At 72.0% G+C, this 54979-nt stretch carries 61 protein-coding genes; 22 read left to right on the top strand and 39 right to left on the bottom strand.

The window, feature by feature from the left end; translation table 11 throughout:
* Window positions 1-19: 19 nt before the first annotated feature.
* The 3 genes from E1298_RS04605 to sigE all read right to left on the bottom strand — a co-directional run bounded on the left by E1298_RS04605 (window position 20) and on the right by sigE (window position 2603).
* A complete protein-coding gene (locus E1298_RS04605; protein WP_131889486.1) occupies window positions 20-1132 on the bottom strand; it encodes a MucB/RseB C-terminal domain-containing protein in 1113 nt (370 codons plus the stop codon).
* Window positions 1129-1740, bottom strand: coding sequence for an anti-sigma factor family protein (locus E1298_RS49275; RefSeq protein WP_207944434.1), 612 nt, complete (start codon window positions 1738-1740; stop codon window positions 1129-1131). The genes E1298_RS04605 and E1298_RS49275 overlap by 4 nt, the downstream gene beginning before the upstream one ends.
* Window positions 1741-1880: 140 nt before the next feature.
* Window positions 1881-2603 (bottom strand): RNA polymerase sigma factor SigE, encoded by a 723-nt coding sequence (gene sigE, locus E1298_RS04595; RefSeq protein ID WP_243725380.1) that lies wholly within the window; start codon window positions 2601-2603, stop codon window positions 1881-1883.
* Between the two features lie 252 nt (window positions 2604-2855).
* Between sigE and E1298_RS04590 the strand changes: the two genes are divergently transcribed.
* Together E1298_RS04590 and E1298_RS04585 are read left to right on the top strand one after the other, a co-directional pair.
* Window positions 2856-3458 carry an O-methyltransferase gene (locus E1298_RS04590; protein ID WP_131889484.1) on the top strand — a complete coding sequence of 201 codons (603 nt, stop codon included), beginning with the start codon at window positions 2856-2858 and terminating at the stop codon, window positions 3456-3458.
* 5 nt (window positions 3459-3463) lie between these two features.
* The gene (locus E1298_RS04585; protein ID WP_243725379.1) at window positions 3464-4147 is read left to right on the top strand and encodes a hypothetical protein; all 684 of its coding nucleotides are present in this window, start codon (window positions 3464-3466) and stop codon (window positions 4145-4147) included.
* Window positions 4148-4160: 13 nt separating this feature from the next.
* Here the strand turns inward: E1298_RS04585 and E1298_RS04580 are convergent, their stop codons facing one another.
* The 6 genes from E1298_RS04580 to E1298_RS04555 all read right to left on the bottom strand — a co-directional run bounded on the left by E1298_RS04580 (window position 4161) and on the right by E1298_RS04555 (window position 9616).
* Window positions 4161-4886 carry an anti-sigma factor gene (locus E1298_RS04580; RefSeq protein ID WP_131889483.1) on the bottom strand — a complete coding sequence of 242 codons (726 nt, stop codon included), beginning with the start codon at window positions 4884-4886 and terminating at the stop codon, window positions 4161-4163.
* Complete coding sequence (locus tag E1298_RS04575) at window positions 4883-5524, bottom strand: sigma-70 family RNA polymerase sigma factor (protein WP_131889482.1); 642 nt, start codon at window positions 5522-5524, stop codon at window positions 4883-4885. Before E1298_RS04575 ends, E1298_RS04580 begins: the two co-directional genes overlap by 4 nt.
* A 22-nt stretch (window positions 5525-5546) precedes the next feature.
* Window positions 5547-6173, bottom strand: a complete 627-nt coding sequence (locus E1298_RS04570; RefSeq protein WP_131889481.1) for a fasciclin domain-containing protein — start codon at window positions 6171-6173, stop codon at window positions 5547-5549.
* A 37-nt stretch (window positions 6174-6210) separates the two neighbouring features.
* The gene (locus E1298_RS04565; RefSeq protein WP_131889506.1) at window positions 6211-7764 is read right to left on the bottom strand and encodes a molybdopterin-dependent oxidoreductase; all 1554 of its coding nucleotides are present in this window, start codon (window positions 7762-7764) and stop codon (window positions 6211-6213) included.
* A gap of 83 nt (window positions 7765-7847) precedes the next feature.
* A complete protein-coding gene (locus tag E1298_RS04560; RefSeq protein WP_131889480.1) occupies window positions 7848-9317 on the bottom strand; it encodes a leucyl aminopeptidase family protein in 1470 nt (489 codons plus the stop codon).
* A 131-nt stretch (window positions 9318-9448) separates the two neighbouring features.
* Window positions 9449-9616, bottom strand: a complete 168-nt coding sequence (locus tag E1298_RS04555) for a DUF3117 domain-containing protein (RefSeq protein ID WP_075022250.1) — start codon at window positions 9614-9616, stop codon at window positions 9449-9451.
* Between the two features lie 155 nt (window positions 9617-9771).
* On the opposite strand from E1298_RS04555, the gene E1298_RS04550 reads away from it, so the two are divergent.
* On the top strand, window positions 9772-10572 hold the full coding sequence (locus E1298_RS04550; RefSeq protein WP_131889479.1) for a PaaX family transcriptional regulator: 801 nt from the start codon (window positions 9772-9774) through the stop codon (window positions 10570-10572).
* Window positions 10565-11350 (top strand): enoyl-CoA hydratase-related protein, encoded by a 786-nt coding sequence (locus E1298_RS04545; protein WP_131889478.1) that lies wholly within the window; start codon window positions 10565-10567, stop codon window positions 11348-11350. Before E1298_RS04550 ends, E1298_RS04545 begins: the two co-directional genes overlap by 8 nt.
* A 235-nt stretch (window positions 11351-11585) precedes the next feature.
* Here the strand turns inward: E1298_RS04545 and E1298_RS04540 are convergent, their stop codons facing one another.
* The 7 genes from E1298_RS04540 to E1298_RS04510 form a co-directional block, all read right to left on the bottom strand.
* Window positions 11586-12170, bottom strand: a complete 585-nt coding sequence (locus E1298_RS04540) for a DNA-3-methyladenine glycosylase I (protein ID WP_131889477.1) — start codon at window positions 12168-12170, stop codon at window positions 11586-11588.
* Window positions 12171-12179: 9 nt separating this feature from the next.
* Window positions 12180-12623, bottom strand: coding sequence for an SRPBCC family protein (locus tag E1298_RS04535; RefSeq protein WP_131889476.1), 444 nt, complete (start codon window positions 12621-12623; stop codon window positions 12180-12182).
* Window positions 12620-13063 carry a hypothetical protein gene (locus E1298_RS04530; RefSeq protein WP_131889475.1) on the bottom strand — a complete coding sequence of 148 codons (444 nt, stop codon included), beginning with the start codon at window positions 13061-13063 and terminating at the stop codon, window positions 12620-12622. The genes E1298_RS04535 and E1298_RS04530 overlap by 4 nt, the downstream gene beginning before the upstream one ends.
* A gap of 102 nt (window positions 13064-13165) precedes the next feature.
* Window positions 13166-14482, bottom strand: coding sequence for an alkaline phosphatase PhoX (locus E1298_RS04525; RefSeq protein WP_131889474.1), 1317 nt, complete (start codon window positions 14480-14482; stop codon window positions 13166-13168).
* 148 nt (window positions 14483-14630) lie between these two features.
* Window positions 14631-15257, bottom strand: a complete 627-nt coding sequence (locus E1298_RS04520; RefSeq protein WP_131889473.1) for an LOG family protein — start codon at window positions 15255-15257, stop codon at window positions 14631-14633.
* Entirely contained in the window at window positions 15257-16063 is an 807-nt protein-coding gene (locus E1298_RS04515; protein ID WP_131889472.1) for an LOG family protein, read from the bottom strand. The genes E1298_RS04520 and E1298_RS04515 overlap by 1 nt, the downstream gene beginning before the upstream one ends.
* A gap of 45 nt (window positions 16064-16108) precedes the next feature.
* The gene (locus tag E1298_RS04510; RefSeq protein WP_131889471.1) at window positions 16109-17566 is read right to left on the bottom strand and encodes an MFS transporter; all 1458 of its coding nucleotides are present in this window, start codon (window positions 17564-17566) and stop codon (window positions 16109-16111) included.
* A 99-nt stretch (window positions 17567-17665) separates the two neighbouring features.
* On the opposite strand from E1298_RS04510, the gene E1298_RS04505 reads away from it, so the two are divergent.
* Window positions 17666-18235 carry a TetR/AcrR family transcriptional regulator gene (locus E1298_RS04505; protein ID WP_131889470.1) on the top strand — a complete coding sequence of 190 codons (570 nt, stop codon included), beginning with the start codon at window positions 17666-17668 and terminating at the stop codon, window positions 18233-18235.
* 42 nt (window positions 18236-18277) lie between these two features.
* Here the strand turns inward: E1298_RS04505 and dapE are convergent, their stop codons facing one another.
* Window positions 18278-19345, bottom strand: coding sequence for a succinyl-diaminopimelate desuccinylase (dapE, locus tag E1298_RS04500; protein WP_131889469.1), 1068 nt, complete (start codon window positions 19343-19345; stop codon window positions 18278-18280).
* A gap of 30 nt (window positions 19346-19375) precedes the next feature.
* Here dapE and E1298_RS04495 point away from each other — a divergent pair, with 30 nt between their 5' ends.
* Entirely contained in the window at window positions 19376-20059 is a 684-nt protein-coding gene (locus E1298_RS04495) for a 4'-phosphopantetheinyl transferase family protein (protein WP_243725384.1), read from the top strand.
* Window positions 20060-20066: 7 nt separating this feature from the next.
* On the opposite strand, the gene E1298_RS04490 is transcribed toward E1298_RS04495, so the two are convergent.
* Window positions 20067-20900 (bottom strand): 2,3,4,5-tetrahydropyridine-2,6-dicarboxylate N-succinyltransferase, encoded by an 834-nt coding sequence (locus E1298_RS04490; RefSeq protein ID WP_131889467.1) that lies wholly within the window; start codon window positions 20898-20900, stop codon window positions 20067-20069.
* A gap of 125 nt (window positions 20901-21025) precedes the next feature.
* Here E1298_RS04490 and E1298_RS04485 point away from each other — a divergent pair, with 125 nt between their 5' ends.
* Window positions 21026-21847, top strand: a complete 822-nt coding sequence (locus tag E1298_RS04485) for a hypothetical protein (RefSeq protein WP_243725377.1) — start codon at window positions 21026-21028, stop codon at window positions 21845-21847.
* A gap of 37 nt (window positions 21848-21884) precedes the next feature.
* Here E1298_RS04485 and E1298_RS04480 read toward each other — a convergent pair whose 3' ends face one another.
* On the bottom strand, window positions 21885-23360 hold the full coding sequence (locus E1298_RS04480) for an MFS transporter (protein ID WP_131889466.1): 1476 nt from the start codon (window positions 23358-23360) through the stop codon (window positions 21885-21887).
* Between the two features lie 20 nt (window positions 23361-23380).
* On the bottom strand, window positions 23381-24019 hold the full coding sequence (locus E1298_RS04475) for a hemerythrin domain-containing protein (RefSeq protein ID WP_207944433.1): 639 nt from the start codon (window positions 24017-24019) through the stop codon (window positions 23381-23383).
* 161 nt (window positions 24020-24180) lie between these two features.
* Between E1298_RS04475 and E1298_RS04470 the strand changes: the two genes are divergently transcribed.
* Complete coding sequence (locus E1298_RS04470; RefSeq protein WP_131889464.1) at window positions 24181-25071, top strand: RNA polymerase sigma-70 factor; 891 nt, start codon at window positions 24181-24183, stop codon at window positions 25069-25071.
* Between the two features lie 47 nt (window positions 25072-25118).
* Here the strand turns inward: E1298_RS04470 and E1298_RS04465 are convergent, their stop codons facing one another.
* Window positions 25119-25547, bottom strand: a complete 429-nt coding sequence (locus tag E1298_RS04465; RefSeq protein ID WP_131889463.1) for a hypothetical protein — start codon at window positions 25545-25547, stop codon at window positions 25119-25121.
* Window positions 25548-25684: 137 nt separating this feature from the next.
* Between E1298_RS04465 and E1298_RS04460 the strand changes: the two genes are divergently transcribed.
* Window positions 25685-25921, top strand: a complete 237-nt coding sequence (locus E1298_RS04460; RefSeq protein ID WP_131889462.1) for a hypothetical protein — start codon at window positions 25685-25687, stop codon at window positions 25919-25921.
* A gap of 94 nt (window positions 25922-26015) precedes the next feature.
* Window positions 26016-26390, top strand: coding sequence for a hypothetical protein (locus E1298_RS04455; RefSeq protein ID WP_131889461.1), 375 nt, complete (start codon window positions 26016-26018; stop codon window positions 26388-26390).
* Between the two features lie 484 nt (window positions 26391-26874).
* On the opposite strand, the gene E1298_RS51100 is transcribed toward E1298_RS04455, so the two are convergent.
* A complete protein-coding gene (locus tag E1298_RS51100) occupies window positions 26875-27000 on the bottom strand; it encodes a hypothetical protein (RefSeq protein ID WP_279497809.1) in 126 nt (41 codons plus the stop codon).
* A 165-nt stretch (window positions 27001-27165) separates the two neighbouring features.
* On the opposite strand from E1298_RS51100, the gene E1298_RS04450 reads away from it, so the two are divergent.
* Complete coding sequence (locus tag E1298_RS04450) at window positions 27166-27543, top strand: hypothetical protein (protein WP_131889460.1); 378 nt, start codon at window positions 27166-27168, stop codon at window positions 27541-27543.
* A gap of 1379 nt (window positions 27544-28922) precedes the next feature.
* Here the strand turns inward: E1298_RS04450 and E1298_RS04445 are convergent.
* The gene (locus E1298_RS04445) at window positions 28923-29207 is read right to left on the bottom strand and encodes a hypothetical protein (protein WP_131889459.1); all 285 of its coding nucleotides are present in this window, start codon (window positions 29205-29207) and stop codon (window positions 28923-28925) included.
* Between the two features lie 334 nt (window positions 29208-29541).
* On the opposite strand from E1298_RS04445, the gene E1298_RS04440 reads away from it, so the two are divergent.
* A complete protein-coding gene (locus tag E1298_RS04440) occupies window positions 29542-30603 on the top strand; it encodes a hypothetical protein (RefSeq protein ID WP_207944432.1) in 1062 nt (353 codons plus the stop codon).
* 75 nt (window positions 30604-30678) lie between these two features.
* Here E1298_RS04440 and E1298_RS04435 read toward each other — a convergent pair whose 3' ends face one another.
* The gene (locus E1298_RS04435) at window positions 30679-30867 is read right to left on the bottom strand and encodes a DUF397 domain-containing protein (RefSeq protein WP_131889457.1); all 189 of its coding nucleotides are present in this window, start codon (window positions 30865-30867) and stop codon (window positions 30679-30681) included.
* 4 nt (window positions 30868-30871) lie between these two features.
* Entirely contained in the window at window positions 30872-31678 is an 807-nt protein-coding gene (locus tag E1298_RS04430) for a helix-turn-helix domain-containing protein (protein ID WP_131889456.1), read from the bottom strand.
* 100 nt (window positions 31679-31778) lie between these two features.
* On the opposite strand from E1298_RS04430, the gene E1298_RS04425 reads away from it, so the two are divergent.
* From E1298_RS04425 to E1298_RS04415, 3 genes are all read left to right on the top strand, one after another.
* The gene (locus E1298_RS04425; RefSeq protein WP_131889455.1) at window positions 31779-32201 is read left to right on the top strand and encodes an ATP-binding protein; all 423 of its coding nucleotides are present in this window, start codon (window positions 31779-31781) and stop codon (window positions 32199-32201) included.
* A 147-nt stretch (window positions 32202-32348) separates the two neighbouring features.
* A complete protein-coding gene (locus E1298_RS52110) occupies window positions 32349-32588 on the top strand; it encodes a TerD family protein (RefSeq protein WP_131889454.1) in 240 nt (79 codons plus the stop codon).
* Window positions 32589-32648: 60 nt separating this feature from the next.
* A complete protein-coding gene (locus E1298_RS04415) occupies window positions 32649-34325 on the top strand; it encodes a hypothetical protein (protein ID WP_131889453.1) in 1677 nt (558 codons plus the stop codon).
* On the opposite strand, the gene E1298_RS04410 is transcribed toward E1298_RS04415, so the two are convergent.
* Both E1298_RS04410 and E1298_RS04405 read right to left on the bottom strand, forming a co-directional pair.
* Window positions 34306-36369 (bottom strand): tetratricopeptide repeat protein, encoded by a 2064-nt coding sequence (locus tag E1298_RS04410; RefSeq protein WP_131889452.1) that lies wholly within the window; start codon window positions 36367-36369, stop codon window positions 34306-34308. The two genes, E1298_RS04415 and E1298_RS04410, sit on opposite strands and share 20 nt — an antisense overlap.
* 93 nt (window positions 36370-36462) lie before the next feature.
* On the bottom strand, window positions 36463-37605 hold the full coding sequence (locus tag E1298_RS04405; protein WP_131889451.1) for an acyl-CoA dehydrogenase family protein: 1143 nt from the start codon (window positions 37603-37605) through the stop codon (window positions 36463-36465).
* 83 nt (window positions 37606-37688) lie between these two features.
* Here E1298_RS04405 and E1298_RS04400 point away from each other — a divergent pair, with 83 nt between their 5' ends.
* Window positions 37689-38387, top strand: coding sequence for a MerR family transcriptional regulator (locus E1298_RS04400; protein WP_131889450.1), 699 nt, complete (start codon window positions 37689-37691; stop codon window positions 38385-38387).
* Here the strand turns inward: E1298_RS04400 and E1298_RS04395 are convergent.
* The 7 genes from E1298_RS04395 to fdxA all read right to left on the bottom strand — a co-directional run bounded on the left by E1298_RS04395 (window position 38384) and on the right by fdxA (window position 43739).
* Window positions 38384-39910 carry a polyamine aminopropyltransferase gene (locus tag E1298_RS04395; protein ID WP_207944431.1) on the bottom strand — a complete coding sequence of 509 codons (1527 nt, stop codon included), beginning with the start codon at window positions 39908-39910 and terminating at the stop codon, window positions 38384-38386. The two genes, E1298_RS04400 and E1298_RS04395, sit on opposite strands and share 4 nt — an antisense overlap.
* 104 nt (window positions 39911-40014) lie before the next feature.
* On the bottom strand, window positions 40015-40443 hold the full coding sequence (locus E1298_RS04390; protein WP_131889448.1) for a DUF350 domain-containing protein: 429 nt from the start codon (window positions 40441-40443) through the stop codon (window positions 40015-40017).
* A 10-nt stretch (window positions 40444-40453) separates the two neighbouring features.
* A complete protein-coding gene (locus E1298_RS04385; protein WP_243725376.1) occupies window positions 40454-40900 on the bottom strand; it encodes a DUF4247 domain-containing protein in 447 nt (148 codons plus the stop codon).
* Window positions 40897-41388: a DUF2617 family protein gene (locus E1298_RS04380; RefSeq protein WP_131889447.1), complete on the bottom strand. Its 492-nt coding sequence runs from the start codon at window positions 41386-41388 to the stop codon at window positions 40897-40899. The genes E1298_RS04385 and E1298_RS04380 overlap by 4 nt, the downstream gene beginning before the upstream one ends.
* Window positions 41389-41390: 2 nt before the next feature.
* Entirely contained in the window at window positions 41391-42011 is a 621-nt protein-coding gene (locus E1298_RS04375; RefSeq protein ID WP_131889446.1) for a DUF4178 domain-containing protein, read from the bottom strand.
* Window positions 42012-42185: 174 nt separating this feature from the next.
* Window positions 42186-43271 (bottom strand): succinyldiaminopimelate transaminase, encoded by a 1086-nt coding sequence (gene dapC, locus E1298_RS04370; protein WP_131889445.1) that lies wholly within the window; start codon window positions 43269-43271, stop codon window positions 42186-42188.
* 141 nt (window positions 43272-43412) lie between these two features.
* Window positions 43413-43739, bottom strand: a complete 327-nt coding sequence (gene fdxA / locus E1298_RS04365) for a ferredoxin (protein WP_067455581.1) — start codon at window positions 43737-43739, stop codon at window positions 43413-43415.
* A gap of 70 nt (window positions 43740-43809) precedes the next feature.
* Here fdxA and E1298_RS51700 point away from each other — a divergent pair, with 70 nt between their 5' ends.
* The gene (locus E1298_RS51700; RefSeq protein WP_424923064.1) at window positions 43810-44115 is read left to right on the top strand and encodes a putative acetyltransferase; all 306 of its coding nucleotides are present in this window, start codon (window positions 43810-43812) and stop codon (window positions 44113-44115) included.
* Between the two features lie 170 nt (window positions 44116-44285).
* On the opposite strand, the gene E1298_RS04355 is transcribed toward E1298_RS51700, so the two are convergent.
* Window positions 44286-45296 carry a polysaccharide deacetylase family protein gene (locus E1298_RS04355; RefSeq protein WP_165975298.1) on the bottom strand — a complete coding sequence of 337 codons (1011 nt, stop codon included), beginning with the start codon at window positions 45294-45296 and terminating at the stop codon, window positions 44286-44288.
* Between the two features lie 141 nt (window positions 45297-45437).
* Window positions 45438-45767 carry a hypothetical protein gene (locus E1298_RS04350; RefSeq protein WP_131889442.1) on the bottom strand — a complete coding sequence of 110 codons (330 nt, stop codon included), beginning with the start codon at window positions 45765-45767 and terminating at the stop codon, window positions 45438-45440.
* Window positions 45768-45908: 141 nt separating this feature from the next.
* On the opposite strand from E1298_RS04350, the gene E1298_RS04345 reads away from it, so the two are divergent.
* The 3 genes from E1298_RS04345 to E1298_RS04340 are packed head-to-tail and all read left to right on the top strand — an operon-like array spanning window position 45909 to window position 49005.
* Window positions 45909-46703, top strand: a complete 795-nt coding sequence (locus tag E1298_RS04345) for a class I SAM-dependent methyltransferase (RefSeq protein WP_243725375.1) — start codon at window positions 45909-45911, stop codon at window positions 46701-46703.
* A gap of 44 nt (window positions 46704-46747) precedes the next feature.
* Entirely contained in the window at window positions 46748-47446 is a 699-nt protein-coding gene (locus E1298_RS47730; RefSeq protein ID WP_165975297.1) for a cysteine--tRNA ligase, read from the top strand.
* Between the two features lie 32 nt (window positions 47447-47478).
* Window positions 47479-49005 carry an alpha/beta hydrolase gene (locus tag E1298_RS04340; RefSeq protein ID WP_165975296.1) on the top strand — a complete coding sequence of 509 codons (1527 nt, stop codon included), beginning with the start codon at window positions 47479-47481 and terminating at the stop codon, window positions 49003-49005.
* Between the two features lie 40 nt (window positions 49006-49045).
* Here the strand turns inward: E1298_RS04340 and E1298_RS04335 are convergent, their stop codons facing one another.
* Entirely contained in the window at window positions 49046-51055 is a 2010-nt protein-coding gene (locus E1298_RS04335; RefSeq protein ID WP_243725374.1) for a TNT domain-containing protein, read from the bottom strand.
* Window positions 51056-51206: 151 nt separating this feature from the next.
* Between E1298_RS04335 and E1298_RS04330 the strand changes: the two genes are divergently transcribed.
* Complete coding sequence (locus tag E1298_RS04330) at window positions 51207-52379, top strand: alpha/beta hydrolase family protein (protein WP_165975295.1); 1173 nt, start codon at window positions 51207-51209, stop codon at window positions 52377-52379.
* Here E1298_RS04330 and E1298_RS04325 read toward each other — a convergent pair.
* Both E1298_RS04325 and E1298_RS04320 read right to left on the bottom strand, forming a co-directional pair.
* Window positions 52363-53253, bottom strand: a complete 891-nt coding sequence (locus tag E1298_RS04325; RefSeq protein WP_207944430.1) for an LLM class flavin-dependent oxidoreductase — start codon at window positions 53251-53253, stop codon at window positions 52363-52365. The two genes, E1298_RS04330 and E1298_RS04325, sit on opposite strands and share 17 nt — an antisense overlap.
* On the bottom strand, window positions 53250-54197 hold the full coding sequence (locus E1298_RS04320; protein WP_131889438.1) for a zinc-binding dehydrogenase: 948 nt from the start codon (window positions 54195-54197) through the stop codon (window positions 53250-53252). Before E1298_RS04320 ends, E1298_RS04325 begins: the two co-directional genes overlap by 4 nt.
* A 151-nt stretch (window positions 54198-54348) precedes the next feature.
* Between E1298_RS04320 and E1298_RS04315 the strand changes: the two genes are divergently transcribed.
* Entirely contained in the window at window positions 54349-54939 is a 591-nt protein-coding gene (locus E1298_RS04315) for a hypothetical protein (RefSeq protein WP_131889437.1), read from the top strand.
* The last annotated feature ends 40 nt before the right edge of the window (window positions 54940-54979 follow it).

Raw genomic sequence — 54979 nt, 5'->3', positions numbered from 1 at the left:
CCCCGCACCGCGGCCACTCCTAGTCGAAGGGGTTGGCGTGGGAGCCGAGGCGGCTGGCGCCCCGTCCGACGCGCGTCCAGAAGGGGGTGCGGTCGCGGGGCAGCTCGACGGCGACCGCCTCGGCGGTGCTCTGCGGGACGTCGGTGAGGACGGTGTAGACGTAGCCGCCGCCAGCCGAGACGGCCCAGTGCCGCAGGGCCTCGCGCCGGAAGACCGTCCGGCCCCGGCGGACGCTCTTCTGCCAGCCGGTGAGGCTCCGCTCGTCGAGCCTGCCGCGCTGGACGAAGACCGACACCGAGGCCAGGCCGTCGGAGTAGCTGAGGTGGAGGGCGCCGCCGCCCCGGACGTCGCGGCGGGCGTCGTAGAGGGTGAGGCGGCCCGGCAGGTCCTGGGGGGCGGGCCAGCCGTCGTCGCGGAGGCCGGCCAGCTCGTCACGCTCCAGGCGGTCCTCCCAGGCGGCCGGGCTGTCGGCGGCGGAGCCCGCCATCTCGGGGAGGGCGCGTTCGGCGCCGCGGGCCGGGGGGCGGCCGGCGCGGAGCGCGTACGGGTCGGTGCGCGGCGCGGCGAAGCGGATCTCGGCGAAGCCGGTGGCGACGACGCGGCGGCCGGTGGCGTCGATCAGCTCCCGGTGCAGCATCAGGCCGGTCTCGGAGTCGATCCAGAAGCGCCCGGCGGCGCTGCCGTCGGTCCGGCGGGCCTCCACGACGCGGGCGCGGCGGCCGCAGACCGACGCGTCGGCCCCCCGGACCACCGTGTAGTTGCGGGTCAGCATGTGCAGGGTCTCGGCGGTGAAGCCCGTCGTCTCGCCCGCCGCGAAGTCGGAGCGGTGGCCCTCGGCGCCCGTCCCCGACCGGTAGCTGATGCCCGCGCCCGGCGTGTGGGACACCGTGACCTGGGACGTGGCGGACCGGCTGCGGTTCCACGTGGTGAAGAAGCGCCGACCCTCGTAGGGGACGCGGCGCGCGGCGTCGGCGGCGGCGCGCAGCAGCCCCACGGCCTCCGGATCGCTGCGGGCGCGCCGGACGGCGCCGGTGTCGCCCGAGAGGGCTCCGGCGAGCGCGATCACTCCCGCCAGCGCACCGGCGATCAGGGCGCATCGGTGCGCCCGGCTGGTACCGGTTCCCGCGATCACGGCCCCGGAGACGTCTGGACCTGGTTGACCGGGTCCGTGAGGGGGTCGGTCATCGGCGCGTCACCGGAGGTCAGTGCGTGCTCGACGGCGAACCGGTCGAACGCGGGCGTGACGGTGGGCGCCTCTTGGCGTCCGCCGGCGGCGTAGGACGCGGTGCCGAGGCCGAGGAACAGGGTCGCGGCGCCCACGACCAGGTAGCGGCGGCGCGGCTGCCGGTGGGCCACGGCGACGGCGGCGGCGGCGCGGCCGGACGGGCGGTTGTCGCGGGGACGGGCGGCGGAGGACGGCCTGCCCGCGCGGAGGGACGATCGCAGCGGCCTGGTCTGCGCTCCCGCGAGCGGCCCGGCGGGCGGTGCCGGGGGCGCGGGCTCGGCGGGCGGCCCCATCGAGCGCAGCCGGGTCAGGAAGTCGTCGGACGGGAGGTCGTCGGCGCCGTCGGTGGCGGGGAGGTCGGCCAGGCCCCGCAGCCGGCCCTTCAGCCGGCGCAGCCCTTCCGCCTCGGTCCGGCATGGGGCGCAGCCCGCGATGTGGGCGAGGGCGCGTTCGCGCTCCTCATGCCCCAGCTCTCCGTCGACCAGAGCGGTCAGCCGCTCCCCCAGACAGCTCACTCGGACTCCTTGCGGGAGGACGATCCCCCACACCCCCCGGCGAACGCTGCGCTCATGCCCTCGCTCCGCTCCGTCATGATGCACCTCGTCGTTTCATTCGGTCACGCGCGGTCCCGTTGTCGCGCGCGGTCGTTTCCGTTTTACACGGCCTCCGGCTGTGGCCGGACGCCTCCGGCCGGCACGCCGGCGGTGTGCGCGGGCTCGGCCGTCGCGGCCGATTCGGCGGCCTCGGCCGTCTCCGCGGTCATGAGCTGGTACTCGTTCCTCGTGCCCGGCCGGCGCCGCGTCGGCGCGCGGTGCTCCAGCGCGGCGCGCAGCTGGGCCCGGCCGCGGTGGATGCGGCTGCGGACGGTTCCCAGCTTGACGCCGAGGGTCGCGGAGATCTCCTCGTAGGACAGGCCCTCGATGTCGCACAGCACCACGGCCGCCCGGTACTCGGGGGCCAGGGCGTCGAGGGCCGCCTGGACGTCGGCGTCGAAGTTGTTGTCGTCGAACGCCTGCGCCGGGGTGGGCTCGCGGCCCTGGAGCCGCTCGGCGGCGTCGTCGGCGAGGCCCTCGAAGCGGATGCGCTGGCGGCGTCGCGCCATGTCGAGGAACAGGTTCGTGGTGATCCGGTGCAGCCAGCCTTCGAACGTCCCTGGCGTGTAGTTCGACAGGGAGCGGAAGACGCGGACGAAGACCTCCTGAGTGAGGTCCTCCGCGTCGTGCTGGTTGCCGGTCAAACGGTAGGCGAGCCGGTACACGCGCGCGGAATGCTCGCGGACGACCTCGTCCCAGGACGGCGGCGCCCATTCGGCCTCGGGGGCGTTCTCTCGCGTGCCAACCCCCACAGCGCCTCTAAAACTCAGTGCTGCGACTCCCATGGTGCCGGGCTGTTCCTCTCTTGTGAGCCAAGGCTGTCGCCTTGGAACGGCACGGTCTCGCCTGGGCTGGGGCGGTTCTGGACCGACTCGGTGCTCCTGCGGGGCACACCTGGCCGGTGGGCTCCGTCGCTGGTTAGAACGCGCTGGAACTCCAGATGGTTCCCCGTCAGCGATATGGTCTTTCCAGCATGAGCCAGGCGGGGGTCCCGCGAGGAGGCAGCCATCGACGCCATTCAGGCCACCCTGGCCTACGTGGAGGAGTTCCTCCCCGAAGACGAGGCGCTGCTGAGCGCCAGGCGCCGCGGCGAGGAGGTCGGCGCGTCGGCGATCGGCCCGGCCGGCGGTGCGGCGCTGCGCTTTCTGGCGACCCTGATCGGCGCCCGGACGGTCGTCGAGGTGGGCTCCGGCTGCGGCGTGTCCGGCATCTGGCTGCTGCGCGGCATGGCCAAGGACGCGGTGCTGACGAGCGTCGACGTGGAGCCCGAGCACCAGCGGCTGGCCAAGCTGGCCTACCGCGAGGCGGGCCTCGGCGCGTCCCGTACCCGGATGATCACCGGGCGGGCGCTGGAGGTGCTGCCGCGCCTCACCGACGGCGCCTACGACATGGTGTTCTGCGACGCGGTGAAGCAGGAGTATCCCGAGTACCTGACGGCCGCGCTGCGCCTGCTGCGGCCGGGCGGCGTGGTCGCGTTCGACAACGCGCTCTGGGGCCATCAGGTGGCCGACCGGTCCCGGCGCGACCCGACGACCGAGGCGATCCGCGAGGTGCACCGGATGGTCCGCGACGACGAGCGGCTGGTGTCGCTGCTGGTCCCGGTGGGCGACGGGCTCCTGTGCGCGGTGAGGCGCGACTGACCCCGATGGGCCGCACCGGTGATCGCCCCGACCCGTCCGCCTCGGCAGGCGACACGGGCGGCGATACGGGCGGCGCCACCGGCGGAGGCGGTGGCGCGGGCGGTGCGGTGTTCGGGGTGCGGAACCGGGTGACCTGGTGGGCCGTCTGGCAGCTCCTCGCGCTGCTGATCCTCTTCCTGGCCTCGATCGGGTTCGTCGCCGGTGCGGTGATGCGCGGCATGGGCGTGGGCAGCCTGGCGTTCCTGCTGCTCGGCGTGGCCGGGATCACCCTGTTCGGGACGGGCCTGCTCGTCTCGGGCGGGGGGATGCTCGCCCGGCGCCCCGTCCTGGAGCTGAGCGCCGCCGGGGTGCGCCGTCCCGCCCGCTGGCCGCTGCCGCGCGGGGCCGGCCGCACGCTGCCCTGGACGGACGTGAGCGCGATCGCGGCGCTGCGGCGCGGCGTCCCGGGCGGCCGCAAGGGCGAGCTGGACTACGTGGTGTTCCTGCCGACCGCCGAGCTGGCGGAGATGGCCCGGACGGCGGAGCGGCCGCAGCTGGTGGCGCTGACCATGCGGGACGTCCCGGCGACGGCCGAGGCCGTCCGCTGGTGCTTCGTGGTGGAGCGGGGCTGGGACGCCACGCTCCCGCAGATCGTCAAGCAGGCCAGGCGCCGCCGCCCGGTCCCGGTGATCGACCGCCGGACCGTGTGACCGTCCCCGGCGATCAGCCGGGCAGGGCGGCGGCGAAGATCGGCGGAGTGGTCGGCGCGCGGGACCCGGCGGCCGGCTCGATCGTGAGCCCCACCTGCGTCGCGGCCCCCACGTCCTCCAGCACCACCGGCCCGGACGCCCTCCTCATGAGCCCCGCCGGACGGGGCGCCCCAGCCCCCATCAGCCACAGCTCGTACGTCCGGGCCGTTGGCGCGGATGGGAGCCCCGCCATGACCACGACGGCCCTGTTCCGCTGCCGCGACACCACGACAGTGCCCTGACCGCCCGTCCCCACCGGGCCTGTGACGGCCCGCGCGTCCGGGGCCGAGAGCACGGAGTGGACCCGGTCGCGCGACGCCTGGAGGCGGTCGGCGCGCTGGTCGGCGCGCTGGGCGACCACCCCGAACGCGACCGCGATGACCAGGCAGGCCGCGGCGGCCACGGCGAGCAGGCGCGGAGCGCTTCGTCCCATCCGGAAGCGGGCGCCCGCTTCCGGATAGGGCGGGGTCTGGCGGGTCCTGGCCACATCGGCCAGCACACGCGCGCGCAGCCCCGCCGGTGCCGGGACAGCGGCGGCCACTCCGAGCCGCGCGGCGGTCTCCCGGAGGCCGCGCACCTCCTGCGCGCATTCGTCGCACTCGCCGAGGTGGTCCTCGAACTGGCGGCGCTCGGTCTCGGAGAGCCCGTCGAGCGCGTACGCGCCCGCGAGCGCGTGGACCGCCGGCGAAGCGTGGGTCACCGCTCCACCCCCAGGCAGTCGCGCATCCTGATCAGCCCGTCCCGCATCCGCGTCTTCACCGTCCCGAGCGACACCTTCAGCAGGTCGGCCACCTCACGGTAGGTGTAGCCGCCGTAGTAGGCGAGGGTCACCGACTCGCGCTGCAACTCGGTCAGGCCGCCCAGGCAGCGCCGGACCCGGTCGCGTTCCATCCGGCCCTCCACCTCCTCGGCGACCTCGTCGAACGCGGGAACGGAGGCCCGGTGAGCCCGCTGCTCCCGGTCCGTGGCGGCCTGCGCCGACCGCACCCGGTCGACCGCCCGCCGGTGGGCGAGCGTCATCACCCACGACATCGCGCTGCCGCGCTCCGGATCGAACCGCGACGCGGTGCGCCACAGCGCGATCAGGGCCTCCTGGGCGACCTCTTCCGACTGCGCCGGATCCCGGAGGACCCGCAGGACGAGCCCGTACACGGGGCCCGCGACGAGATCGTAGACCCGCGCGAACGCGGACTCGTCTCCCCGGGCGACCTGGTCCAGCAGCACCGCCAGCTCGTCCTGCGGCTCGGCTCCGCGGCCCCGGTGCCAGGGGCGGGGCGATCGGGCGTGACTCGTCTCCACAGTGCTTGTTCGTCCCCCGGCGGACCGCGGATTGGCCATGCTCGAAGATTTCTCCGCTAGGTCACTTCGGCATGAGCACCGAGTCGATGATGTAGACGGTCGCGTTCCGGGTCGGGACGTTCCCGCACACCACCGACGCGTCCGCGACCTTGTACGACTCCCCCGAGCCGGACGTGGCGACCGTCCCGCCCTGCAGCGTCTTGAAGTCGCCGGCTCCGAGCGCCGAGGGCGCCTGGCGGCCGGGGACCACGTGGTAGGTGAGGACGGCGGTGAGCTTCTTCTTGTCCGCCAGCACCGCGTCCAGGTCCTTCTTCGGGATCTTGGCGAACGCGTCGTTGGTCGGCGCGAACACGGTGATGTCCTTGGCGGAGTTCAGCGTGTCCGCCAGCCCGGCCTTCTTCACGGCGGTGACCAGCGTGGACAGGGCCGGGTTGTTGGACGCGGCGGTCGCCACCGGGTCGTCGGCCATGCCGGTGAAGCTGCCCTCGCCCGACTTCGGGATGGTGGAGCAGGCGGGTCCGAACGGGCCGGACGCGGCGGCGTCCGGCGCGGCCGGGGTGCTCGGCGCGGGGGCGGCGGACGTCGCCGCGGCGGCGCCGGCGCCTCCGTCGTCGTCCCCGCCGCAGGCCGCCAGGCCGAGGGCCAGCCCGAGGGCGAGGGCGCCGGCTCCGAGTGCACGGATCCTCATGGTGTGCTCCTGTTCTCGCGTTTCCGGATGGGGCAGGTCATGTGACCGTGACCACGACCGAGTGCCATCCCGTGGCACCGGACGGATAGGGGTCGGCACGCCGCTCGGTCTGGACGGCGCCGGTGGCGTCGGTCGCCCGCGCCTCCAGCCGGTGGGTGCCGGGGGCGGCGTCCCATTCGAGGAACCACTGCCGCCACGTGTCGGTGTTCGGGACGGGCGCCAGGTGCGCCCGCCGCCAGGGGCCGCCGTCCACGCGGACCTCGACGGCGGCGATCCCGCGGTGCTGGGCCCAGGCCACCCCGGCGACCGGCACCCATCCGGCCCGGACCCGCTTGAGGGCGCCGGGCACGTCGATGCGCGCCATGGTGTGGACGGGGGCGTGGTCGGCCCAGCCGCGCCGCGTCCAGTACGCCCTGTCGTCGGCGAACCGGGTGACCTTGAGGTCCACGACCCACTTGGTGGCCGAGACGTAGCCGAACAGCCCGGGAACCACCAGCCGGGCGGGGAACCCGTGGGCGATGGGGAGGGGCTCGCCGTTCATGCCGACGGCCAGCAGCGCGTCCCGCCCGTCCATGACCGTCTCGATGGGGGTGCTCGCGGTGAAGCCGTCGGCGGACCGGCTGAGCACCTGGTCGGCCCCAGAGCGGACCCCGGCGCGCCGCAGCAGTTCCGGCAGCGACGCGCCGAGCCAGCGCGCGTGCCCGGCGTACGGGCCGCCGACCTCGTTGGAGACGCAGGTCAGGGTGATGTCGCGCTCCAGCAGCGGGAGCCGCAGCAGCTCGTCGAAGGTGATCTCGAACGGGCGGTCGACCATCCCGTGCACGCGCAGCGTCCACGTCCCGGGGTCGACCTGGGGCAGGACGAGCGCGGTGTCGACGCGGTAGAAGTCGCGGCCGGGCGGCACGAACGGCGTGACGCCGGGAACGCGGAGACCGGCACCGGCGGGCAGCGGGGCGGCCGGGCTGCTCGGTGCCGGGAGCCGCAGGTTCCGCCGGGCCCCGGCGACGCTGCGCCGCCCGGCGAGCAGCCGTCCGGCCGTCCCGGACAGGGCGGCCACCAGTACGGTCCCGCCCGCGCCGAACAGGAATCCCCGCCGGTCACCGCATGCCCTGTGCGCCGCGGCCGCCCGGGCGGCCCTCGCGGACAGCAGCAGGAGGGCCGCGACACCGGCCGCGGTGCCGGCCAGCGCCGGAACGGCCGCGACCGCCGTGGTGGACGGCCTGGTCAGCGCGGCGGCGACCCCGGCGAGGCCCAGCAGGGCGAGCCCGCCGGACGCGGGGACGCGGTGGCGGCGGGCCAGCACGCCGATCAGCGCGGCGCAGACGACCGCGCCCGCCGCGACCGTCCCCAGGAGCACCTGCTTGTCGTGGGTGCCGAAGGTGCGGATCGCGAAGTCCTTCAGCCATTCGGGCGTCAGGTCGACGGCGGTGCCGCCGACGGCGATCAGCGGGGCGGAGCGCGGCCCGGTGAACGCGGCGGCCAGCTCGGCGACGCCGAGGGCCGCCGCGCCCGCGAGAAGCCCGATCAGCGCCCCGAGGGGCACCCCCGCTGCCGCTTCCCGCGTCCGTTGTCGTTCCGTCACGGGGAGCATTCGGAGCCCGGTGAGCGGCGGATTGGTCCCGGACATGAAGAAACCCGCCGCCCCCTCTGAGCAGCGGGTTTATTCCGGAGGCGCTAGGCGGTCAGCCAGTCCAGCAGGAGGCGGGCGCCGAAGCCGGTCGCGCCGCGCGTGATCTCGGCGTCCTCGGACGCGGACCGTCCCGGGCCCGCCACGTCCAGGTGGGCCCACGCGCGGTCGCCGACGAACTCGCGCAGGAACAGCGCCGCGGTGATGGAGCCGCCGCCGTAGCCGGGACGGCCGATGTTGTTGATGTCGGCGACGTCGGAGTCGATCGCGGGACGGTAGTCGTCGACGAGGGGCAGCCGCCACACCGGTTCGCCCGCCGCCGCCCCGGCCTCGGTGAGGGCCCGGGCCAGGGCGTCGTCGTTGGCGAACAGCGCCCCGGTGCGCAGGCCCAGCGCGACCTTGGCCGCGCCGGTCAGCGTCGCCACGTCCACGATGACGTCGGGGTCCAGCTCGGCGTCGGCGTAGGCGAGCGCGTCGGCGAGGACGAGCCGTCCCTCGGCGTCGGTGTTGAGCACCTCCGACGTCGTCCCGCCGTAGTGGGCGATGACGTCGCCGGGCCGCATGGACGAGCCCGACGGCATGTTCTCCGCGGCGGCGACGAGACCGGTCACGCGGGCGCGGACGCCGAGGGCGCGCAGGGCGCTCATGACGGCGATCACCACGCCGCCGCCCGCCATGTCGGTCTTCATCAGCTTCATGTTGTCGTTCGGCTTGAGCGACAGGCCGCCGCTGTCGAACGTGATGCCCTTGCCGACCAGGACGACGTGCCGTCCGGGCGCGTCGCCGTCCGGCTCCGGGACGTAGGACATCTCGATCAGGCGGGGCGGCCGCGCGGACCCGGCGCCGACGGCCAGCAGGCCGCCGAAGCCGCCCTCCGCCAGCTCCTTCTCACCGCGGACGCGGACGGTGAGGCCGGCGTCGGCGGCGACCTGCCCGGCCCGCGCGGACAGCCAGGAGGGGTCCTTCTCGCCGGACGGGGTGTTGGCGAGGTCGCGCGCCAGCGCGGCGGCCCGGGCCCGCGCCGTGCCGCGCTCGATCGCCGGGGCGTCGGCCTCGGGCCCGGCCTCGGTCAGCACGGCGAGCGCCCCGAGCGGCCCCTTCGGGGACGGCGCGCCGATCTTGAACTCGTACGAGGCGAGCAGCGCGCCCTCGACGAAGGCGGCGAGATCGCCGGACGGCACGCCCGCGACGAGGACCGCGCGGCCCCGGCCGCGCCGGGCGAGGGCGGCGCCCGCCTTGCGCAGGTCCGCGGGCGACGCCTCGCCCACCCCGTACAGCAGCAGCTCCCGCACCTTGCCGCCCACCCGCACCTGGGTGGGGACGACCTCGCCCGGCTCGCCCTTGGCCTTGTGGAGCGCCAGCAGCTCGTCCAGCGTGAACGGCAGCGACGCCGCGACCTCCGCGGCGGGCGCCACGGGCCCGGACCTGACCGGCACCGCCACCGCCTCGGCACCGAGCTCGTCCGCCGTCTGCGACACGGTGCCGCCGGCACCGTGGACGCGGGTCTCGATGGGCATGGTGGTGGGTCCCCCTCAATCGGTTCGCGGGTGGGCGCGGATGCCGCCGGGTCGTGCCTGGTACGGGAACGGCGAGGGTCCCGGCGATGCCGCCGGGACCGTCACCTCAAAGCCGGAAGAAGGCGGAGCCGTCAGCCCACGACTTCCTTGAGGGCCTCGCCGAGCTCCTTGGCCTCGTCTGCGGAGAGCTCGACCACGAGGCGGCCGCCGCCCTCCAGCGGGACCCGCATGACGATTCCGCGCCCCTCCTTGGTCACTTCGAGCGGACCGTCTCCCGTCCGCGGCTTCATCGCCGCCATGCGTGCATCCCCTTCCTGCCAGGGCCGCGTGGGGCCTCCGGGCACCGTTGGCCGCGTGGCCGCCTGTCGCATCCGCGTCATCAGTAGTGGTCCATTATCTCGTCTTCCGGGCGCGAAGTGGTAACGATCAGCCTCCAGATCGGAAGACTGGAATCATGAATGCTCGTTCGGCGCTGTTCGATCTGTACGGGGACCACCTTCGCCAGCGCGGGGGAAAAGCCCCGATCGCCGCGCTCGTGCGGCTCATGGCGGCGCTCGGCGTGGCCGCCCCCGCCGTCCGGACGGCCGTGTCCCGAATGGTGCGCCAGGAATGGCTGGAACCCGTCCGGCTGCCCCGGGGGCCGGGCTACGCGCTGACCCCGCGGGGCCTGCGGCGCATGGACGACGCCGCCCACCGGATCTACCGGGACCTGGAGCCCTGGGACGGCCACTGGCACCTGCTGGTGGTCGAGCGGGTGCGCGAGCGGGCCCGGCGCGAGCGGCTCACCGCCGGTCTGACCTACCTCGGCTACGCCCGGCTGGACGAGACGACCTGGATCGGGCCGAGGTCCTCCCCCGAGCTGGATCCCTTGCTGGCCGCCGAATCCGTGCGCGCCGAGCGGTTCCGGTCGGCCTACGAGGGCGACGCGCACGGCCTGGTTGCGCGGGCCTGGGACCTGGACGGCCTGGCTCGCTCCTACGAGCGCTGGCTCGCCGACGCCGAGGCCGCGCTGGCCGCCCCGCCCGACTCCGACGAGCACGCCTTCGCGATGCGCAGCGGGCTGGTCCACGAATGGCGCAAATTCCTTTTCCGGGACCCGGGACTGCCCGCGGACCTTCTTCCCGCCGGGTGGCCGGGCACCCGCGCGGCGCGCTTCTTCGGCACCGAGGCGGCGCGGCTCTTGCCCGCGGCCTCCCGTTTCGTCGATCGTTGCCTGGGTGTATCACCGGCCGACCGGGAGGGCAGCGATGTCTGAGACCGTGCTTTACGACGTGACGGATGGTGTGGGAACAATCACACTCAACCGTCCGGATGCGATGAACTCGCTGACGGTCGAGATGAAGGAGGCGCTCCGCGCGGCCGTCGAGCACGCTGCGGCCGACGCCTCGGCCCGCGCGGTGATCCTCACGGGGGCGGGACGGGCCTTCTGCGCCGGGCAGGACCTGCGCGAGCACGGCGACAACCTGGCCGCCGGGCGGGGCCTGGACGACACCGTCCGCAGGCACTACAACCCGATCGTCCTGGCGATCACGGGGATGGCCAAGCCCGTGATCGCGGCGGTGAACGGCGTGGCCGCCGGCGCCGGGGCGTCGCTGGCGTTCGCGTGCGACCTGGTCGTGGCGTCCGACAAGGCCCGTTTCGCGACGGCGTTCACCGGGATCGGCCTCGCGCCCGACAGCGGCATGTCATGGACCCTGCAACGCCTGGTCGGCCGCGCCAAGGCGGCGGAGCTGCTCCTGCTCGGCGAGCCGGTGAAGGCACCGGAGGCCCTGGAGATCGGCCTGGTGAGCCGGGTCGTCCCGGCGGACGAGCTGGCCCCCGCGTCCGTGGAGCTGGCACGCCGGCTGGCGGCCGGCCCGACGGTGTCCTACGGCGCGGTCAAGGCCGCCCTGGACCACGCGGCCACGGGCGATCTGGCGTCCTCCCTGGAGAAGGAGGCCGTCCTGCAAGACCTGTGCGAAAAGACCGCCGACCACCACAACGCCACGGAGGCGTTCCTGAAGAAGCAGCAACCCACCTTCGAAGGCCGCTAAGAGTAGGGGTGTGCTCATTGCAGTGCCCTCGGCGTCGGGCGTTGAACGCCCTCCTTCAACGGGCACTGCGGCGAATCGCTGCATCGCTCCGACTCGCCCAGGGGCTCGCTGCGCGATCAGGTTCTCGCAAGCTCGAACCTGGCTTCGCACGCGATCGCAACGCTGGGGTTGTCGGCACCTGAGGTGACAACCGGCTGTTGCGAGCCTCGGCGTCAGATTGATCGTCGGGCAGGGTTCACTTCGCGGCGTTGTTGGGGCTTCGGCGGAAGCAGCCGGTTAGGTGGTCGTTTACCAGGCCGCATGCCTGCATTAGGGCGTAGGCGGTGGTGGGGCCTACGAAGCGGAAGCCGTGGCGTTTCAGGTCTTTGGCCAGGGCCTTGGAGCCGTCGGTGTAGGCGGGTACGTCGGCCATGTCGGCGTGGGCGGGGGCGTTGGGGTCGGCGTAGCGCCAGGCGGTCGCGGCGAGGCCGCCGGGGATGTCGAGGGCGGCTCTGGCGTTGGCGATGGCCGCCTCGATCTTCGCGCGGTTGCGGACGATCGACGCGTCGGCCAGGAGGCGCTCGATGTCGTCCGGGCCGAACGCGGCGACCTTCTCGGGGTCGAAGCCGTGGAAGGCCGCGCGGAAGTTCTCCCGCTTGCGCAGGATCGTCAGCCAGGACAACCCGGACTGGAATGCCTCCAGGCAGAGCTTCTCGTACAGGCCCTGGTCGTCGCGGACGGGGCGGCCCCACTCGTTGTCGTGATAGGCGACGTAGTCGGGGGCCGAGAGCCCCCACGGGCATCGGGCCAGCCCGTCCTCGCCTCGGATCGCTGTGCTCACCGACCCGTTCTACCTCACGCCGCCGACAGAACCGGCCAGCCGTCCGAGCCGCCGGAGCCCGAGGCCCATGAACGCCCGCACGATCGGACCCGCGGCGAGCCAGCCCGCGCGGCCGAGGGGCCCGAGGGGCAGGTCGACCCGCTCGGCCCAGACGACGCGGCTTCCCCCGCCGTACGGGACGACCTCGAACCACGCCTCGCCGCGCACCACGCGGCCCGTGTGCCGGACGGCGACGCGGCTGCCGGGACGCCAGTCGGTGATCACCATGGTGTCGACGAACCCGACGGGGCCGAGGCCCGTCCACGCGGCCAGTTCGGCGCCGGCCTCGTGGCCGCCCTCGGCGCGGGTGAAGGGCATCCACTCGGCGTGCCTGGGCCAGTCGGTCAGGACGGCGAAGAGGCGTTCGGGCGGGGCGTCCGATGTAGCCTCGGCGTGGACGGCGACCGTGCTCACGGACGGTCCTCCGCGCCGCCGCCGACCGGCTCGTCCGCGGCGTCCTCGGGGGTCTCGCGCTGCAGCGAGGGCAGGGGGCCGTTCCCCGCGGTCTGCTCCTGGATGCCGTGGAGGGCGCCCACCTGCTCGTGGCCGCCCAGGCGGTGGCGCAGGTCGTCCACCTGCTGCTCCAGGGAGGCCAGGCGGGCGTCGCGCTCGGACAGGGCGTGGGCGAGGCCGCGCAGGGCCTCGTCGGTCACGGTGACCTGGTAGCCCCACATGCCGCGCGGCAGGTGCGGGAACCCGGCGGCCGGCCCGGCGGCCATCCCGCCGTCCGACGACGGGAGCGGCGGGTAGTCGGGATGGGTCTCGGCCAGCCCGCCGCCGCGGCCCATGGCGAGGACGACGACGGCGCCCAGCACCGCCGCGCCGGCCAGGACGAGGACCACAACCACGATCACGCTCCGATCTGCCGACGATCCACATACCGATCGTGCCACGCTTGAGGGCATGGGGTCGCATGAGCGGAGCGTCCCGCTGGCCGGCGCGCCGGTTCCGGTGGGTCAGCCGCGCAGCCGGTGCCAGGGGCCGGTGATGGCGAACGTCACGCCGGGCCCCTCCTGGCGGTTGGCGAACAGGATCTTCCCGTCCGGGGAGAACGTGACACCGGTGAACTCGCTGTCGTTGAGGGCGTTGCGGGCCATCGCGAACGGCTTGTTCTTCTTGGTGGTGCCGATGAGGTGCTGCTCGCCGTCGCCGTCCTCGGCCAGGATCACGCCGCCGCCGTACGGGGAGACGGTGATGTTGTCCGGGCCGTCGAAGCGGCCGCCCGGCTTGAAGACGAGCTCCAGCTCGATCTCGTTGCGGTGCGGGTCGTAGGTCCAGACCTGCCCGGCGTGGTCGGCGGCGGCGCCGTCGGCCTTCTTGGAGTAGCTGCAGACGAAGTACGCCTTGCCGTGGCCCCACCAGGCGCCTTCGAGCTTCTGGCTCCGGGTGATGGTGTCGAACTGCTTGCGCACGGAGGTGGTCTTGGCGGACGGGTCCGGGACGGCCACCCAGCGGGCGTGGAGCTTGGTGCCGGGCTCCTGGACGAGCGACAGGTCCGGGACGTCCCGGACGTTCAGCGCCTCAAGCCGCCCGCCCTGGAGGTAGGCGTGGTAGCCGCCGCGGTGCGTGCGGGGGCGGAACCGGTAGAACAGCCCGAACGGCTTGGCGGCGTCCTCGGTGAGGTAGGCGGTGAGCGTGTGGGGGTCGACGGCGACGGCCTCGTGGGCGAAGCGGCCGAGGCCCGTCAGTGGGACGGGCTTGGTCCGCTTACCGTGCGGGTCGACCTCGAACACCCAGCCGTGGGACTTGGTCTGGCCGGTGAAGCCCTCGGTCTCCTCGCAGGTGAGCCAGGTGCCCCAGGGGGTGCGGCCGCCCGCGCAGTTCGTGGACGTCCCGGCGAGGCTGACGTACTGCGAGAGCAGCTCGCCGTGGCGGTCGACCTCCAGGGTGGTGGTGCCGCCGTTGGCCGCCGGGTCGTAGGTCAGCGCGGCGGGCGCCACGGCGCGGGTGCCGTTGTTGCTCTGCTCGTGGTTGCGCACCAGCCGGGTGCGGTGCGGCCTGCTTCCGGGGAAGGTGGCCGTGCCGTCGTGGTGGCCGGGCACGACGACGCCGTCGGAGATGGGGTCGCCCTCCGTCGACAGCGTCTTGTAGGAGAATCCCTTGGGCAGGTCCAGGACGCCCTTGGGGTCGGGGATGAGCGGGCCGTAGCCGTACGCCTCACCGACATCGGCACCCGCGGAGGTCTGGAAGATCGAGTCGAGACTTCCGGCGAGGGCGATGGACAGCGCGCCGGCCGCGCCGCCCTTGACGACTCCGCGACGGGTCACGGACATGGGCACTCCTTCAACGTAAGGGGATCACGCCGGAGCCTGGTCCGCGCCCTTGAACCGAGGATGAACGAACGGCCGACGAACGGCAAACCCCCAGGGCAATCTTGCCGGGGAGCCCCGGGGGTCACGGCGGGTCGCCGGCCGGGCACGGTCAGAGCTCGGCCTCCGCGTAGTCCTCGGGAGTGGCCTCGATGCGGGGCTGGGAACGCTCCAGGAGGTCGAACGCCTCGTCCACCGAGCCCGTCCAGCCGATGGCGTCGAAGATCTTCGGACGGGCGAAGCCCTGCTCGGCGAGCCCGTTCATCAGCTCGCGCAGCGGGTCGTACACGCCGGTCGGATCGAGGATCACCAGCGCCTTGCGGTGCATGCCGAGGACGCGGGCCGTCCAGACCTCGAACAGCTCCTCCAGCGTGCCGATCCCGCCGGGCAGGATGAGGAACGCGTCGCTGCGCCGGTCCATCTCGCCCTTGCGGGAGCGCATGTCGGGGGTGACGATCAGCTCGTCGTTGGCCTCGTCGGAGATCTCGACGCTGACCAGCCCCTCGGGGATCACCCCGACGGTGCGGGCGCCGCCGGCCCGCGCGGCGCGGGCGACGGCGCCCATGCACGACACCTGGGCGCCGCCGCTGACCAGGCTGTGCCCGCGCCGGGCCAGCTCGGCGCCGACCTCGGCCGCGAGGTCCACATGGATCCGGTCGATCTTGCTGCTGGACGCGCAGAACACGCACACCGCCAGCCCTGCGGGGCCGCCTTTCCCTGACGGCTCGCCAGGGGCCATCAGGTGCCGTCTCCGGCCTCGGCGGCGGTGGCCTCCACCGCGGCCTCCTCCTGGAGCCGCTGCTCGGCCCTGATGTGCGCGTCCACCACGATCCGGACGACCTCGTCCGGATCGTCGGTGAGGTGGATGAGGTCCATGTCCTCGGGCGAGATCTTGCCGGACGGCAGCATCGCCTTGCGGACCCAGTCGAGCAGGCCGCCCCAGAACTCGGTGCCGACCAGCACGATCGGGAACCGGGTGATCTTCTTGGTCTGGACGAGGGTGATCGCCTCGAACAGCTCGTCCAGCGTCCCGAAGCCGCCCGGGAGCACCACGAACGCCTGGCTGTACTTGACGAACATGGTCTTTCTCACAAAGAAGTAGCGGAACTCCAGCCCGATGTCGATGTGGTCGTTCAGCTTCTGCTCGAAGGGCAGCTCGATGCCGAGCCCGACCGACACGCCCCCGTTCTCGTCGCAGCCCTTGTTGGCCGCCTCCATGATCCCCGGGCCGCCCCCGGTGATCACGGCGTAGCCGGCGTCGTGCAGCCGGGCGCCGATGTCGACCGCGAGCTCGTACTCCTCCGACCCGGGCTTGGTGCGGGCGCTGCCGAAGACGCTGACCGCCTTCGGCAGCTCGGCCAGCAGCCCGAAGCCCTCGACGAACTCCGCCTGGATCCGCAGCACGCGCCAAGGGTCGGCGTGGAGCCAGTCGACGGTCCCGCGGCTGTCGAGGAGCCGCTGGTCGGTGGTCGTCTGCGGGACGGCTCGCCCGCGCAGCGTCGCCGGCCCCTGCCGTCGCGTACGGGGATTCACTTCGGATGTCATGGCCCCAACGGTAGCCAAGCGCCGCCCCGCTCACGCGCCATATAGCTATCGCTCCCCCGCCGGCGCATCGTCCACGAGGACGGGTTCTGCGGCGGCCGGCGGCGGTTCGTCCCTCGGACGGCCCGGAACCAGCAGCAGCGCGGCCAGACCGGCGGCGATGGCCATGCCCGCGCTGGTGAGCATGCCGGCCTGGAACCCCTCGTTCAGCGCGACGGACGGGACACGCTCCCCGCCGGAGAACGCGTCCTTCGTCGCGGCGGTCGAGACCGCGACCACGGCGGCCAGGCCGAGCGCGCCGCCGATCTGCTGGGTGGTGTTGATGAGCCCGGACGCGAGGCCGGACTCGTCCGCCGACGCGCCCGCCGTGGCCGCGATGGTGACGGCCACGAAGGCGATCCCGCCGCCGATGCCCATCACGATCGAGGGCCCGAGGACGTCCGCCACGTAGCCGCCGGGGGCGGACAGCTGCGCGAACCAGGCCAGCCCGGCCGAGGTGATCGCCAGCCCGCCCGCCAGAGGCGCGCGGGCGCCGAACCGGGTGACCAGCTGGGACCCGGCCCCGGCGCCGAGCGCCATCGACACCGCCACCGGGAGCTGGCTGAGCCCCGCCTTGATCGGCCCGTATCCGAGCACCTGCTGGAGGTAGATGGTCATCACGAAGAACATCGGGAAGACGGCCATCGTCATCAGGATGGCCGCCAGGTTCCCGCCGCTCAGCGCGCGCCCCCGGAAGATCCCCAGTGGGACGAGGGGGTGCCGGACGCGCGCCTCCACCACGACGAAGGCGGCGAGAAGCACGACCGCCGCGGCGCCGAACCCGTAGGTCTGCGCGGAGTCCCACCCGGCGTCGTTCGCGTCCACCAGCGTGTAGACGAGCAGTGCCAGACCGCCGGTCACGGACGCGGCGCCGAGCAGGTCGAAGCCGCGGGCGTGCTCGTCGCGGGCCTCGGGGAGCAGGACGGGCGCGAGCGCGACGGCGGCGGCGCCGATCGGCACGTTGACGAACAGGACCGCCTCCCAGCCGAACCAGTCGGTGAGCAGCCCGCCGAGGATCGCGCCGGCCGCGCCGCCCGCCCCGGCGACGGCTCCGAAGAGGCCGAGGGCGCGGTTGCGCTCGGGTCCCGGCGCGTACAGCGTCATGATCAGAGACAGGGCGGCGGGCGCGGCCAGTGCGGCGCCGAGGCCCTGGACGGCACGCGCGGCGACGAGGGTCCCGGCATTGGGCGCGAGGCCGCCGCCCAGGGAGGCCAGGGTGAACAGGGCGATCCCGGCGACGAACATCCGGCGCCGTCCCGCCAGGTCGGCGATCCGGCCGCCGAACAGCAGGAACCCGCCGAACGCGAGCGTGTAGGCGTTGCCGATCCAGGACAGGTCGGCCTGGTCGAAGTGCAGGTCCCGGCCGATCGACGGCAGCGCCACGTTGACGATCGAGGCGTCGAGGACCAGCACGAACTGGACGGTGACGAGCAGGGCCAGGGCGAGGCCCCGGTGCCGTGCGGTCATGCGGCGCTCCTAACTGGAAGTCGAATTCCGCTTCCGCTTATGCCCGGGAACGATACGGAATCTGGATTCCGGTTGTCAATTCGTGGTTGACTGGGACCGATGTCCACCTCCACCACCGACGGCCGCCCGATGCGCGCCGACGCGCGCCGGAACCGGCGGCGCGTCCTGGACGCCGCGCGCGTGGCGTTCGAGGAGGGCGGCAACGAGGTCCAGATGGAGGACATCGCCCGCCGCGCCGGCGTCGGCATCGGCACGATCTACCGGCACTTCCCGACCAAGCAGGCGCTGGTCGACGAGCTCACCTCCGAGTGGCTGGCGGAGGGCGCGGCGAACGCCGCCAAGGCCCTGGAACTGGACGACCCCTGGGAGGGCCTGGCCAGGTTCGTCCAGCTCAGCTCCGAGGTCATGGCGCGGAACCGGGGTCTGCGCGATGTGTTCGGCGACGTCGGGCGGCTCTTCGAGGAGGACGCCCGCGTCCAGAACCACGAGCTGTCCGCCAACGTCACCCTGCTGCTCGACCGCGCCCGGAACGCCGGGACGCTCCGCGACGACATCGGGTTCGACGAGTTCCGGGCGCTGATGTGCGGGCTGGCGATGGCCGTCACGGGCAGCGCGCCAGGCAAGCACCACACCTACGCCGACGTGGTCCTCAAGGGCCTCCACACCTGACGCGCCGCAGGTCAGGCCGCGGTGGACGCGGGGCGGCGCGGGTCAGGCGGTGAGCCAGGCTCGCATGCGGCGCTCGCAGTCGGCGATCAGCGGGAGCTCCACGTACTCGCCCTTGGTGTGGGCGAGGGTCGGCTCCCCCGGGCCGTAGTTGACCGCCGGGACGCCCAGCTCGGAGAAGCGCGCCACGTCCGTCCAACCGAGCTTGGCGCGCACCTCGGCGCCGCCCGACGCGACGGACGACACGAACGCCGCCGCGGCGGGGTGGGACAGGCCGGGACGGGCCGCGGACGCGCCGTCGGTGACCTCGACCTGGAAGCCGTCGAAGACCCCGCGGAGGTACGTTTCGGCCTCGTCGAGCGACTTGTCGGGCGCGAACCGGTAGTTGACGGTGACGACGCACTCGTCGGGGATGACGTTGCCCGCGACGCCGCCCCGGACGAAGACCGCGTTGAGGCCCTCGTGGTACTCCAGGCCGTCCACGACCGGACGGGTGGGCTCGTACGCGCGCAGCAGGTCGAGGATCTGACCGGCCGTATGGATGGCGTTGGAGCCCATCCAGGCGCGCGCGCTGTGCGCCCGCTCGCCCTTCACCGTGACGTCGACGCGCATGGTGCCCTGGCAGCCGCCCTCGACCTGCCCGCCGGTCGGCTCCATCAGGACGGCGAAGTCCCCGGCGAGCAGCTCGGGACGGTCGGCGGCGAGCCGGTTGAGGCCGTTGCGCTCGGCCTCGATCTCCTCGCACTCGTAGAAGACGTAGGTGATGTCGCGGGTCGGCTCCGTCACGGTGGCGGCCAGCTTCAGGGCGACGGCCACGCCGCTCTTCATGTCCGTCGTGCCGCAGCCGTAGAGCCGGTCGCCCTCCACACGGGACGGCAGGTTCCCGTTGAGCGGGACGGTGTCGAGATGCCCCGCAAGGACGACCCGTTCGGAGAGCCCAAGACCGGTACGGGCGACCACGTTGTTCCCGTAGCGGTCCACCGTGAGGTGCGGAAGCGCGCGCAGCGCCTCTTCGACGGCGTCTGCGAGCACCTTCTCCCCGCCGCTCACCGACTCGATGTCGACGATCGCCGCCGTCAGGTCCGCTACGTCCGAGAACAGATCGAGCCCCATGGAACAAGTCCTATCATCGCCGTCGTGGAGATGCTTGCGTGCGCCGTCCACTGGGCGCTTCCCGCCGACGAACCCCATATGCGCGCCCACCTGGACGACCAGGAGCGGGAACGCTACGAGCGCTTCGTGCGCGCCCAAGACAAGGCCAGGTTCGTCACCGGACGGTTCCTGGCGCGCTCGACCCTCTCCGCCCTTACGGGCCTCGCACCCGGGGAGATCCGGTTCACCACGGACTGCCCCCACTGCGGCCAAACCCACGGGAAGCCCCGGCTGCCCGGTTACGACGTGGACTTCTCCCTGTCCCACTCGGGCGACCGCGTCGTCCTCGTCCTCGCCGAAGGCGCCGAGGTGGGCGTGGACGTGGAACAGGAGAGCGACCGCGACGTGGAGCGCCTCGCGAAGATGGTCTTGGCCGATTCCGAACGCGAGGCGCTCACCGCGATGCCGCCGGGCGAGCGCAAGCGGGGCTTCCACGCCTACTGGAGCCGCAAAGAGGCCCTCTTGAAGGCCACCGGTCACGGCCTGGCCGCCCCCATGACGGCCATATGCGTCTCCGCCCCGGACGAGCCTCCCGAGGTGCTGTCCTGGGAGGGCGACGCGGCGGTCTCTCCCGTCCGCCTGGCCGACCTGTCGCCGGGCCCCGGCTACGCCGCGTCGCTCGCCGTCCTGACCGCCCGTCCCCTCAAGGTCGTCGAGGGCCGGCCGCCCGCCTGAGCACGAGTCAGGTGTTGATGCCGTGGTCGCGCAGGATGTCGTTCAGGGACGCCTTGTCGTGCCGCTGGCCCTCTTCGAGCCGCTTGAGAATCAGCACGGCGGGCATCCCGAACGTGCCGCCCTTGAACTCCTTCGGACGGGTGCCGCCCACGGCCACGCACCAGTCGGGGATGCGTCCGCGGCTGATCTCCTCGCCCGTCTCCACGTCGATGACGGGCATGGACGCCGACAGGTTGGTTCCGGAGCCCACCACGGCGCCCCGCCCGACCCGCGCGCCCTCGACGATCATCGAGCGGCTGCCGATCATCGCCTCGTCCTCGACGATCACGGGCTTGGCGTTCGGCGGCTCCAGGACGCCGCCGATGCCGACCCCGCCGGACAGGTGGACGTTCTTGCCGATCTGGGCGCAGGAGCCCACCGTGGCCCACGTGTCGACCATCGTCCCGGAGTCGACGTAGGCGCCGATGTTGGTGAACGACGGCATCAGCACCACGCCGGGCGCCAGGTAGGAGCCCCAGCGGGCGATGGCGCCCGGGACGACGCGGACGCCGTCCAGCCGGGTCTTGAGCGGGATGCGGTCGTGGTACCGGAAGTCGCCGACCTGGGAACGCACCATGCCGAGGACCTTGAAGCTCAGCAGGATCGCCCGCTTGGCGCGCTCGTCGACGACGACCTCGCCCGCGGAGTCGAGGTGGGCGACGCGGGCGGCGCCGGAGTCGATCTGGTCGACGGCGGCCACGATGGCGCCGCGCGCGTCGGTGTCGTCCGGCGTGAGGTCGGCGCGCCGCTCCCACAGTTCGTCGATGACGCCGGAAATCGGGCTGGTGAACGTTTCGGTCATGGCCCTTGAGCTTACTGGTGGCCATCTCCCGGTACCGTCTTCGCGTGGCTGTTTGGGCGAGGTTGAGGTCGCGCCCCGATGCGGGGTCCGGGAGCGGGAACGGCCGGCGGTGGCGGTGGGTCGCGGTGACGTCGGCCATCGTGCTCGCGCTGGGCGTGGGCGGCTACGTCGCGTTCCAGCGCGCGCGCCCCTACCTGCACGGTTCCGGCTGCGAGGTGGGCACCTCCGCGAGCAAGATGCCGCTCGACCTGGACCAGGGCGCCAACGCGGCCACCATCGCCGCGGTCGCGTTCCGCAAGCAGCTCCCCGAGCGCGCCTCGGTGATCGCCTACGCCACCGCGATCCAGGAGTCGCACATGCGCAACCTGCCGGGCGGCGACCGCGACTCGGTCGGCATGTTCCAGCAGCGCCCGTCGCAGGGCTGGGGCAGCCCGGCCAAGCTCCGCGACCCCGTCCAGTCCACCAGCAAGTTCTTCGACGCGCTGGTCAAGGTCAAGGACTACCTCGACCGCGACCTGCACGACTCGGCGCAGCGGGTGCAGCGCAGCGCGGACGGCCGCGCCTACGCCCAGCACGAGGAGGACGGCAAGCTGCTGGCGCAGGTGTTCACCGGACGGCAGGCGGCCTCGGCCCGCTGCTGGTACCCGCCCGACAAGAAGACCGCGCCGCGCCGTCCGGAGGCGATCCGGGAGCTGCGCCGCTCGTTCGGCAGCAGGCTCCAGGTGGACGGCCCGAAGGCGCTGGCGGGCGGCACCCCCACCTGGGACGCGGTCCGCGTGACCAACCCCAGGGCGGGCTGGGCCGTCGCCGCCTGGGCGGTGACGCACGCACAGGTCTACGGGCTCGGCGAGGTCCGCTACGGCGGCAGGCACTGGAAGTCCGACGCGGGCCACGACGGCTGGACGAAGGACGCGGACGCCCCCGCCGACCACGTGATCATCCACTGACCGGCGGGAACCGTCCGCGTCCTGGAGGCCGTCCGCCCTACCGCGTGGTGACGGCCTCGGGGACGGGGTCCGCGGCGGGCTCGTCCTGGGCCTCGCCGCGGCTGTTGGCGGCGCGCAGGGCGACGACCGCGGCGGCGAGGATGAACAGGCTGCTGGCCAGCAGCGCCCGGGAGAACCCCGAGGTGAGGGCCTCGGGCACGGGCTTGCGCTCGGCGAGCAGGTCCTCCGTCCGGGACGTCGCTACCGCGGAGAAGATCGCGAGCCCCAGCGCCCCGCCGAGCTGCTGCGAGGCGTTGAGCAGCGCCGCGGCGAGCCCCGCCTGGCCCGGCGGCACGTTCGCGTTCGCCGCGGTCGTGACGGACACGAACGCGAACCCCAGCCCGAACGAGGTGACCATCAGGCCGGGCAGCAGATCCGTCAGGTAGTGGCCGTCCACCGGGATGCGTGACAGCAGGTAGATGCCGCCCGCCGCGAGCAGCAGCCCGGCGATCATCAGCGGCCGCGTCCCGACCTTGGGGATCAGCTGGGCGGACAGCCCCGCCGCGATGCCGACGCCGACGCACAGCGGCAGGTAGGCCGAGCCGGTCTGCAGCGGCGAGTAGCCGAGGACGTTCTCCATGTAGAGGCTGAGGAAGAAGAACATCGCGATGAACCCGGCGACGGCCACCAGCTGGGTGACGTCGGCCGCGCCGAGCCCCCGGATCCTGAAGATCGACAGCGGCAGGAGCGGGTCCCGGCTGCGCTGCTCGTTGAACAGGAACGCCAGCAGCAGCACCGCGGAGCCCGCCAGGCCGCCGATCGTGCGGTTCTCGCCCCAGCCGACGTCCGGCGCCTTCACCAGCGTGTAGACGAGCAGCAGCATGGCGCCGGTGACCAGCACCGTGCCCGGGATGTCGAAGCTCGCCCGGCGCGCCTGCGGCCGGTCGCCGTCCACCAGCAGGTAGAGCCCGGCGATCACCAGCACGCAGACCGGAACGTTCACCAGCATGACCCAGCGCCAGCCGGGGCCGTCGGTCAGCAGCCCGCCGAGCAGTACCCCGGCCGCCGAGGCCCCGCCGGCGACGCCGCCCCAGACGCCGAGTGCCTTGCTGCGGTCGCCGCCCTCCTTGAACATGGTGGTCAGGATGGACAGCGTCCCGGGGAGCATCAGCGCGGCCCCGGCGCCCTGCGCGAGCCGTGCGCCGACCAGCACCCCGGCGCTGCCCGCGAACCCCCCGACGACCGAGGAGAGCGAGAACAGCACCGTCCCGGCCACCACGACGCGGCGGCGGCCGAGCAGGTCGGCGAGGCGCCCGCCGAGCAGCATGAACCCGCCGTAGGTGAGCAGGTACCCGCTCGGCACCCATTGCAGGTCCTGGACGGAGAAGTCCAGGTCGGAGCGGATGGCGGGCAGGGCCACGTTGACGATCGAGGCGTCGACGAAGTCGAGGAACGCGATGGCGCACAGCAAGGTCAGCGTGAGTTTGCCGCGCCCCGTCGCCAGGAAGGACGATCGAGCGTCCTGTACAGCCATGGGATTGAGCCTTCCGTTCGTCAGGCCGCCGGGGCCTGCCAGCGCGGCGCGCGCTGGTAGCGGGGACGCCAGACGGCGCGGTAGAGGAACCGGACGGGCGGCGGGACGACGCCGAGCACCTTGCGGCGCGTGCCGTCCTCCGCCCCGTCCAGCAGCCACGGGAAGAAGGAGGCCGCGCCGCCCGAGCCGAGCCGCTTGCGCTGCTCCGCGCCGAACGCGTTCCACTCCGCCTCCGTGAGCAGCTCGCCGACCAGCGGCAGCGCCAGATCCTCCTCGTGCTCGCAGTGCGCGCCGAGTGCCTCGGCGAGCCGGCCGGCGTGCAGGGCCAGCCGCTCCGGGACGCCCGACGCCACGGCCGCGTCCACGGCATCGAGCAGCGCGGTCAGCCGCGTGTGCTCGTCCTCCATCTGGTCCAGGACGGCCGGGTCGCCGGCCTTCGCCCGCAGGACGGGCCACAGATGCGTGTCCTCGGCGGTGTGGTGGACGTGCAGGAACCTCTTGAACCGGTCCCATCCCGCCTGGACCGCCGGACCGGAGGCGACCCCTCCCTCCGCCATGGCCGTGAGGCGGTCGAGGTCGCGCTGGAACGCGTCGTGGACGGCGTACATCATCGTCATGTCGACCCGGCTTCGCTCGCCGGGACCGGTCGTAACGCTCACTGGTACCCCCAGGTGCATTGGTTTGCACTCCAAGAGCCCGCGAAACAGGCCGAGTGTGACACGAAGCCCGCCGATGAGGTTCACATCACAATCGCTCCGCGGATGTCACATTCCGGGTGCCCGCGGACCTCTGAAGGGGGAGCGCACAGGAGGTCACAGCCATGCCGCAAACCACCGCGACGGGCGTCTTCGCCGATCATCGGGAGCTGCTGTTCTCGGTCGTCTACAACCTGCTCGGCAGCGTCGCCGACACCGAGGACGTCCTCCAGGACACCTGGCTGTCGTGGACGTCCCGGAACCGGGCAGGCGCGGACGAGATCGCCAACCCGCGCGCCTACCTGGTGCGGATCGCGGTGAACACCGCCCTCGCCCGCCAGGCCACCATCAGCCGCCGCCGCGAGACCTACGTGGGCCCGTGGCTCCCCGAGCCCCTCGTCGAGGAACCGGGCGCCGAAGAGTCGGCCGAGCGCACCGAGGCCGTCTCGATGGCCCTCCTCGTCGTCCTGGAGACCCTCACGCCCCTGGAACGCGCCGTCTTCGTCCTGCACGAGGTGTTCGGCTACGCCCACACGGAGATCGCGGAAATCCTCGACCGCAGCCCGTCCGCCGTCCGCCAGCTCGCGCACCGGGCCCGCGAGCACGTCCACGCCCGCCGCCCCCGCTACCAGGCGGACCCGCGCGTCCAGCGGAAGCTCACCGAGCAGTTCCTCAAAGCCGCCCTGGGCGGCGACCTGGAGGCCCTCCTGGAGCTCCTGGCCCCCGACGTCACCCTCTGGACCGACGGCGGCGGCAAGCGCAAGACCGCCGCCCTCCGCCCGATCCACGGCCGCGACAGGGTCGCCCGCGTCATCACCGGCACCGCCTTCCGCGCCCCGGACGACCTCGACATCCGCTACCGCACGGTCAACGGCGACCCGTCCGCCCTCATCTTCGGCGACGGCGCCCCCTTCGCCGTCATGGTCATCGACCTCGCCCCCGACGGCGACCGCATCACCGGCGTCTACGCGGTCTTCAACCCCGAAAAACTAACCCACATAGACGAAACCCAGTGACCCCGGCCAGGTCGCGGTAGGCATCCGCCCTTCGGCCGCTGACGCGCTCAGGCGGAGGTCGGCTCGTCCTTCGGGTCCAGCCTCCGGCGAGGCGGCTTCGCGACAATCAAGAAGGGCAGCGCGAACCCGGCCGCGAGGACCGCCGGCGCCCTGCTGGAATCCGCAATGGCCAGCACCATGGCGAAAAAGGTTCCGCCGACCCCAACGCCCCACACGACGAAAGACACCCGCAGCACCACGGTGACCCGCCGCCCCGCGAGCGTCGCGGCCGCGACGGCGGCAAAGACGACCGAATTGACGAAGGCCGTCGCGGCCGCCACGAGAAACGGAACGAAAGAGGACGGAACCCGGTTCTCGCCCCACACCCCTATGAGGAAGAACACCGCCGATATGACGGCGAACGTCGCGTACCGGAAGACCTGGATCCGAACGAGCCGACGACGATACCGGGGATCACGATCCAGCCCACGCCGCATTGCGCCGTCCTCAGTCGGTGACAACGCCTGATGGCGGCCAGTTGCCACCCGGCCAGTTGTCGTTTCCGTTATTCTCCGTCCGAAGGGTACTGGGCCATGAGGTCTCCGGCCCGCTCAACGTAGCCGCGCCTCCACCCGTGACCGGCCCTGGCAAGGAGCCGCCGCACTCGCTGCTGGGGACGCCGGCCGGCCATGAACTGTTCGACGTCTCGGACTACTGGCCCACTGCGGACTCTCAAGCGCCCTTCCAGGCAGGCATGGTCTGGAAGAGCGCCCACGATGCGTTGATCGAGGTACGCGGCCGTCTCGCGGCAGAGGTCAAAACGGTCATCGATCAGGGTGACGCACCCGACCCGACGTCGTTGTCGACGTGAGGACTGGCGAGGTCTATCCGAAGACAAAGGATGGGGTCGGCGAGAGCAGCCTGGGCAATATCCTCGACCACCTGCCAGAACGCGATTGGGGACGATGACGGTGCAGTATGAGGAGAAGGAAGACCGGAAGATTCTCAAAGTCCGGGAAGCCCAGGTCGCCGAGGTTCGAGCCGTTCCGTCCTTCTATCTTCGTCTTTCTGATGGAACGGCCCTTGAGTACAGCGGCACGGTGATCCACTCTGTCGGCCCCAGAGGCGAGAATGCCGTACTCCGTCCTCTTACCGCCCTCACCGCCGAGGATCTCTCCTCCTTGATCTCCGCAAGGCCGCTCTCCTGGGTCGTGTTCGCCTCGGGCAGTCAGCGAATCATGTTCTCCAACTCGTGGCTTCTCACCCTGAAGCCCGGCCCGGACGACATATGGCGCATGGACCTGCGCGACGGCCACACCCTCACCTATCCACCTCAATGAGCGACGGGGATAGTCCTTCCATAAAGCGAACGCCTGGCCGCACTCGAATGTCGTACTTGTTTTCGTAGTAGGCCGACACGTGGCCCAGGCGAATGCCTGGTCAGCCAACCGCTGGCAGCAGGAGAACAGCGACGCCCCGGTGGTCAACGCAGTCCTCTGGCCCGCGTAGCCGCGCGCGTAGAGCGACAGCCGTTCGTTCCGTTGTGCGGGATATCGACGCCGGACGGTGCACTCCTTTGCAGCAACCGGGGCGGGCTGCCGTGCAGTTGAAGGGTCGCCACCGGCGGATTGACAATCGCATACTCGGGCAGCGGCGCGTCGTCCGAGGTGTCGGCGCGCGCTGGGCTTGTCGCCACGTGGCCACCGTGGCGGCGAGAGCGCGGAGGCCGATGGGACTCTCCCAGCCGGGGCTCGCGATTTGCATACTGCCTGGTAAATGAGGCGGACGACCGGCCGCTTCCGGCCGGGTCTTTTGTCGTGTGGGTCAGCGGGGCAGGTGGTCGAGGAGCCAGGTGGTGGCGGCTCGGGTGGTTCCGGCCAGTGCGCCTCTGAGGGCGGCTGCGGCGAGGGCGAGTCGTTCGGTGCGGGTAAGGCTGGGCTTGTCGCGCATTCGGGATCTCCTGGTGGTGCCGGCGTAGGGAGTGGAACTGGCCTGCTGCCATCAGGATGGGGTGGCCTCGCGGCCGGAAACTGAGTTGCGACACGGTTGTGCCGACCGGACAAGGCTCCGCATTTCACCCCGCATCGCCGTCCCTGCGGTGAATGATGGTCTGCGATGAGTGGCGATCAGGTGGTCGGGGAGCCGGTGCGCAGGCCCCGCGTGGTGGCGCGGCCGCGGGTGGCGCCCGGCCCTCTGCGAGACCTCAAGGACCTGCTGTACGAGTTGTACCTGGAGGCCGGGGCGCCGTCGCTGGACGAGCTCGTCCGGCTCGTCGCCGCGGACGACGGCCTGGCGGGCGCGCCGACCCGGGCGACCATCGGACGCGTCCTCGGTTCGCCGGACCCGCCCGCCGCTCAGCCCGACGTCGTCGCTACCGCAATGCTCCAGTCCCGGCCCAGGCGGTCATCCACGCGGCGGTGGACGCCCGCCGCCTCGGCCACGGGCCCGCGCTCCCCCGCGACCTGCTGGAGGCGGCCGCCCCCGGCTACATGACCGACCTGGACTGGGACATCCTAGAGGACGGCTGGCTGGACGAGGCGCTGGCCTACACCGCCGCTCCCTGCAAGGGCATCCGCGGACCCCTCACACGCATCCGGCCTCGCACGCCGCTTGACACCGACGACGGCCAGCCGTGCTACCGCCTGTCGGACTACCTGGAACAGATCGGCCGCCGGACCCGGATCGACGCCTGTCCTCCCGCCACGTTCTGGGAGGCCGCCTTGGCCTTCGGGGACGCCTACACATGCGCGGTACCGGCCGGGGAGGCCGAGCAGCGCGGCCTGTTCCGGCACGCCGCGCTTCTGTACCGGCACGCCGCGCTCGCGGGCAACACAAAGGCCGCATGCCGCCTCATGGCCTTGCTGCACTCCGTCGATCCCGGCAACGTTTCCGCCGTTGCGCAGCAGATCGTCCCGCATGTCGATCTGGTCAACGCGCCTGATACGGCCAGGCTGGTGGGGCTGCTCCATTCCGTCGGCGCGGAGGCGGCCTTGACCATGCTGCTGGCGCGGGACTTCCCCGCCCGCACCGCCCTCAGCAACCCAGCCGACGTCGCCTACCTCCTCGACGCGCTGCGCCCTACAAGACGTCACGACGCCGTGAGGAAGCTACTGGACCGGGACCCCGCCGCCCACGTCGATCTCTCCGACACAAAGAAGGCCGAGGAACTGCTGGGGGCGCTGCGCTCCGCGAACGCGGACGAGGCCGCGGAAACCTTGCTGAGCCGTGCCCCAGCCTTGCGCGCTGTCCCATCCGGCTCCCGATCCTTTAGCAGGATGGTGGAGTACTACGATCCGCCCAGGCTGGAGAGCCCGATGCCGGACGTGACGACGCCCGCCCTGCCTGGCGTCCGTAGCTACCTCCTCGATCTGGACCCGACCCCATGGCTGCTGATCACTATGCGGGACGAGGGCGAGGAACTGGCGATGACAGCGCTGGCCTCCCGAGAACCGGTGCCACCCGGCCCGGACGGCTTCGGTTTCGGCGGCTCCGTCGTATTTCTCCAGGACGCCGACGTTCCGCAGGGCGTGCTGCTGGAACCGCTCTCGTCCATGGATCTCAATCCCTACCAGCATGGCCCGGACACCATCGGCGATCTGCTCGCCGTCCAGCACGAAGGCGAGGCCACGGTCCTGAACGTCGACATCACCGACGCCCTCAGCACCGCGTGGCGCCTGGAAGTGCTGTTCTCGACGCACGTGGACGCGGACGGTGCGGCCACCGCCCTGCTGGACCGGGGCCCCGGCGCACACGCCGATCTTTCAGATCTGCCCGCCGCCGCCCACCTGCTCGGCACGCTCCGGAGAATCCACGCGCGCCGCGAGGCCGACATCCTGTTCCAGCGCATCGCGGGCGCCGAGGTCATCGACCCGTCACAACTCGCCCTGGCCCTGCGGGACCTCCGGGACGGCGCGGAATGGGGCGCCGAAACACGAGACGCCGTCGCCGCGCTGCTGGGCCACGCCGCCACAGTCGACCTCGACGACGTCCTCGGGATCGCCCGGCTGCTCAAGACGCTTCGCCTGCTCGGTGCGCGCAAGGCGGCCCGGACGCTGCTGGAGCGCGATCTCGGCGCGCCCGCCGATCCCGGCCGACTGCCCGCGGCCGACTGCCCGCGGCCGCCTTCCGGCTCGGGCTGCTCCAAGGGGCGGGCGCACGCGAAACGGCCGACGCCCTGCTGCGACGCGTCGTCCGCACCGGCCCGCCCGACCCGGTCTACCGGGCCGCACTGCTCGGCCTGCTCGATGACCTCGATGAGACCGAGAAGGCGGCTGAGCTGGCCCCCCTCGTCGCCGACTCCGGCCTGTTCTACGACTGTCGCCGGACACTGCCCGGCTGGGCCGAACGCTACATTTACGGCCGCGAACCCGACGGAACTCCGTCCCAACCCTGGGAACTGCCGTGAGCCGACTCTTCGCGCCGATCATCGCAACCTCGGGGTGCCTTGCCCTCGCAGCCTGCGGAGGCGGGGAACCCCGACGGCAGACCGCGATGACGGCGCCCGCCACCCCCGCGGCATCGCCGTCCAGCACGCCGACGAAGGCCAAGGCTCCGAAGAAGAAGCCAAAGAGCCACCGCTTCCAGGCAGGCAACCCCAACGGTCGCGCCCCCATACCGGCGGACGGCCGTCCAGTGGACACCTCGCGCCCAACCCACGTCATCGGGAACGGGACGCCGCGTACCTGCACGTCGGCGGCCGTCGTGGCCGCGGTCGCGCGGGGCGGGGTCATCACCTTCGACTGCGGGCCCGGCCCGGTGACGATCACGATGACCGCGACGGCGAAGGTGCGCAACAGCCGTCCCCGCGTTGTGCTGGACGGCGGCGGCCTCGTCACCCTCAGCGGCGCGGGCAAGCGCCGCATCCTCTACATGAACACGTGCGACCGGGCCCAAGGCTGGACGACATCGCATTGCAACGACCAGCCCACCCCGCGGCTCACCGTGCAGAACCTCCGCTTCACAGGCGGCGACTCCACGGGCGACAAGGCCGAGGGCGGCGGCGGAGGCGCGATCTTCGTCCGCGGCGGCCGGTTCTCCATCATCGGCTCCCGGTTCGAGCGGAACCGCTGCGACGCGACGGGCCCAGACCTCGGGGGCGCCGCCGTCCGCGTCCTCGACCAGTCCCGTGACCTGCCCGTCCACGTCGTCGGCAGCACCTTCACAGGCGGCGTGTGCTCCAACGGCGGCGCGCTCAGCAGCATCGGGACGTCCTGGACGATCCTCAACTCCGCCCTGTCCGGCAACCGGGCCATCGGACGCGGCGCCAACCCGGCCCGCGGCGGCACGCCCGGCGGCGGCAGCGGCGGCGCCCTCTACGCCGACGGCAACCGCTTCACCGTCCGCATCGCAGGGACGATCGTCCGGGACAACCGCGCCAACGAGGGCGGCGGCGCGATCTTCTTCGTCAGCAACGACCTGACGGGAACGCTCGCCATCGACCACTCCCGCCTCCTGGCCAACCCCAGCGCCGGCTTCGAGACCGCGGGCCTCCCCGGCATCTTCTACAGAGGCGCCGGACGCCCCCGCCTGACCACCTCAACCCTCCGCCCCTAACAAACCAGCCCGCTCACACAACCCCAACACCAGAGACGGTGACCGCAGTCCCCGACCAGCCGGCCATCGCAGCCGCTAAAGGCCATGTTGCCCTTGCTTGACGCGCACCAGCAGCCCGGCGAACGACTCCCGCCCAAACCCCAGCCATCCACCATCCGGATCCTTGGAGTCCCTGACCCAGACCAGACCATCCAACCTCGCCAGCTCGACACAGGCCGGATCGCTGTCACCGCCGCTACGAGAACTCTTTCGCCACTCGATCACTCGTCTACGTCCTCATCATCTGCTCGATCAGATCCAGAGAATCCTTCTTCGACAGGGCAGCGGCTCCGATTTGAGCGAATCGAAGCACAACAGCGGCAATCTCGTCTCCGCCCTCGATGAGTCGCCCACCGAGTTGCGCTCCGACGTACGCCACTTCTCGGGAGCCTACCCGGAGGATCTGGATCGCCCCATCATGCCCCGGATGCCTCCCTGCCGATCTGAGAACGACGCGAATGACCGTCCTTGGAAGCCTGCCGACTTCGACCAGGTGGCCGAGTTGCTCCCGCATCACTTCGGGACTGCCGACCGTGCACTCAAGTACCTCCTGGTCAAGGAGGACCCAGAGGTACGGCGGATCGTCCTTGGAGAGGATCTCCTGGCGCTTCAAACGAGCCTCGGTCTCCTTGGCGACATCCAACTCGTACCCGCCGTCGGCAACGAGGGCCCGGGTGTATGCCTCGGTCTGCAGTAGAGCCGGAACGGTCTTGCCGTGATAGATCTCGATGTTCGTCGCGGCCCGCTCGTACACCAGGTACTGCTTGTACCAGTCCGGATCGTGTCCACTGCAGGCGAACATGTGCAGCCGCTCGAAGTGGCCGCCCGTGTTCCATGCCTGGTCAAGGCGCTGCATGTAGGAGACGCGGGGTCGCAATCGTCCCGCTTCCCAGTTGGATACAGTTCCTCGGGTCACGCGAACGATCAAGGCGGTCTGAGCCAGCGAAAGACCGCGCTGAGTGCGGTAAAACCACAGGTCAAAGGCCAGCCAGGCCCACAGCGAAGAGTTCGGATCGATCGACTCTCGGACACTCATCGCTCACCCGCAAGTGTATTCGGATACCCCGGATGCACAGCAGGTTAGCAATTCAACACTAAAAGTGAGGGCACGTTCCGACAACTCCTGGACGGTCCTCATGAATGATCAAGGTCTCACCGCGTCGACCCCGGCCTGCGTCGTGCCCGAGATCCGCCTGACCCTGCTGGCCGTGCCCTCGTCCGTCGCCCTGGCGCGGGAACTGGTCCGTTACTCCCTCACCAACTGGGGCTATGGGCAGGCTCTCGTCCATGACTCCGCGCTCGTCATGAGCGAGATCGTCACCAATGCCGTGAGCGCCGCCCGCGGCCACCCCATCCGCATCCGCTGCGCAGTGCACGACGGGGCGCCGCTACTGGAGTGCTGGGACCCCTCCCCCGCGCTCCCAGCCCACCGCTATACCGCGACGACCGCCGAGAGCGGCCGCGGGCTCGCCATCATCACGGCCTACGCCAAGCGGGCCGGCACCCGCCCCTCAACCACCGGCCAAGGCAAAATCGTCTGGGCCCGAATGCCCACATAAAAGGAAGGACGGGCTCTGGAAGGCCACCGATCTCGTGGCTCGACAGGGCCGACTCGGCCGCTCCCCCAAGCGCGCTTCGTGCGGGTGAGAACGTCAAGATCTCCTCGCCGTCCCTCCAGTGCGCCTTCGTCCTGCCGTCACCCGACCATGATCCTTGCGTCCTGCTCCTGGCTCCCGACCGCAACGTCCGGACCGACGCCGATTTCATCTTCTGCAACCAGCCGGTGTCGGCCGGCGGCGCGGTCAGTCTGGACGCCGCGGCCAACCGGATCCGGGTGGACCTCGCCCTTCCGCCGTCAGGGTGGCTGGAGGCTGCGCGCGGTGGGGCAAGGCTACGCGGACGGCCTGGCCGGTCTGGCGCGGGACCACGGCGTCACCATCGACTAGGGGACCAGAAGGGACCCTTCGCGATCAAGTGCGCATTTGGGACACTATGCTTGTCTGCTTGTGACGGACGCGGATCTCCCCCCGACGATCCGGCGGATCAGTGCGGTCCTGCCCGGATGGCGAACCGCACAGCCATCGCTGCGGGTGCTGCTCGTCATTCACAGCGCCACCGCCGCGACGCGTTTGGGTGACCTGATCCCGCTTTTCCAGGACCCTCGCATCCAGTTGTTCTGCACGCATACCAGTGATGCCATGTTTCCCTACGGAATCGATTCGTTCATCCAAGCCAACGAGATTCATCAATTGAGCTGGGAGCAGGCGACAGCACTGGAATTTCAGGTTGCGATCACTGCCGGCCTCGGCGATAATCTACATGAGATTAAATGTCCGATACTGCGCGTTCCCCATGGGAATGGGTACAATAAACGCTGGACCGGCGACCGGCGACCGGCGACCGGCGACCGGCGACCGGTCTTCGGTTTGTCGGAGGAGACGCTCAAGCACGCGGGCAGGTTGGTGCCCGCTGCGATCGGACTCTCGCACGATGAGCAGTTCGAGCGGCTTGCCGAGGGATGTGCCGAGGCACTGCCGGTAGCCTTTCTTGCCGGTGACCCGTGCCATGACAGGATGATCGCCAGTCTTCCTCGCAGGCTTAATTATCGGCATGCTTTCGGACTGCGGCCCGGTCAGCGGCTGATCACCGTCGCATCGACGTGGCGAGAGGATTCGCTTTTCGGTGTCGATCCGCTTTTCACATCGCGAACACTCAGGAGTCTTCCGTTCGACGGGTACCGGGTCGCGCTTGTCCTCCATCCCAATGTCTGGGCGTCGCACAGCGCCTTTCAGATCCGGGCCTGGCTGGACGAATCGCTACGGGCCGGACTGATCCTTCTGCCACCGGAGGAGGGCTGGCGGGCCGCTGTCGTCGCCGCCGACTGGGTGCTGTCCGATCATGGGTCGGTCAGTGTCTACGCGGCGGCCGCGGGACGGCCGGTGTTGCTGGACCAGTCCGGCAGAGGCATGATCGATCCGAGGTCCGGGCTGGGCAGGCTCTTCGACGTCGCCGCGCATCTCGATCCGCACACCGCTCTGGAACCGCAGTTGCGCCGCGCCGAGGAGTTGCGCGACCGCACCCACGCGACCGCGGCGGCCATGGTCAGTTCCGCTCCCGGACGGTCGCTCCGCCTGATCCGCGAACGGCTCTACGCCATGATGGACGAATCTCCGCCCGGCGCGGAACCGCCGGTCCTGGCGGTCGACGCCCCGGCCGTCGACGGCACCACCCCCGCGTCCCTCTGGACAAGTGTCAAGCGGACGGGACCGCGCGAGTTCTCGGTCGAGCGGTGGCCCGCGGCCGTCACCGGCGCCGGTCCCGGCGTGCTGATCGTCGCCGACCACGAACTGGACCACCGGCTCGCCGGAACGGCCGACGTCATCTGGACGACGCGGGAGGCCCTGCCGGCGGACGAGCCGACCTGGTCGGCGTCCGTCTTCGAGCACCGGCCGGGCCTCACGCTCACGCTGGTCCGGGACGGGCGGCACGCCGTGCTCCGCTCCCGGGACGGCCGGGGAGTCAAGGTCTCCCTCACCGATTCCGGAGCGGCCGAGCCCGTGTTCGCGGTTCTGGCGGAACGTTGCGTATCCGGGACGCGTGACCTGGCGGCGCTGAGCCCGCTGACGCTGTGCTTCGGCGGGGAGCAGACCGTTAGTGCCGTGTTCAGCGCAATTTCGCTCTGACGCGTTCGGCTGCGTCTCCCATTTGGAGTTCTTCATAGAGCCCGAGGGCCTTCCGCCACGCTTCGTCCCCAGTGCCGAGATCCCCGAGGGCTTCCCAGACCTTGGCCTCCTGGTAGTCGCGGCCGTCCGCATGGAAGAGGGGAATGGCCTCCTCGAAGAGAAGCCGCGCCTGATCTGGATGGGTTTCCGCGAGCAGTTCGGCCTGACCGACGAGCACCTTGCCCTCGTTGGTCTCATCGCGCTGACCGTGCGCCGCGAGCCGCCGGAACACCTCGGTGGACTTCCGATAGCTCTCCAGCGCCGCCGGCCGATCGCCCAGCACCGACTGGGCGTCGGCGCGGTGCATGTGCAGGAGCGCCCGGCTGCGCGGACGGTTCGGGTCCAGAAACGGCAATGCCCGGTCGAAATAGTCCAGAGCGGCGCGGGCATCGCCGCGACGGCGTTCGGTGATGCCCAGCCATTCCAGGGCCGCACCTCGCCCACGCGATTCAGCCCCGGACTCGGCGGCCTGGAGCGAACGCCGGAACCTCTCCGCCGCCTCGTCGAGTTTTCCCTGTCCGAGGAGCATCTCGCCCCACTGCGCCTGGACACGCGCCTGCGCGTCCGGGTTCTGGCAGGCGTCGGCGTCGCGTTCGGCCAGGCTGAGGACGGTCGCGCGTTCGTCGTGGCGTCCGACGGCGGTGAAGTAGGCGTTGGTGGCCTCGGCCATCTGCCATCCGTAGCCCGGTACGGCCCCTTCCCAGACGCGGCCCGCCCGCTCCATGCAGGCGATGATCGCGGACAGGTTCTCGCCGAACCAGGAGAACACGTCCCGGGGCCGGACGAGCTCGGGCAGCGGGAAGGGAGCCTCCTGGCCGTACAGCGGACTGAGTTTCCAGCGACGCGCGGTGTCCGCGGCGACCGCCGCTCGGAGGTAGTAGTCGTCCATGCGCGTGCGGATCGCCCGCCGGAGGTCGCGGTCCATGTCGCGGTCGGCCGCCAGCCCGGCGTGTTCGTGAGTGAGGTCGTCCATGACGTAGCGGCCGCGCCGGTCCTTGCGGACGGCTCCCCTCCGCACCAGCTGGTCAAGCCCTTCGGCGCCCGCCGGCTGTCCGGCGAACAGCGCGGCCACCAGGCCGGCGTCGAAGTCGCGGACCGGGTGCAGCCCGATCGCCTGATACATCCGGGCGGCGGGCAGGTCCAGCTCCCGGTAGACGACCTCGAACACCGCCGACGGCCTGGCCATCGTGTCGTCGTGGCCGGCCTCGATCGCCGCCAGGCGCCCCTGCTCGGCCATCCGGTCGGCAAGGTCGGCCAGCCGCAGGTCCTCGTCATCGTGGAGCAGCCCGGCGGCATGGCTGGCCAGCAGCGGAAGTCCCGCGCACAGCTCGACGAGCCGGGCGAGCGCTGCGGGCTCAGCGCGGGTCCGCTCGCCGCCGAGGATCTCCTCGAACAGTTCCCGGACGGCCTCGTCCGGCAGCGGCGCCAGGGCGAGGCGCCGGGGCCGGTACTCGGCGAGCCCCGGGACGGGTGCCCGGCTGGTGATGAAGACGAGCAGACCCGGCAGGCCCGACAGGAACGGCAGCACCTGGGCGGCGGACCGCACGTCGTCCAGCAGCAGCGCGACGGCCTCTCCATCGATCAGCGAGCGCATCAGATCGACCTTCGCCGCGACCGTGGCGGCGCTGTGCGACACGTTCTTCAGCGCGAAGAAGCTGTCGCAGACCTCCTCGATGCTCCGGCCGTGCCCCAGGGCTCCACCGCACTCCATCGCGATCTGGGCGTGCCCGAAGCGCTCCCGGTTCGCGTTGATCCAGGTGAGAGCCAGTGTCGTCTTCCCCACTCCGGGCTCACCCGTGATGTTGACGATCTGGGGGCTGCCGGTGCTCGTCTGATCGGCCCACTCGCTGAGCGTTGTGAGCTCCGGGACCCTGTCGCGGTACACCGAGGTGACCGTCGGGACGATCCGGACCGTCCGCGCCTTCTGGCCCAACTCGACCGTGCCGTTGAGCGTGCCGACCTGGAGGACCGTGTGGGCCGTGCCGTCAAAGGTGTTGGCGCTCACAGCGCCCCATCTTGGCCGACAATTCACCGGGCCACCAATCGCGCAGGTCAGCCGGAGACCGGCACCGCGGGGCGTGCCTCAGGGCGAGGCGGGCTAGACGCCGAGGGAGCGGCCGATGATCTCTTTCATGATCTCGGTGGTGCCGCCGAAGATGGTCTGGACGCGGACGTCCTGGTAGGCCTTGGCGATCGGGTACTCGGTCATGTAGCCGTAGCCGCCGTGGAGCTGGAGGCAGCGGTCCACGGTCTTCTTGAGCAGCTCGGTGTTCCAGTACTTGAGCATCGCGGCCTCGTCGACGCCGAGTTCGCCTTTGCCCTCCTTGACGACGCACGCGTCGGTGAAGGCGCGGGTGACGGTGAGCTCGGTCTTCATCTCGGCGAGGGTGAAGCGGTTGTGCTGGAACCTGCCGATGGGACGGCCGAACGCCTCGCGGGTCTTGCAGTATTCCAGGGTCATCTCGAAGGCCGACTCGGCGGCGGCCTGGGCGGTGACGCCGATGGCGAGGCGTTCGCGGGCGAGGTTCTGCATGAGGTAGATGAAGCCCATGCCCTCCTCGCCCAGGAGGTTGGCGCGGGGGACGCGGACGTTGTCGAAGAACAGCTCGGCGGTGTCCTGGGCGTGCATGCCGATCTTGTCGAGGTTGCGGCCCCGCTCGAAGCCCTTCATGCCGCGCTCGACCATCAGCAGGCTGACGCCCTTGGAGCCGGCGGACGGGTCGGTCTTGGCGACCACGATCACGAGGTCGGCGAGGATGCCGTTGGAGATGAACGTCTTCGAGCCGTTCAGGACGTAGTCGTCGCCGTCCAGGGTCGCGGTGGTCTTGACGCCCTGGAGGTCGGACCCGGCGGACGGCTCGGTCATCGCGATGCCGGTGATGAGCTCGCCGGAGCAGTAGCCGGGGATCCAGCGGGCCTTCTGCTCCGGGGTGCAGAGCTGGCGCAGGTAGCCGCCGTTGATGTCGTTGTGGACGGAGAACCCGGGGCCGTGGACGCCGGCCTTGGCCAGTTCCTCGTTGAGGACGACGTAGTAGCGGTAGTCGAGTTCGCCGCCGCCGCCGAGGTCCTCGGGCATGTCGATGCCGAGCAGGCCCTGCCGTCCCGCCGCGAGCCAGACGTCGCGGGAGACGATGCCGTCCTTCTCCCACTGCTCGTGGTGCGGCGCGATCTCCTTTTCGATGAAGGAGCGCACCGTCTCGCGGAACGCCTCGTGCTCCTCGGCGAAGATCTCCCGTGCCATCCGGCGGTCCCCTCGGTAAGTGCGTGCTGATACACGTTTAATGTAACACTGGCACTGTCACATAGGTCGAGGGAGGCACGCCGGTGGAGCTGACCGTCGACGAGCTGGCCTCGCGCGCGGGTGTCACCGTCCGCACCGTGCGCTTCTATGCCGGGCGCGGGCTCCTGCCGCCGCCCCGCCTCCGCGGCCGCACCGGCCTGTACGGCGAGGACCACCTGGCGCGGCTGGAGCTCGTCCGGGAGCTGCAGTCGCTCGGGCTCACCCTGGCGGCGATCGAGAGGCATCTGCGGAGGATCCCGCTGGACGCGCCGCCGGAGGACCTCGCGCTCCAGCGCGCCCTGCTGTCGCCGTGGGCGCCCGAGCGGCCCGAGGACCTCGACCGCCACGAGCTGGACCGCCGGACCGGACGCCATCTCGACGACGACGCGCTCAAGCGGCTGGAAGCCCTCGGGGTGATCGAGCCGGCCCCGGCGGGCAGGGTCCGCGTCATCAGCCCCGTGCTGCTCGGGATCAGCGTCGAGCTGGCCGCGCTGCCGCTGCCCCTCGACACGCTGGTCGCCTCGCACGAGGCCGTCGAGCGGCACACCACGGCGCTGGCCGCCGAGCTGCAGCAGGTCTTCCAGGACACGGTCGTCCGCCCCTACCGCGAGGGCGGCAGGCCGCCCAGGGAGCGTGAGCGGCTCATCGAGCTGGCCGGACGGCTCAAGCCCCTGATGATCCAGTCAGTGGTCACCTCGTTCCAGCGGTCGGTCGACAAGGCCATCCGCCGCTCCACCGGCTAGGAGTTCTTCCACTCCTCGCCCTCGTACTCGACGAGGCGGGGGTGGACGAGGGTGTTGACGTCCACGTCGCGGGAGCGGCGGTCCTTGGGGAAGACGGTCGCGGCGCGCAGGACGTCGGCGTCGAGGAAGCGCAGGTCCGGGACGTCCGGTGCGAGGGCGAGGGCGGGCGGCTCCTTCGCGGGCGAGGCCAGGACGAAGCCCCAGTCGCCGAAGCTCGGCACGTCCACGTGGTACGGCGTGGTGGACAGCCCGGCGGCGGCGATGGACTTCCGGATGCTCCAGAACGACTTGGGGGCGAAGTAGGGCGAGCCGGACTGGACGACCATCCGGCCGCCCGGCGCCAGGGCCCGCTTGACCAGGCCGTAGAACTCGACCGAGTACAGCTTGGCGGTGGAGACGTCGTCGGGGTCGGGCATGTCCACGACGACGGAGTCGAACCGCTCGTCCAGGCGGCGCAGCCACGAGAACGCGTCGGCGGTCACCACTCTGACGCGCGGATCGTCCAGCGCGTGGCGGTTGAGGGACGCGATCGGCCCGTACGTGCGGGCCAGGCGGATCATCGCCGGGTCCAGCTCGACCAGCGTCGCGCTGCGGACGCCGGGGTAGCGCACCACCTCGCGCATGGCGAGGCCGTCGCCGCCGCCGAGGACGAGCACCCGGCCATGCGGCCCCGACATCAGCGGGTGGACGAGCGACTCGTGGTAGCGGTACTCGTCCACCGAGGAGAACTGGAGATCGCCGTTCAGGAACAGGCGCACGTCGGACGCGCCGGACAGCGCGGCCTTCCGCGTGATGACGATCTCCTGGTACGGAGTGCGCTCGGCCACCGCGATCGGGTCGGAGTAGAGCGCCTGCCGCGCCGACACCTCGAAGCCGTCCGCCAGCGCGTACGTCCCGCCGAGGACGGCGAGGACCCCGGCCATGCCGCCCCACAGCGCGGTGCGGGACGCCCGGCCGAGACGCCGCCGGAACAGCCACAGCACGACGGCGATCCCGGCGACCGCGTTCACCACGCCGACCAGCAGCGCGCCCTTGATGTGCCCGAACGTCGGGAGGAGCAGGAACGGGAACGCCAGCCCGCCGACGAGGGCCCCCACGTAGTCGGCGGCGAACAGGTCGGCGACCGCGCTCCCCGCGTCCTGCCGCCGGATCCGCTGGAGCAGCGTCATCAGCAGCGGGATCTCCGCGCCGATCAGCGCGCCCACCGCGAACGCGACGACCACCAGCGCCGGGACGTACAGGTCCAGCCACGCGAACGCCGCGTACAGGGCCAGCACCGACAGGCCGCCGACCAGCGCCAGCGCCCCCTCGATGACCGCGAACGCCACGACCGGATGTCCTTGCAGCGGCTTGGCCGCCAGCGAGCCGACGCCCATCGCGAAGACCATGACGGACAGGACGATCGACGCCTGCGTGACGGAGTTGCCGACCAGGTAGCTGCCGAGCGCGACCAGGGCCAGCTCGTACACCAGGCCGCAGGCCGCGCACGTGAACACCGCCCCCAGGACGAGCGAGCGCGCCACCCGCGCCGGTGCCCGCAGCCCGCCTTCCGACGCCGCGTCCGGCTCCGGGACGGGCGGGGCGGCCTCGTCCCCGGGGGCGAGGGCGTGGTCCAGGTCGCCGGAGGTCAGGAGACCGCCCCGGCCACGATCGCCGCGACGGCCAGGTCGGCGGCGGCGACCACCCAGCCGGCCGGGTGCACCGCCGCCGCCCCGTCCACGAGCGTCGCGCCGAGCCGGCCCGGGGTGATCATGTCGAGGAGGTAGAACGCGACGACCATCAGCGCGATGCCGAGCAGGCCGTACACGGCGGTGTCGACCAGGCCCTCGCTGAGGTCGTTGTCGCTGGTGACGATCGCGGTGGTCACGATCGCGCCGGTGCCGAGCAGCTTGACCGCGAGCAGCAGCGCCGCGCCGCGGTTGCCCTCGGTCCAGATCTGGTGGCCGAGCCGGCCCGGCGTGGTGACCTCGACCACCAGGTAGCCGAGCGCCATCAGCGCGATGCCGAGGGCGCCGTAGGCGAGCGTGGCACCGCCGTCGTGCAGGATGTCGTTCATCAGTTGCTCCCTATTTGCCCGACCCCGGCCCGCCGCCGCGGAACGACGCGATGCCACTGCTGTTCCAGCCGTTGCTGCCCGGGCTGCTCCAGCGCCCGCCCACGTGGGAGTGGTAGCGGCTGTATCCGCCGGAGGGGGTGTCGACGGTGATCCGGCTGCCCGACCCGTCCGGCAGCACGCCGACGACGAGCTTGGGGTAGCGCAGGAAGACCCCGCCGCCCGCGCCCATCGCCGCGAGGTCGTCCACCCGGTCGATCGCCTTGTGCTTCTTATTGATCTCCTTGGCGACGGCTTGCGGGGGCTTCGGCGACCGGTACACGCCGGAGGAGACCCGCGAGTACTTCTTGGAGATCCACTTGGACGGCGACCCGTCGCCGTCCTTGAGCACCGCCACCAGGACGACCGCGGCGATCACGGCGGCCGAGACGCCGCCGATCACCCAGTACCTCGCCCTCACGATGGACTCACCAGCCGGCTCCGCGTCATGACGATCTCCCGCGTCTGGGGATAGGCGTGCCAGGTCCGCCAGCCGATCCCGGTGTTCTCCAGTGCCAGGGCGGTGACGGCGTGCCGGGAGCCGGGGAAGGCGCCGGTCAGGGCGTCGCCGCGGTCCGCGAGCCGCGCGCACACCGCGTCGACGGCCCGGCCGAACGCCGCGTCGTCGTCGTGGGCGTCCGTCGTCGCGCTGAAGTCGTAGGCCCAGCCGGGCAGGGTCGTGCTCGCCCGTCCGGGCAGCGGGTCGGCGGCGCCGGGCAGGCACGCCACCGTCTCGCTGAGCGGCCCGGCGATGACCTGGTGGGACGCGCCGAGCAGGCGCAGCTGCACGGTCAGGCCGTCCCGCTCGACCGGCAGGACGGCGAGGGCGTCCAGCGGCGGCAGGCCGAGCGCGAACGAGAGCTCGTCGGCCCGCGCGTCGGCGTAGGGGGTGTCGAGGGTGGCGAGCAACGTCAGCCGCCACCCGGATAGATCGTGAGGGCGCCGGTCGGGACCCGCTCCCCGAGACCGGCCTCCCACTGTCCGCCCCCGTACTGCTCGAACGACAGGTAGCGTCCCCGTGGGCCCTCGTAGTCGACGTACTCGACCCGGCCCTGGACGCCGACCCCGGTCGTCCCCTCGCTGGTGTAGTCGGCGGTGCCGTGCTCGTCGCGGCGGTACTCCACACCGTCCAGGACGATCGTCTTCGCACTCGGGGAGAGGTCGCCTATTTCGTGCTCGGTCCACCAGACGACCTCCAGGTCGGGGTCCTCCTCGACGGAGATCCAGACCTTGGTGCCCTCGATGGTGTCGGCGTCGAGGAGGTGCTCGCTCCAGGTGAAGCCGCCCTCCTTCAACCGCACCGAGCCGCGCACGAAGTAGCGGGTGCCGAGGTACTCGACCATGTCCCCGGCCTTGAGCGTCCGGGGGTCGCCGCCCACCTCGTCCTCGGCGGCGAACGGGTCGCGCGGCACGGCGGGCGCGGGCGCGGGCCGCGCGGACGCGCCGCCCCGGCGACGCAGGAGGATCACGATGAGCACCACCAGGGCGACCAGGATCAGCGCCAGCAGAATCACGATGGCGGTTCCGCCCACGGGCACCTCCGTCAATTCACCTACAGGACCGGCACGGACCTGCGGATCCTACCGATTTGCGGACCCGCAAGCCCATACCGCACTCAGACGGATCAAAAAGCCCACCGGTTTCCTCGCGTGAGCCCGGATCCGCCATGCGCGGGACCGGGCTCGGGCATGCCGTTCGGGGGTGGTCTAGAGGCGTTCGACGGCGGCGGCGACGCGCTCGTCGGTGGCGGTGAAGGCGATCCGGACGTGCCGGGCGCCCGCCGGGCCGTAGAACTCCCCGGGGCCGACGAGGACGCCGAGGGACGCCAGATGGGCGACGGTGTCCCAGCACGGTTCGTCCCGGGTGGCCCACAGGTACAGGGACGCCTCGGAGTGGTCGACGCGGAAGCCGTGCCCCTCGAACGCGGCGCGCAGGGCGGCGCGGCGGCGCCGGTACCGCTCCCGCTGCTCGTCCACGTGCGCGTCGTCGTCGAAGGCCGCCGCCATCGCGGCCTGCACCGGCGCCGGGACGATCATCCCGGCGTGCTTGCGGACCTCCAGCAGCCGCTTCACCAACGCCGGGTCGCCGGTGACGAAGCCCGCGCGGTAGCCCGCCATGTTGGAGCGCTTGGACAGCGAGTTGATCGCGAGGAGCCCCTCGTGGGACCCGCCGCACACGTCCGGGTGCAGGACCGAGATCGGCGGGTTGTCCGGGTCCCAGCCGAACTCCAGGTAGCACTCGTCACTGATCACGATCGACCCGCGCTCGCGCGCCCACGCGACGACCTTGCGCAGGTGCTCGGCGGGCAGCACCTTGCCGGTCGGGTTCGACGGCGAGTTCACCCAGACGATCTTCGGCCTGACCGGGCCGAGCGCGAGGAGGCCGTCGGAGCAGAGGGGCTCGGCCCGCGCGAGGCGGACGCCCACGTCATAGGTCGGGTACGCCAGCTCGGGGAAGACGACGGTGTCGCCCGGACCGGCGCCGAGCAGCGTCGGGAGCCACGCCACCAGCTCCTTGGTGCCGATGACCGGGAGCACCGCGTCCGGGTCGGCCCCCGTCACGCCGACGCGGCGCCGCAGCCATCCGGCCACGGACTCGCGCAGCCGGGGCGTCCCGTACGTGGCCGGATAGCCGGGGGCGTTGGACGCCTCCACCAGCGCGGCGCGGATCGGCTCCGGCGTGGGGTCCACGGGAGTCCCCACGGACAGGTCGACGATGCCGCCGGCGTGGCCCGCGGCCCGCTCCTTGTACGGCGCCAGCCGATCCCACGGAAAGTCCGGCAGCGTGAACACGTCCCACCCCTTCTCGAACCGAAACGCGAGGCCGCGGCCCCCACGATCACGGAAACCACGGCCCGAGCGTACGAAACCGGCAGGAGCGATCGACGAGGGCGCGCCCGAGCGCCCCCAGACCCCCCGGCGTTGTCAGTGTTGTCAGTCGTCCTGGCTCTGCGGAGGCAGCGCCGCCACGATCGGGTGGTCCTTGTCGATCTTGCCGACCTTGGAGGCACCGCCGGGCGAGCCGAGGTCGTCGAAGAACTCCACGTTGGCCTTGTAGAAGTCCTTCCACTGCTCAGGCGTGTCGTCCTCGTAGTAGATCGCCTCAACCGGGCAAACCGGCTCGCACGCACCGCAGTCGACGCACTCGTCCGGGTGGATGTAGAGCATGCGCTTGCCCTCGTAGATGCAGTCGACCGGGCACTCCTCGATGCATGCCTTGTCGAGCAGGTCCACGCAGGGCTGCGCAATGACGTAGGTCACGTCAGTGACTCCTCTCGGGTTTCCGGCCCCGCCGCACGTCACGGCTCACCGCAAGCTCGCTGTGAATAGTATGGCCGTCACGGCGCAGTCGATTCGACACGGGGGTCCTCACATGCCGGGCCGCTTCGCCGCACGGCTGGTGGTGTCCATCAGTAGTGCGGACGTGGGTCAGCGGGTCTCGCTGCGCCGTCGTCTGCCAACGGGAGAGTACAGCGACGTGGTGGGCGTGCTCGAATCCTGGGCGGACGGAACGCTCCAGGTGCGCCGCCGCGACGGCGAACTGGTGGAGGTCCCCGAAGGCATCGTGGTCGCGGGCAAGGTCGTCCCGCGCCAGCCGCCGCCGCGCCGCAGGCCGCGCGCCGACGAATCGGGCTGAGGACGGCTGGGGCGTCCGTGCCCCGCCGAGCCTGACCAGGGCCGGCCCCGCCACTCCGCTGTAGCCTCCAGGGAGCCCCGCTGTGACCTTCGGGATGCCCCGCTGTGGCCTTTGGGGCGCCCTGCCGTCGCGGGCTGGAACCCGTCCGGTCTACTGGCCGCCGTGCGGGCTCATTGTCCTGCGGACGGGACGGGCGAACCCGGCGCCGGTGACCCGGGCGCGGGTGAGCCGGGCGCGGGTGAGCCGGGCGCGGGTGAGCCGGGGCCCGGAGCGCCCGGTGCGGGCGGTTCCGCGGCGGGCACGCTCGGCGAGCCCGGGGCGGGTGAGTCCGGCGCGGGTCCGGTGGGCGAGCCGGGCGCGGGCGAGCCCGGCGCGGGCGAGCCGGGACGCTCGGGCGGGGCCGGCGGCTTGGGGACGACGGCCTCTGTGTAGGTCTGGCCAGCCCTGAGCGGCTTGCCCCGGAACAGCTCCGAGACCGTGACGAACGTGAACCCGCGCCGCTTCAGCCCGTCCAGCACCTTGGGGATGGAGTCGACGCTGGGCTTGTGGATGTCGTGGAAGAGGACGATGCCTCCGCGCCTCGGCTGGCTGACGCCGACCTTGGCGTCGCGGCTGGCGCTGCGGTAGCGCCAGTCGAGCGTGTCGACGCTCCAGAGGATCAGCGGCATCCCGACGGCCTGCCCGACCCGCTTGTCGGTCGCCCCGTACGGCGGCCGCATCAGCGTGGGCCGCACCCCGCCCGACGCCTGCGAGATGGCCTGCTGCGTGCGCTGCACCTCGGACTGCACCCGCGCCGTCGAGAGCGACGTGAGCTGCGGGTGCGACCAGCTGTGGTTGGCCAGTTCGTGGCCCTCCAGCGCCATGCGCCGGACCACGGCGCCGTGACTGGGGACGTTCTCGCCCAGCATGAAGAACGTCGCGCGCGCGCCGCCGGACCGGAGCGTGCCCAGGAGCCGGTCGGTGTAGGGACCCGGCCCGTCGTCGAACGTCAGGGCGACGCACTGCACCTTGTCGCAGTCGATCTGCCGTGGAGGCGGCGGCGCCGCTCTGGGCGCCTTCCGCCCGGCGGCCACCTGCTGTCCTGCCGTTCGTGCTTGCTTCTTCGGCGTGTGCCCGCATCCGGTGACGAGCAGCAGGCCGACTCCGACAGCGGCGAATACACCGAAACCTCTCGTCTGCACCACGCACCCCCGAAACGTGTTGCCTCGGGCGGCTTCATACCCTGCGCGGCACTGGTGACACTCGTCCGGCAAGGTCGGTAAGGGTGCAGAAAGGCAAGATCGTCCGTGACCAAGAGCGGACGAATGAGCCCATCATGCGGGTCAGGAGCGGGCTTCGGGGAACAGCCGGACGATGACGTCCCGGCGCCACTCCTCCGCGTCTTGTCCGGGCGGCGGGACGGGCTCCAGATGGCCGTCGCCGGTGGCCCTCAGGACGATCGTGACGTCCGGGGCGAGAACGACCTCGCGGGGAATCCTCGCGGAGGCCGCCAGATGCCGCGCCAGCGCGCCGAGGACGCGCGCCCAGCCCTGGCCCAGATAGGGAGGCAGCCCACCGGCGCGCAACTCGGGCAGGCCCCGCGCGGACAGGCCGCCGGTGCGCAGGGTCAGACCGTCCGGACCCTCGGCGCCCATGACGCGAACCTCGCCCATCTCCGCAGGGTACGGGCCGTGCCGCCGGGCGGCGAGGCGGGGTTCGCCGAGGGTGGGCTGGATCACCACCGGACGCGTGCCCTCGCAAACGCCGCCTCCACTCCCCGCTTTGTCCGATAAATTACGACAGTGAATTGGGCCGTGACGACGTACGACTCCGCCTTTGGGTACGTCTCCGCGCACGGCGCGCCCCTGGTCGACCTGCTCGATCCCCAGCCCGGGGAGCGGGTCATCGACCTCGGGTGCGGCACCGGGACCTTCAGCGCGGAGATCGCCGAGCGGGGCGCCGAGGTGCTGGGCATCGACGGCAGCCCCGACATGGTCGCGCAGGCGACCGCGCTGCACCCGGGGCTGTCCTTCATCGTCGGCGACGCGCACGACTTCACGATCAGCGAGTCGTTCGACGCGGTCGCCTCCAACGCGGCGCTGCACTGGATGACCCGCGACCCCGACGCCGTCATCGCACGGGTGCACGCGGCGCTGCGGCCGGGCGGACGGTTCGTCGGCGAGCTGGGCGGCGCGGGCAACTGCGCCGAGCTGGTCGCCGCGATGCAGACGGCCTGGCGCGTGTTCGGTCTCGGCGAGCCCGAGCTGCCCTGGTACTTCCCAAGTCCCGCCGAGTACGCGACCAGGCTGGAGGAGGGCGGGTTCACGCTGCGGCTGCTGGAGCACGCCGACCGGCCGACCCGGATGACCGAAGGCCCGAACGGCGCCGCCGACTGGGTCCGGGCCTACGCGGCGCGCGCGCTGGCCGACGTCCCGCCGGAGCTGGTCGAGCCCCTTCTCGTACGGGTGAACGACCTGGCCGCGCCCGCGCTGCGCCGCGAGTCGGGCTGGGTCGCCGACTACGTGCGGCTGCGTTTCGCCGCCGTCCGCAAGCCCGACGGCGCCGTCCCGATGCCCGTCGGGCCGCTGTTCTCCGACCCGCCGCTCTGACCGCCGGTGGGATCCGGGGACGCCCGACGCCCTAGGGTTGGCACATGCTGCGGCTGCACGACCATCGCACCGGACGCCCCGAGGAACCGCCGGGCGGAAGGGTCCTGCGCGTCCACCTCCTGGACGGGGCCGGACACCGCGCGCTGGTGGTCGCCGACCTGCTGCGGCGTGCGGCGGAACGTGCCGGGCGCCACGTCCGGACGTCCAGCTCGCCCCGCTTCGCCGCCCAGGAACAGGACTGGACGGAGTACGGCGTCCAGCCGTTCGAGGTGCTCGGCGGAGACGCGCCCGTCCCGGAAGCCGACCTCTACATGGCATCCGAGGACGGCGCCGAAGTGGACGCCTTCCTCATGACCGTGCCGCGCGAGACCGGTGACTGGCACACGGTCGTGGCCGGCGGGAGCCTCGATCCCCTCCACGCGCGGCTCGCGATACTGGAGGCGCCCTACCGGGAGCCGCTGCACCTGTCGGCGGAGCGGTTCCGTCAGGCCGCCGACCGGCTGGACCGGTGGCGCGCCAAGGTCGCCGAATGGGCCACGGAGCCGGGCCGTCCGATGAGCCGGGAGCACGCGGGAAGGGCCGAGACGGCGCTGGCGAGCGACCTCGACAGCCCGTCCGCCCTCGCGGTGCTGGACGAGCTGGCCGCCGACCCGGACGTGCCGCCGGGCACGAAGCTAGAGACATTCATCCACCTCGACCTCGTCCTCGGCCTCAATCTGGTCTCCGCCATCGGACGCGCCTGACCGGCCACGGAAAAAGACAGGGAACCCCCTACGTGATTCGCTTGGGCCGGAAGTCCGGAGCCCTCCTCCTCTGCGCCGCCGTCGCCGGCGCGCTCGTCCCCGGCCAGGTGCGGGCGGCGGCTGCGCCCGCGCCGATCTCCTGGCACCCGTGCGAGGACGACCGGTCGATCCAGTGCGGGACGTTCACGGTGCCGATCGACTGGGCGACCGGGCCGCAGAGCGGCACCGTCAAGATCGCGGTGGCGCGGGCCAAGGCCACCGCGCCGAAGGAGCGGATCGGCACGCTCGTCGTCAACCCCGGCGGGCCGGGCGGCTCCGGCACGGAGTTCGTCCTGGACGGAAGCGGACTGTCGAAGCAGCTCAGGCGGCACTACGACATTGTGGGCCTCGATCCGCGCGGCGTGGGCGGCAGCCGTCCCGTCCGCTGCGCGAAGGTCGGGAAGGCGCCGCCGGCGCACCCCCGCAACCAGGCCGACTTCGCCAAGCTCAGCGCGTACCAGCGCAAGCTCTACACCGCGTGCCGCACGAAGACGGGCCTTCTGTACGACTTCCTGGACGCGGGAAGCGTGGCCCGCGACGTGGACGCGCTCCGGGCCGCCCTGGGCGAGAAGAAGATCTCCTACTACGGGCTCTCTTACGGGACGTGGCTGGGACAGCGGTATGCCGAGCTGTTCCCCGGACGGGTCCGTTCGCTCGTCCTCGACAGCACGATGGACCACAGCGCCCCCGGAACCGTGCGTTTCTCCACCGACGAGGCGCGCGCGCTGGAGGCCGGGTACGCGCAGTTCGCCAAGTGGTGCCCCACGTCCAAGTACTGCGCGCTGCGCAAGATGAAGAAGACCAACCCCGTCAAGCTCCTGGACGCGCTGATGCGGCGCGCCGAACGCGGCACTCTGCACGAGCTCGACTCACCCAAGGAACGGCTCGCACCGCCGGGCCTTGCGCAGATGGTCCGGACGTCGATGTACAACCCGCTGTCCTGGGCCGGGCTCAGCGAGGAGCTGCGCGAGCTGTCACGGCAGAAGGTGCGGACCATCAAGCGGAGCGCACCGGACGAGCCGCCCGACGGCGCGTTCATCGGGATCCTGTGCGCCGACTGGTCGTTCCCCGTCCGCAACTACAAGGACCTGGCCGCCGTCCGCGCGCACACGCGCCGGGCCGCACCGCACGTACGGTTCAACCCGCTCGGCTGGGAGGCCGTCACCGCCTGCATCGGACGTCCGCGCGCCGCCCAGGACCCGCAGCGCCCGTACCGGATCATCGGCACGCCGCCGATCCTGGTCGTGAACGGAGTCGGCGACCCTGTCACCGCGTACCCGTGGGCGCGTTCGGTGAACCGGAGCATCCCCGGCTCCGCGCTGCTCACCTACAAGGGCGCCGGGCACGGCGCGTACGGGCTGAGCCCCTGCACGCGCAAGGCCGTCGACACCTATCTGCTGCACGGCCGGACACCCGGGTGGGGCGCACACTGCCCGGCGGTGGCCCCCAACTTCAACGACACACGCGCGCAGCGGCGCTTGGACGGAGCACGCCGCTTGGACGGAGCACGCCGCTTCTGAAGCACCGCACCTGGCCCTGCCTAGCCCTGCTTATCCCTGCCTATTCGTCGTGGATCTCGATGAGGGAGCCGTCGGCGAGCATGTCCGCGATGGAGCGGCGGAACACGTACGCGGTGCCGCCGCCCGGTTGCTCGAACCAGGGAACGGCCGTACCGGTCAGCGCCTCCAGCGGCTTCTGCAACCGGTAGAGGTGGTACGGACGCCGCTGCCAGTCCGGCGGCAAGGAACGCTGGCCGTACGGCGTCCGGGCGGCGTAGGTCAGGTTGCCGCCGGGGCCGCCGTGGCGGTCCACGGTCGTCCCCTCTGGGAGTTCTGTTATCCGGCGGTCGCGCAGAAGGCTGAGCGGCGGTTCTCCGTCCAGCGGCTCGATCGCCCCGGTCGCCTCAGCCGGTCTGGCCGGTTTCGGCGCCGGGGTCGGCGCTTCCAGCAGGACGCTTCCGAGCAGGAATGCGGCCGCCTGCTCGGCCGCGTCGAACACGACCTTCGAGCGCGGCTCGCCACCTCGCATCTGGAACACCGACCACCGGTGCGCCTCCGGTAGCAGGCACCACGCCCCTTCGGCCGTGGTGCGGATCCGGTACGCGGACGGCTCCACGCCCAGTTCGTCCAAGCGACGCTGAAGCCTGTGGGACCACTCCTCGGAGGGCGGGTCCGGGTCCACGTGGGCCGCCACGGAATTCTTGCGGACGCGCTCGGGCGCGGTCCGTCCCGTCACGGCGGCGCTCGCGGCGTCCATCGTCTCGTCGTCCAGCGCGGGAACGCGGAAGCCACCGGCGCGCATGTGGGCCACCAGCTCCGGTTCGGGTGGAATGCCGTGCTCGCGCAGGTAGTAGCCGACCGCGCCCGACCACACCCACGTCCCGTCCGTGTGGAAGGTCAGCGGCACCTGGGCGCCGCGCGACGGATCGAGCTGATCGGGGGCGTACGAACGCGCGGCCATCACGACGGGCGCCCGCCGCAGGTATTCGGCCACGCGCTCGACCTCGTCCGCCGGGACGGCCGGACGCGACACAGAGGGACGGTCACCATCGGGCCCTGCGTGGTCGAAGACGCGGGCCTTCCGCAGCCCTCCCCGCGACGCGCCACCACCGTCCGGAGCCGGGGCAGGCGGCGGCTCCGGCGACGGCGACGGCGACGGCGACGGCGACGGCGACGGCGACGGGGCGGCCGTATCCAGGCGGCGGGTCATCCACTCGGGGACGTCGTCGCGCGGGAACCGTTCGAGCTCCCTCCGGACGTCCTCCGCGGAGGGCTCGCGATTCCACTTCGGCTCGTCGTCGTTGGTGAAGCTCGCACGGCAGCGCACGTTGCCGTCCTCGTACACCACCTCGAAGTCGATACGGGACCAGGTGGCGCCCTGGAAGGCGTGCGTCCCGGCGCGGAGCCGGTCGAGGAGCCCGGCGGCCGCGGCGGGCGGCGTCCAGACCGTCATGGTCTTGTCGGCCTTGTAGAGCATCATCGGCGGGAACTCCACGTGCCCGCCGACCACCTGGTAGTACCCGAAGATCTTCAGCCACAGCTGCGGCGCGTGGTCGGCGAGCAGGATGTTGAGCTGGTCGGACAGCAGCTCCATCTGCTCGATCGGGTTCATGGGGCCCGGGTCGGGCGCGGGCCGCGGGACGGGCTCGCGGCCCTCCAGCCGGTCGCGCAGCCAGCCCGGCAGGTTCGCGCCGTCCCGCGGCATAACGATCTGGTCGCGCCGCCAGCAGTCCACCTCGATGGGCGGGTTCCACTCCGGGTCGAAGTCGTAGTTGTAGAGGGGCCGCGCGGCCTCGGGCTCGATGATGAACAGCATCGAGAACCAGGTGCCCTGCTCGGACAGGTAGTGCGCGGTGCGCAGCTCCATCAGCATGCCGATCAGCTCGTCGGGCACCTTCCCCGCGACCTGGACCCTGCCCTCGTCCCTGAGGAAGACCAGCGCCGTGTCGTTCACGGCGACGGTGGCCTTGCAGTGCAGGTCGACCCGCCGCCAGCCGGACGGCGTCTTCCGCCGGACGTATTGGACGATCCGGCCCTCGATCTCGGCGATCCGCTCGTTCTGCCCCGTCACGACCGTGCTCCCCCGTGCTCCCCTGTGCTCCGCTGGCGACTGGCGGGAAGAATATCCGTCCGAAAACCCCATTGCGGTAGAACGGGACGTCCCCGGCTGTCGCCGAGAGGCCGGGCAGGGATCCCGCTTCGGTCGGCTAACGTCAGATGGCGTGACGACCGATGCCCCCGAATCGCCGCCCCCACAGACCTCCGCGCGCCCGCGCCGATCGCGGGGCCGCCGCGTCCGGCTGGTGGTGTCGGCGGTTCTCGCCGTCGTGGTGCTGCTGTGCGCGGCGGTCGGCGGCATCAGCTGGTACTTCGCCGGGGTGGCGACGCAGGTCGACCACTCGGTCGAGTACCGCACCGAGATCGTGGACGCGGGGAACGGCACGGTGACTCTGCCCCGCGAGCCCTTCACGGAACGTCCGGGCACGTGGGCGCTGATCTGGAAGGGCGGCCGCGCGCTCCTCGGCCCCGTCGTGGGCGGCGGCAAGAAGCGGGTCGTGCGGCGGGTCGCGTCCGTCCTGGAGGGGACGCTCATCAAGGGCGCGCCCGCCGACATCGACCACTGGCTGTACGACAGCGACCCGAAGACGGCGCTGGGCCTGGACTTCCAGAACGTCACCTATCCGTCCAAGGTCGGGCCGATGCCCGCCTGGCTGCTGCCCGGTGCGTCCCCTAAGAGCACATGGGTCATCGGGGTCCACGGACGGAACGCCGACAAGGCCGAGACGTTCCGCGCCATGCGGGCCGTGCACGCGACCGGGCTGCCGATGCTGTCCATCGCGTACCGCAACGATGTGGGCGCGCCCCGGTCCGCCGACCACAGGAACCACCTCGGCGACACCGAGTGGAACGAGGTGGCCTCCGCCGTCGCCTACGCCCGCGCCAATGGCGCGACCGGCGTCGTCCTGTACGGCTGGTCGATGGGCGGCGCGATGGTCATGACGACCCTGCGCAAGGATCCGTCGTTCGTGCGCGGCGTCGTCCTCGACTCCCCCGTCATGGACTGGAGCGCCACCCTCGACAAGCAGGGCGACGACCGCCACCTGCCGCGTTTCGTCACGGACGTGGCGAAACGCATGCTCAGCAAGCGCATCGGCATCGATCTGCGCGACTTCGACCAGCGCCCGTACGCCCCGCGCCTGCGCACCCCGACGCTGCTGTTCACCACGGCCGAGGACGCCACGGTCGCCAACAGGCCCGCGTTCGCCTTCGCCAAGGCGGCCCCGCCCGGCATGGTCACCCACATCGCCGCGCAGGGTGACCACACCGAGGCGTGGAACGTCGACCCCGCCGCCTACGAGCGCGCGCTGACGGCCTTCCTCACGCGGACCCGCTAGCCAGGCGCGCCGCCTCGGCGAGGAGGTCGGCCTGGCGGCGGCGGTCGGACGGGAACGGCATGCCGATGACGCGGTGCGCGCCCGCCTCCGCCAGCGCGGCCAGCCGCTCCGCCGCCTGACCCGGCCCGCCGGTGAGCAGGCTCTCCCGGGCCGCCTCCTCGCTCATCCCGTAGCCGGTGAGGGAGCGGACCTGGGCGTCCACCTCCGCCGCGGGCACGTCCCCGAGCCCGAAGCTGAGGCCGACGGTCACCTTGGGCGCGGGACGGCCGTGCTCCGCCGCCAGCTCCGCGATCCGCCGCGTCCCGGCCTCGATCTCCCCGGGGGTGGAGAACGCCGGGTACCACTCGTCCGCGAACCGGGCCACGCGGCGCTCGGGGCCGCTGCCGACCAGCACCGGCGGCATCTCCGCGCCCGGCGACAGCGTGACGTCCCCGCCGTCCAGCCGGGTGGGCTTCCCCTGGACGAGCCCGGGGAGGACCTCCAGCGCCGCGTCCGTCCGCGCGCCGCGCTCGGCGAAGGGGACGCCGACCGCGCGGAACGCGGCGTCGCCGTGCACGCCGCCGCCGCTGCCGACGCCGAGCAGCACCCGCCCGCCCGACAGGTGCTGGAGGCTCGCGACCTGCTTGGCGGCCCAGGCGACGTGCCGCAGCGGCAGCACCATCACGCCGAACCCCACCCCGATCCGCTCCGTCGCCGCCGCGGCCGTGGCCAGCACGAGCGTCGCGTCCAGGAACGGCCGGACGGGGATCAGATGGTCGCCCGCCCACACCGACTCGAACCCGGCGCCCTCGGCGTGCCGGGCGTGCTCCCCGACCGTCGCCGCGGTGTCCACCCCGTACGACGGCAGGTACAGCCCGAGCTTCAAGTCGGTCACCGCCGGACCTCCAGCAGCGTCTTGCCGACCGTCGCGCGCGACTGCATCGCCGCGTGCGCGTCGGACGCGCCGTCCAGCGGGAAGCGCTGCCCGATCACCGGCTTCAACCGCCCGGCGGCCGCCTCCGCGAGAGCGCTCACGGTGAACCCGCGCAGCTCCTCCGGCGACGCCGTGGGACGGACGAGCGCCACCCCCCGATCGGCCGCGGCCTCCTCCGGGATGTCGGCCCACTCGCCGCTCGCCAACCCGAAGCTAACCATCCGCCCGCCCCGTTCGAGCAGCGTGAACGCCTCCCGGCCCACGTCGCCGCCGACACCGTCGAACACCACGTCCACCTCCCCGACCGTCTCGCTCCAGCCCGGCTCGCGGTAGTCCACGACCTCGTCCGCGCCCAGCCGCCGCGCCACGTCCAGCTTGGGGCCGCCCCCGGCCGCCGCGACGACCCTGGCGCCCGCCGCCTTCGCGAGCTGGACGAGCAGCGTCCCCACCCCGCCCGCGGCCGCCTCGACCAGCACCCGCTCGCCGGGACGCGGATCCGCCGCCCGAAGCATCATCGTGGCCGTGCGCCCGTCCGCCAGCAGCGCCACCGCGTCGTCGAGCTCCAGCCCGTCCGGCACCTCGAACAGCCCGGCCGCGTCCACCGCGGCCTGCTCGGCGTATCCGCCCGACCCTCCCGTACTCGTCACGACCCGCCGCCCCACCAGCGCCGGGTCGGCCCCCGCGCCGACCGCCGCGACCACACCGCCGACACCGTTGCCCGGGATCATCGGCAGCTCCGGTGTGAACGGGGACGGCCCGCCCGACCGGAACTGCGTCTCCACGAACGTGATGTTGGCGAACTCCACGTCCACGACGACCTGGCCCGCCTCCGCGACCGGATCCGGCGCCTCCCCCGGCACCAACACCTCCGGCCCCCCGAACTCCTTCAACCACACGACGCGCATGACGTCCCTCCATCCGTAGAACGCCAGCCTGCAACCTCAAGCACGATCGAGGTCAATCCGAACGCAACGAATCCCTTTTCTCGCCACGCCTGTCCTCTGTAAGCTTTCGCGCGTATATCGCCCCGCTGTCGGCCGACGCTCAGGGATGACGATGCGCGTCCGGTTGGTACGTCCCTCCCTCCGGGGGTTCCGCCGCGCCGCCCCCGTGCCGGCGGCCCTCCTCGCCGGCCTGCTCGCGGGCTGCGGCACGTCCTCGTCCTCCAGCGGAGCGCTGAAACCCGAGGGCAGCTTCGAAACCGGGGCCGCCTCCGCCCCCTCCAGCGCCGCCGCTCCCTCGGCCCAGCCCACCGCGCTGCTTTACAAGACCGTCATCGACCGCTACCGCGAGTACCAGGCCGTCTACAAGCGCGTGTACGAGAGGAACGACCCCGCCGAACTCGCCACCGTCGCCGCCGACCCCCTCCTCACCCAGGTCACCAAGGACGTCGAGGCGACCAAGGCCAAGGGCGAGATCTGGCGGTTCGCCAACACCTTCAACCCCCGCGTCTACGGCCGGTCGACCGACAGCACCAAGGTCTACGTCCTCGACTGCGTGCGCACCCTCAGCGGCTACCGCTTCTCGGCCAGGACGGGCAAGCGCCTGGGCGGCGGCCCAGGCAGCGCCTACGTCTACCGCAGCACCGTCCTCTACGACTCCGGCACCTGGAAGGTCGCCGACATCGTCCAGGACCGCCCATGCTGACCTCCCTCAGCAAAGGATCCGAGATGACCCCCACACCCCC

It is taken from the genome of Actinomadura rubrisoli (genome assembly GCF_004349215.1).
In the GTDB taxonomy this organism is placed as follows: Bacteria; Actinomycetota; Actinomycetes; order Streptosporangiales; family Streptosporangiaceae; genus Spirillospora; species Spirillospora rubrisoli.
The sequence above is the reverse complement of the archived record's forward strand: the minus strand, read 5'-3'. Positions and strand labels throughout refer to the sequence as shown.

Bases quoted from the DNA above. Each gene is read 5' to 3' on its own strand.
- E1298_RS51100 (WP_279497809.1), bottom strand. From the start codon at position 27,000: ATGCGCGACAAGCCCAGCCTTACCCGCACCGAACGACTCGCCCTCGCC.
- E1298_RS04440 (WP_207944432.1), top strand. From the start codon at position 29,542: ATGACGGCGCCCGCCACCCCCGCGGCATCGCCGTCCAGCACGCCGACG.
- E1298_RS04425 (WP_131889455.1), top strand. From the start codon at position 31,779: ATGAATGATCAAGGTCTCACCGCGTCGACCCCGGCCTGCGTCGTGCCC.
- E1298_RS04545 (WP_131889478.1), top strand. From the start codon at position 10,565: ATGTCTGAGACCGTGCTTTACGACGTGACGGATGGTGTGGGAACAATC.
- E1298_RS04525 (WP_131889474.1), bottom strand. From the start codon at position 14,482: ATGTCCGTGACCCGTCGCGGAGTCGTCAAGGGCGGCGCGGCCGGCGCG.
- E1298_RS04480 (WP_131889466.1), bottom strand. From the start codon at position 23,360: ATGGCTGTACAGGACGCTCGATCGTCCTTCCTGGCGACGGGGCGCGGC.
- E1298_RS04505 (WP_131889470.1), top strand. From the start codon at position 17,666: ATGTCCACCTCCACCACCGACGGCCGCCCGATGCGCGCCGACGCGCGC.
- E1298_RS04565 (WP_131889506.1), bottom strand. From the start codon at position 7,764: ATGCTCCCCGTGACGGAACGACAACGGACGCGGGAAGCGGCAGCGGGG.
- E1298_RS51700 (WP_424923064.1), top strand. From the start codon at position 43,810: ATGGCCGTCACGGCGCAGTCGATTCGACACGGGGGTCCTCACATGCCG.
- E1298_RS04405 (WP_131889451.1), bottom strand. From the start codon at position 37,605: ATGGCACGGGAGATCTTCGCCGAGGAGCACGAGGCGTTCCGCGAGACG.
- E1298_RS04575 (WP_131889482.1), bottom strand. From the start codon at position 5,524: ATGGCCAATCCGCGGTCCGCCGGGGGACGAACAAGCACTGTGGAGACG.
- E1298_RS04470 (WP_131889464.1), top strand. From the start codon at position 24,181: ATGCCGCAAACCACCGCGACGGGCGTCTTCGCCGATCATCGGGAGCTG.
- E1298_RS04550 (WP_131889479.1), top strand. From the start codon at position 9,772: ATGAATGCTCGTTCGGCGCTGTTCGATCTGTACGGGGACCACCTTCGC.
- sigE (WP_243725380.1), bottom strand. From the start codon at position 2,603: ATGGGAGTCGCAGCACTGAGTTTTAGAGGCGCTGTGGGGGTTGGCACG.
- E1298_RS04450 (WP_131889460.1), top strand. From the start codon at position 27,166: ATGAGTGGCGATCAGGTGGTCGGGGAGCCGGTGCGCAGGCCCCGCGTG.
- E1298_RS04585 (WP_243725379.1), top strand. From the start codon at position 3,464: ATGGGCCGCACCGGTGATCGCCCCGACCCGTCCGCCTCGGCAGGCGAC.
- E1298_RS04490 (WP_131889467.1), bottom strand. From the start codon at position 20,900: ATGACCGAAACGTTCACCAGCCCGATTTCCGGCGTCATCGACGAACTG.
- E1298_RS04455 (WP_131889461.1), top strand. From the start codon at position 26,016: ATGACGGTGCAGTATGAGGAGAAGGAAGACCGGAAGATTCTCAAAGTC.
- dapE (WP_131889469.1), bottom strand. From the start codon at position 19,345: ATGGGGCTCGATCTGTTCTCGGACGTAGCGGACCTGACGGCGGCGATC.
- E1298_RS04390 (WP_131889448.1), bottom strand. From the start codon at position 40,443: ATGAACGACATCCTGCACGACGGCGGTGCCACGCTCGCCTACGGCGCC.
- E1298_RS04495 (WP_243725384.1), top strand. From the start codon at position 19,376: ATGCTTGCGTGCGCCGTCCACTGGGCGCTTCCCGCCGACGAACCCCAT.
- E1298_RS04515 (WP_131889472.1), bottom strand. From the start codon at position 16,063: ATGACATCCGAAGTGAATCCCCGTACGCGACGGCAGGGGCCGGCGACG.
- E1298_RS04560 (WP_131889480.1), bottom strand. From the start codon at position 9,317: ATGCCCATCGAGACCCGCGTCCACGGTGCCGGCGGCACCGTGTCGCAG.
- E1298_RS04520 (WP_131889473.1), bottom strand. From the start codon at position 15,257: ATGGCCCCTGGCGAGCCGTCAGGGAAAGGCGGCCCCGCAGGGCTGGCG.
- E1298_RS04555 (WP_075022250.1), bottom strand. From the start codon at position 9,616: ATGGCGGCGATGAAGCCGCGGACGGGAGACGGTCCGCTCGAAGTGACC.
- E1298_RS04430 (WP_131889456.1), bottom strand. From the start codon at position 31,678: ATGAGTGTCCGAGAGTCGATCGATCCGAACTCTTCGCTGTGGGCCTGG.
- E1298_RS47730 (WP_165975297.1), top strand. From the start codon at position 46,748: ATGCTGCGGCTGCACGACCATCGCACCGGACGCCCCGAGGAACCGCCG.
- E1298_RS04570 (WP_131889481.1), bottom strand. From the start codon at position 6,173: ATGAGGATCCGTGCACTCGGAGCCGGCGCCCTCGCCCTCGGGCTGGCC.
- E1298_RS04315 (WP_131889437.1), top strand. From the start codon at position 54,349: ATGCGCGTCCGGTTGGTACGTCCCTCCCTCCGGGGGTTCCGCCGCGCC.
- E1298_RS04320 (WP_131889438.1), bottom strand. From the start codon at position 54,197: ATGCGCGTCGTGTGGTTGAAGGAGTTCGGGGGGCCGGAGGTGTTGGTG.
- E1298_RS04510 (WP_131889471.1), bottom strand. From the start codon at position 17,566: ATGACCGCACGGCACCGGGGCCTCGCCCTGGCCCTGCTCGTCACCGTC.
- E1298_RS52110 (WP_131889454.1), top strand. From the start codon at position 32,349: ATGATCCTTGCGTCCTGCTCCTGGCTCCCGACCGCAACGTCCGGACCG.
- E1298_RS04465 (WP_131889463.1), bottom strand. From the start codon at position 25,547: ATGCGGCGTGGGCTGGATCGTGATCCCCGGTATCGTCGTCGGCTCGTT.
- E1298_RS04350 (WP_131889442.1), bottom strand. From the start codon at position 45,767: ATGGGCGAGGTTCGCGTCATGGGCGCCGAGGGTCCGGACGGTCTGACC.